The sequence below is a fragment of the Methyloprofundus sedimenti genome (assembly GCF_002072955.1).
Taxonomy (GTDB): Bacteria; Pseudomonadota; Gammaproteobacteria; order Methylococcales; family Methylomonadaceae; genus Methyloprofundus; species Methyloprofundus sedimenti.
On record NZ_LPUF01000001.1, the window covers coordinates 2,501 to 60,171 of the forward strand.

Here is a 57,671-nt window from a genome sequence, read left to right on the forward strand (position 1 = left end):
GATAATTTCTTGCGCCAACTGTACTTTATAGTTACGAGGGTTTGCTCCTTGCTGACACTCCTTATTCCACTCCGCAATTTCTTGCATAGGCCTAAAACTTAGCAACTCAAAATAGCGCCACATCAACTCATCCGAAATAGACATTATCTTGCCAAACATATCATCAGCCGTATCCGCTATGCCTATATAATTATTTAGAGATTTAGACATTTTCTGCACGCCATCCAGACCTTCCAATATTGGCATAGTCATTACTACCTGCGGCTTTTGACCATAAGCTTCCTGTAATTGCCTACCTACCAGTAAATTAAATTTTTGATCTGTGCCGCCTAACTCAACATCCGCCCTCATCGCCACTGAATCATATCCCTGAATCAAAGGGTACAAAAACTCATGAATTGCAATTGGCTGACCGCCTTTATAGCGTTTGCTAAAATCATCTCTCTCCAACATTCTTGCTACAGTATTTTTAGCAGCCAACTGAATTAAATCCGCCGAACTCATTGCATTCATCCAGCTAGAATTAAACATGACCAAAGTCTTTTCTGGGTCCAGGATCTTGAAAATTTGTTGTTCATACGTTTTCGCATTTTCAATCACATCATCCCGGGTCAATGGCTTTCTTGTTACATTTTTCCCAGTAGGATCACCTATCATTCCGGTAAAATCACCAATCAAAAATAAAACCTCGTGTCCTAAATCCTGAAATTGCTTTAACTTGTTAATTAAAACGGTATGACCTAAGTGTAAATCTGGTGCGGTGGGGTCGAATCCTGCTTTAATACGTAATGAACGCCCTTCATTCAGTTTTTTTATTAACTCTGCTTCAACCAGAATCTCATCTGTTCCACGCTTTAGTTGCGCCAGCACATCTTCTTGCAATTTTTTCACCTTAGCTCTTTATTATTGTAAAACTGTTAATTATACCTTAACCTGACATTAACTCTTTTTCATTATAAAACTGACGTAATATAATATTAGGCATCGGCAAAAAAAACACCTTATAATTATACGAATGCGCTATCGAAATGACTTGTCCCAACCTACTAACCCACCCCAAAATGAAAATAACAATCGACCAAAACACCTATTTATAGCTATTGCCTGTGCATTTCTAATCATTATTAGCTATGTTTTCTTTTCAAAAAAATCTGTACAGCCAGATCCTGCAAATATCGCCTTGACCATCCCAGATATTGCAGCAAAAATTGAACTAACAGAAAAAAACGACAGCTTAACCACCAAAATAGATAAATCAGGAGCTGATCTTATTGTTTCTGATTCTGCAGATGCTCCTATACATAGCATGCAAAGCCTATCAACTATTTGGCAAGAATATAAAGTTAAACCAGGAGAAAGCCTGTCTGTAATCTTTTCTGAAAATGAACTTGATAAAGCAGACTTACATAAAATAGTTCATGCTAATAATATAAGCTCTCAGTTTGCGACCATTCAAGCAGGAAAATCTTTATTGATAGGTCATGATCTCTCGGGAAAATTCAGTCACCTGGTCTACAAAAAAAGCCCTTACGAAGAGCTTAAAGCAACCAGACTTAAGGACGGTAATTTTAAGGTAGAGTTGATTGAAAAAGAATTAGACCGACGCATTAACGGTGCATCAGGCATTATTCATTCATCACTTTTTCTTGATGGGCAAAATGCGGGCTTATCAAACAATGTGATCATGCAAATTGCGAATATTTTTGCCTGGGATATAGACTTTGCACTTAACCTGCGTGAAGGCGATAGTTTTTCAGTTATCTATGAAAAACTTTACATAGACAACAAGTTTATTGGACCAGGAAAAATTTTAGCTGCTGAATTTATCAATCAAGGCAAATCCATTACAGCAGTTCGCTATAAAAATCCTGAAGGCAAAGTCAGCTACTATACTGCGAGCGGTGACAGTATGCGCAAAGCCTTTCTACGTACTCCTATTGAATTTGCACGCATTAGCTCTCACTTTAATTTAAAACGTAAGCACCCTATACTAAATCGTATCCGTGCCCATAAAGGCGTCGATTATGCAGCGCGTACGGGCACACCAATTAAATCAGCTGGTGACGGTAAAATTACTTTCCGTGGGCGTAAAGGTGGCTATGGCAGAGCCATTGTCGTTCAGCATGGCAAAAAATACAGCACCCTCTACGCACATATGTCTAAATTTAGAAAAGGCCTGCAGATAGGATCTCATGTTAAACAAGGTCAGGTGATAGGCTATGTTGGAAAATCAGGCCTTGCCTCAGGCCCGCATTTGCATTATGAATTTCGAGTAAACGGCGTACATAGGAATCCACTTACAGTTACTCTGCCTAATGCCAACCCTATTCAGGCGAAATATAAAGCTGACTTTTTAGAAAAATCAAAAATTCTTGTTGAGCAATTAAAGCAACTTAGCCACACTAACCTCGCAACTGCGAGGGATTCAGCCGGATGACAAAAGAATATTATATTGGTCTGATGTCTGGAACCAGCGTCGATGGTATCGATGCTGGCCTGTATGACTTATCCGGCAAACGACCCCAAGTCATTGATTTTTATTACCAGCCTTTCAGCAGACAAGTAAAACAAAAAATTCATACGCTTTGCAATAATCACCAGTCAGTCTCCTTGCTTAATTACGGAGAACTAGATAACCAACTAGGACTATTATATGCAGAAGCCTGTCTTAAGTTACTGCATCAAGCCAAGGTGAATGCAAATGAAGTAACAGCGATAGGCAATCACGGCCAAACTATTTTCCATTCGCCTAATTCAAAATTTCCTTTCACCTTACAAATTGGTGATGCCAATATTATCAGCCAGAAAACGGGAATCACTACTATTACTGATTTTCGCCGCCGAGATATTGCTGCTGGCGGACAAGGAGCACCTTTAGTTCCGACATTTCATCAGGCAATGTTTCAAACTGATAAAGAAAATAGAGTGATAGTTAATATCGGGGGTATTGCCAACCTGACGATCCTGCCTAAAAATACCCAAGGCACTATACTCGGGTTTGACACAGGACCAGGAAATACATTGATGGATTACTGGATTTTAGAACATCAGAACAGCTATTATGATAATAATGGTGAGTGGGCTGCAACTGGAAATATACAACCTGAACTGCTTAAGCAGCTGAAAAAGGATGCTTACTTCTCATCACTCCCTCCCAAAAGCACAGGAACAGACTACTTTTCATCTACCTGGCTAACAAAGATACTTAACAATCAAGCAACTTCATACTGTCCAGAAGACGTACAGCGCACCTTATGTCAATTGACTGCTGAAACAATCGCGGAGGCGATACAAAAATTTGCACCGGAAACTGAGCAGATATTTGTTTGTGGCGGCGGCACATACAATAAGTCTCTTCGTATGGCATTGGATAAATTACTCAACTATCCCATTGCATCTACAGAAACACAGGGCGTCCCCCCTGATCAAGTTGAGGCCATGGCATTTTCATGGCTTGCGAAACGCACATTGGAAGGGTTAACAGGAAATTTGCCAGAAACAACCGGAGCAAAACAAGCTGTTATTTTAGGCGGAATATATCAGGCTTGAAAAAGTAATTTCAACTATCGCTTAAATATAACAAACACCTTGGTGGGTTATGCTTTTATTGCTATGCAAAAAAATTTAACCCACCCCATAGCTATAGAATTTAGACTGAAAATGAAGACCCGCAACCACAAGTTGTAGATGCATTCGGATTACGAATGACAAACTGTGCACCGGATAAATCTTCTTTATAATCTATTTCCGCACCATTCAGATACTGAATACTCATAGCATCGACTAAAACAGTAACACCGTCATTTTGTACTTGCGTATCATCTTCAGCTACATCTTCATCAAAAGTAAAGCCATACTGAAACCCGGAACAACCACCTCCTGAAATATACACACGTAATTTCAGGTTTTCATTGCCCTCTTCAGCAATTAAACTACCTACTTTTTTCGCCGCACTATCAGAAAAAATAATTGGATCTGCCATATAATTAAACCCCTAAGTAATTAATATTAAGACGATTATGACTTTACCTAGCATTTTAGTCAAGAATTATGGATATAAGGCCATCGTTTGTAAACCTTGCTTTTCATTAAAAGCAAACATCAAGTTCATATTCTGTACTGCCTGCCCTGCCGCTCCTTTCACCAAATTATCAATCACCGATAACACGACTACTGTATCCCCGCCTTGTGGCACAACTACAGCAATCTGACAGTTATTACTGCCTCTTACATTACGCGTATCGGGATGAACGCCTGCAGGCAAGACGTCAACAAACAATTCATTTGCATAGCGTTGCTCATACAAAGCCTGCAACTGCGCAGTAACATCAGTTTCTAACGGAGCATATAGCGTTGCATGAATACCCCGAATCATAGGCACTAGATGCGGCACAAAAGTTAAGCCTACTTGTTTTCCTGCTGCCATAGATAAACCCTGAACAATCTCAGGTAAATGCCGATGTCCCGATGAGGCATACGCTTTAAAGCTCTCACCTGTCTCACTCATTAAAGTAGCAACACTGGCTTTACGCCCCGCACCACTGACACCCGATTTTACATCAGCAATTAAATGCCTACTATCTATCAACCCTTGTTCAATTAACGGCAGAAAACCCAACTGCACAGCTGTGGGATAACAACCAGGGCAAGCAATCAAGTTTGCATTGGCAATTTGTGAGCGATTTATTTCAGGCAAACCATAAACTGCATCAGCAATCAAATCAGGAGAAGCATGCTCCATGCCATACCACTTTCCCCAATCTACCGCATCTTTAATTCTGAAATCAGCGGATAAATCTATTACCTTTACATTACGCGCCAACAGTTGCTCAGCCATTAGCATGGCAATGCCGTTAGGTGTCGCAAAAAACACGACATCACAGCTTGCTAAAGTGTCTACATCCGGCCTGGTAAAGCAAACATCTATATTGCCACGCAAATTCGGATACAAAGCATCCACCCGCATTCCATCATCTGAACGGGAGGTAACCACTGCCACCTCAACCTCATCATGCAAAGCCAAAATACGTAATAACTCTACTCCTGTATAACCTGTTCCCCCAACAATACCCACGCGAATCATAAACCAACCTATTGCAAAATATTATAATGACCCTTATTTTAACTGAGAAATTGAATTGTTATGTTTAAAAACCATAAAGCGTATAAATTATAAAGTGGCATTTTAACCAACCTTTTACATGACTGTTAAAAGACTAGAAAAAATTGTTACGTTACACAAGCATAAATGAAATCCTTTTAAAGACATAATCCATTAGTTAACATTGATTAATTAGACTATAATACACTATATCAGCCACCAGTAAACTATTGTTTTTATTTGATATATTACTTCAATACAAGGATTTAATAAAAATTGACAATGAACGAGCAACCTTTTACTTTTAATCAGATCCACATTGAAGCGGCACGCAACGCCTCGGATGATTTTAATTTATTTCACGATAAGCATAAGTGGCTACAAATTACTCATAACCCTTTTAAGGGCCCTATAGTTCTAGGTTTTCAGTTGAATGCCATGATTGAATATCAACTGTACTTGCACCGGGAAGCCCATCATGAAAACCGGATTATTTCTGAAAACGGATTACGTTTCAGTAATTATCAAATCACCTACGTTAACGCCGTACGACCTGATCGAGAATTATATCTAGATATAAAAAAAACACTGATTAAAACCATTCCTGAACTGACTTTATCTAACAGAATCTCTATTAAGTCGGATAATAAAACCGTATTATTAGGCTCCAAAAAAGAAACTCAAACGCCTTTATTTCTGGCTGATACTGACTTTTCAAACCTTCCTGACTTAAATACGCTCCCAAATTGTTCAACGGTTCCAGACAGTCCATATTTTTTGAAACGAAAATATGTCAACAACGGCAATGCAAAAAATTTTTTATCTGGTTCTTTAGCGGAGCAAGCGGTTTACTTCGATGAATTAAATGGCCTGGTTGAATACCCTGAAATGTTTCCTTGCAGCCTGGCCTCAGGAGCGCTACTGTTAAAAGCACAAATAGAGGACCGGCATGATTTTAAACGTAACCCGATGGTTTATACTTCCCATAGTATTTCTGTCAATCGGGAACATTTACGGGAACTGAACAATAATCATAAACTGCATATTCTGGTTAAACAATTACCTGAATCAAAATCAAGAACCTTGAACAATACCAATATTATGTTACGCGTTTATGAATGTTACGGCCTGCTTGAAGATACCAAAGTATTATTCAGAGCACGTTTGTGTCTGGTGCCTCTGGAGAAACTACTTAATGGTTTATATAATCCGCCAATAGGGTAAGTTTAGATGATTACCTACAACCGTCAGCCACAATGAATTAATACAAACCCTTCATATACGCATCGTTGCGAAAGATATGCTGGGATATCAGTTCTACAACCACAATTGCTGGTTCGAAAAACACCGAGGTGAACAGCTACCAGCTTCCCTGCTGGTAACGTGTTGATCAAAATACAAATAAACCGGGATATAATAGCATAAGCGTTACTACGTGAACTATAACTGAACCTATTATGCTGCCTAATTTTCTAAGGAAAATTATCTATTGTTGCTGATCTTGTATTACTGCAGGTGTTTCAATTCTCTCCTGGTTTTGTTGGTCGATTCGATCACGGTTCTGCTGTCCATTGCCTTGGTTCTGGTTATTTCCCCCGCCTTGTTTACCATATCGATTGCGTTCTTGGTTTTGGTTCTGGTTCTGGTTTTGTTGTCCCGAAGAATAATTACCACCACCGCTATTCATACCACGACCTCCAGCACTACCGCCTTTTCCGGAACCAGCAAAGCTTTGTGTCGAGAATGCTAAACAACTTAAAATAATAAGCGCAGTTTTATATGTTTTTGTAATATTCATATTCATTCCTAATTGATACTATAAAAAAAGGAGGTGCTAAATGCATTCTCCCAAAAATAAGCATCCAGCCACTTTTTTTGTCTGAGCCATCAGCTAATCAACTTTACTATTTCTTTGTATTTGACTATGTCCGCATTAACTATTATTTTGCACTAAATTTTTGAATAAAAAAAGAAAAAATTGGAGAGATAATCATAAGAAACCAAGGTTTTCAACATTGGCCAGATCAGACAACGCAGTTGACAACCCATCAAAAAATACTAGCTGCAAGCGAGGTGGAAAAGCTCATAAACATGGTTTACCTGCAGAGCAGATTCCTGTTCTTATGATGCGTGATCGAAGCGGTGTTACTTCTGAAACTTATATTGCCCAACGTAACAGATGCTTAAACCAAGGTTTTAACTCCTATTTTAGAACCTGATGCTATTTTATGTTCGGACGGGCACTTGAGTTATCAAGCATTTGCTAGAGTATCGCGGGATATTCATCAGTCTGTAAATCTTGCTGCTAGTATCAGAGGGGCAGATAAAGACTTTCATATTCAAAAGGTAAAGGTAAACGATAGCTGATTTAAAGGATGGGTGCGGCGTTGTCACTAACTACTTAGATCATTATCCTGGTTGGAGACCATGGCTAGACACGCATTTAAAAACGATGTCGGCTCAAGAATTTTTAACTACGGTCGCGAGGGCTAATGGACGATACAAACAGCTAATACATAGCCTTTCATTATGCTCTGCTCTTACACAAACCGGTTATTAATAATCACTTCATCACTGTCCAATTGACCACCTCGCGGATTCGCCGCCTGGATACTCTTACCTATCGCTAAACACAAGGCAATGACATGGTCTTCAGGTAAGTTAATTAACTGTGCGACTTGCTCAAAATCAAAACCATCCATAGGACAAGAATCATAGCCCATGGTTTTTGCCGCTAACATCAATGTTTGTGCTGCGATACCACTTGAGCGCATGGCTTCATCTCTTTGCACCTGATCTTTGCCACGATAGTATTGGTCAATTAATGGCAATATAAAGTCCTGTACAGCGTGATCGGCATTGGCCCAATAACGCTCTGGATGCTTTTCCCATGATTTTAAATCAGCACAGATCACAATAAATAATGAAGCATCGGTTACTTGACTCTGATCCCATGCAGCCGCTCTGATTTGTTTTCTTAATTCAGGATCGCTAATATTAACAAAACGCCAGTTTTGTATATTAAATGCCGTCGGTGACAGCATCGCCAATGAAAACAGCTCGTTTATCTGCTCATCGCTAAACCGTTGACTTGCGTCAAAATGCTTAACGGCTCTGCGTGTTTGTATTGCTTCTATAGTTTGCATTATTTTTCCTTATAAGGTTCTTATTTATCTTATTCACAAATTCAAATTTGTCATCTAACTTTCCATGTATCAGTCAAGCTCATTAGTCGACAGGATTTTAGTTATTTCATAAGCAGGTTGCTGGTAGGGATGAGTTTGCAATAGTGTTTTTACCACTTGTTTAATCAGTCGATCATCACAAACCATTTCCACTTTATATTCATTCAGCCTGGTGATTTTTTCAGTTTCACCGATAAAAGGCCGGCTACCTGACAGTGGCCTAAATTGTCCGCTGCCTAAAACCTGCCAGGCACAACAATCATAGTCGCCTATTTTTCCCGCGCCCTGCTTAAATAAGGCATTCTTGACTTCCTCAACATGACTTTCTGGTACGAAAAAACACAGCTTATACATGGCTTAATTGCTCCAGTAAAAATTCGGGGATACGTTGCTCTAACCAATACTCCGGGCGAAATGGATTATGTCCGGAAATAAACCCGACATGTCCGCCTGCTGGTGTTGTTTCCAGAAATACACAAGAGGATAGTTCGGTTATGTCAGGAATCACCGCCGGAGTCATAAATGGGTCATCTTGAGCCTGAATTAATAAAGTAGGTATTCTAATCGATTGTAAAAATTGACGTGAACTGGAGCGTTGATAATAATCTTCAACATTGGCGAAATCATAGAGCTTTGCAATCACGCGATCATCATATTGCCAAAAAGAGGTAATCTTGTCTAAATCGCCAACTTGTCTCAGTATCTTCGCTTCTTCGGTTTTGCCTAAAGACTCCAGGTGTTGCTGCTTTAAATGTACATATTCTTTTAATTCACGCAATAAGCTGGCTCGATATAGTTTAGAGAATCCGCTGTCCAGTTTGCTTGCGCAAGCACTTAAAACCAGAGGAACAGAAACTGCCGTTGCGGCAAATAACTGCACACCGCTGCCCTGCTCGCCTAACCATTTCAATAATACATTGCCGCCTAATGAAAAGCCTACTGCAGCCATCGGCAAATCTGGTTCACGTGCGCGCAGGGTGCGATACAGAAAATCTATATCCCCTGTTTCGCCAGAATGATAACAACGGGATGAATGGTTATATTCACCACTACACCCTCTAAAATTCAATGCGGCACTACGTAAGCCTTGTGCCAGCAACGCCTGCTGCAAACCTTTTATATAGATCGATTGCGAACTACCTGTCAGACCGTGCAACAAAATAACCAGGGGCTGATCACCTTCTCCACAGAAATCAATATCGATAAAATCATCATCTGCAGTAATTAATCTTTCGCGCTTTAATAGCGAGTTCGGTAGTTTGCGAAATAAAGCCGGATACAAGGTTTGTAAATGCGCATTATTTAACCACCACGCAGGTTTAAAAGTAGACTGAATTAACATAATAAGTGGAAATTTTTATATTTAACGAAATTATACAGGCTAGCAATTAGAGGTTTATTAACATTATCAGCATTTGTAACTGCTGATATACTTTACATCAAGCTATGTTATTTATCTGCAGTGTCTTATTGTTAATATTTTGCATACTGCGCAATAGCAGACCTAAATCCACTATCTGCAATACTTTTTATTATTTTGGATGACTCCACCAATCTCAGCTAATGAGGAATGAAGTCGAACCGGGTCATCGTTTTAAATAAAGGTGATCAGACTCGTTATTCCAAGCGTATTCATGATCGACTCGAAAAAAGGACATATGTGGACACTAAACCAAAAGATCAACAAACCAGACATCACAACCTTAAGAATGAATTTACCCTGTAAATACTGTAAATAACTGAATAACTTGAATGCACCACATTTTTATTTTATGGTCGAGGCGACTGTAGACATTACGCAATAACAACGAGATATACCTGATGAAAAAGACGCTAATAGCTTGCATCATTTTGCTCGGTGGCACTTCAATGGCCAGCGTTGCTGACAGTATCAAACCAAAAACCCTGGTAACTATTGCTGATGCAAAAACATCACCGGCAATTACACTGGATTTAGGAAAACCTGGTGATACGATTGGGGATCAATGGTTGTTTGACCAACCCTTGCTGGATGTAGACCGAAACAAGATTGGCAATAACAGCGGTGTTTGCATTCGCACCAAGGTGGGCAACAGTTCTCAATGTCAATGGACCCTGACGTTGATAAACGGCACCATTCAAGTAGCAGGCCGGGAGTTTGATCAGGGGAGTTCTGCTATTGGCATTGTTGGCGGAACAGGTGAATATCAGCATATCTCAGGTGAATTGATATCGTTCAAAAACAGTGATGGTACCTACACACAAACCCTTACCTATACTCTGGCAAATGACATCAACTCAAAACAGCCAACTGATGCCAAATCATTAATCACCCATGTTTGTGAAAATGGCCACTATTCCTGCGCTGAATGCCATAGCGAAACGGGCAACCCTCCGATAACCGACAAATACGACAAACAATCCCCCTCACTTGCAGGACAAAATTATCAGTATTTGCTCACCCAGCTCAATCATTTTAAATCCGGCAATCGATACACCAAAGAAATGGCAAACACTTTACAAGATTACAACGCCGATGAAATTAATCAGATAGCATTCTATTTTTCGCAGCAAACTCAAACAACAGCCCTCCCTTTCGATCCCTCGATAGATACCTTAAAACACAGTATTACCGAAGACAAGTTATGGGCAGACAAAGGCCGCGTATTGTATCAACAAGGTGATAAAGCGAGAGGTATTATGGCCTGTCAATCTTGCCATGGCCTATCCGGAGAAGGCGACAGTCAACAGACAATCCCCAAACTGAGGGCACAGCATGCCCGTTATGTTCGAATGACCTTACATGCCTATAAAACAGGGAGGCGAACAACTGACAAAACACTTGATAATGTCATGAGAAAATCGGTTAAAAACCTAAACGATGACGACATCAAATATTTGAGCGCTTATATTCAATCCATGGCTGTTGCGCCATGACCAGAATAAATAGGGTGTGCACACGGGCATAGCACATTAGGTGTCTACTATAGAATTATGGAGAGAAATGACTAGCGATTAATAGATATGATACAAAGCTCCTGAGAGTTCAAGCCATAGTGGTCTAGCCATCTTGCTATCCGTTATTTTTCTTTAGCTAAAGAACATAACTAATTTCATAAATCAAAGACCTGCTCCTTTAGTTTCTTTGGTTCTGCAGCATGTTGAAGAGGGAACATTCTTAGTTAGTATTGTGGCTACAAACTTAAGACAGGACATTCAATAGACTTGTAGAGCGTGGCTTCAGCCCGCCTTTAAATAATCTCTGACATTGACGGGCTGAAGCCACGCTCTACAGTTTTCAAAATGTCCCGTGTTAAAACGATAGCCAGTATTGTTAATAACGTACGAATGCATCTTTATTCAGTACAACCCAAATGTCTTGTGCTAAACGGATTGGCATAATACAAACTATACACCCCTACATTTAATAGAGATAATATTGCCAGTATCGAAGACACATGAACCAGAGAATAAACACAGAAATATTCTCTAAAAAACAAATCAGGAAAACTTAATGGCAACTCACCAGGCGAGCACAAAAGCATCACATCAAGTTGGCTTTACCTATCTTTCTCAGGAAGATTTACTGGACGCAGGCTGTTTCGATTTGCGTATGGCAATTGAAGTTGCCGAAAAAGCCATGCTCGCCTTTGAAGATCATCGCATCATGTTTCCCGAAAAAGTTGTGCAGATTTTTGATCCCGTCAGCCAGGACCGTATCAATTGCCTGCCAGCGACTTTGCTAGATGAAAAAATCTGTGGTGCTAAATGGGTCTCGGTTTTTCCACGTAATCCAAAGCGTTTCGACGTACAAAACTTATCCGCTATATTTATTTTATCGGAAATCGAAAAGGGGTTTCCTGTCGCCATTATGGAGGGCACGCTGGCTTCGAATATGCGTGTCGCAGCTATAGGTGCTATTGCCGCTAAACACTTAGCGCGTAAAGACAGTCATAGTATTGGTTTTATCGGCGCTGGTGAACAAGCCAAAATGCACTTATTAGCGATGAAAGTAGTGCGCCCTGGCATAAAAGAATGCCGGGTAGCCGCCAAAACTGCATTAGAAGAAGAGCAGTTTATTGATGAATTATCGCCTATTTTGCCTGATATAGACTTTATTAGAGTCAATACAGTCGCCCGGGATGCTATGTTAGGTGCAGACATTCTAGTCACTGCAACCAGTGCCCAGGCCCCCTTACTCAAGGCTGAATGGATGAAACCAGGGGCCTTTTATAGCCATATTGGTGGCTGGGAAGATGAATACGACGTCGCGTTACAATGCGATAAAATTGTCTGTGATGACTGGGATACGGTAACCCATCGCACTCAGACACTCAGTCGTATGTACAAAGAAGGCCTCCTGTCGCACAGCGATATTCATGCCGATTTACATGAGTTGGTCTCAAAGCAAAAACCTGGCCGAGAATCAGATGAAGAACGCACCTATTTTAATGCCGTGGGGCTGGCCTATGTAGATATCTCGCTTGCACAGGCAATGTTTAAACGTGCTGAATCAGCGCATATCGGCCTAAAGCTTGATTTACAGGAAACCATGCTCTTTGAACATCATAATATTATCAGCAAAATCAGACTATAAATCATGTTTAAACAACTCCCGAATAGCGGCATTGAAACCGTTGAAGTTATTCTGAATCGCCAGAAAGTCAGGGTACCCCTAAATACAACAGTCGCTGCCATGGCACTAGTGCAGGGGTTACGTGTCACTCGAACAACACCCGTATCTGGTAGTCCTCGAGCGCCATTTTGTATGATGGGGGTCTGTTATGAATGTTTAATGGTCATAGATGGTAAAGCCAATCAACGAGCCTGTGCTACTTATGTTAAACAGGGTATGCGAGTCGAAACACAGCAAGGCGCAGGACCGGTATTAGGAGGTACTTTGTGAAAAATCACTATCAATTGCTTATTATTGGCGCAGGGCCCGCAGGGCTTGCAGCAGCAGTGACGGCCTCAAATCACGGTATTAGCTGCGCCTTACTTGACGAACAAATGGCTCCTGGAGGACAGATTTACCGATCTATAGAATCTGTTCCCGAGCCGCGTGCACAGATATTAGGCTCAGAATATCAGCGCGGCAAGGCATTGGCTACAGAATTTCGCGCGTGCGATATCGATTATTTCCCTGAAACCAAAGTCTGGTCACTCAATCGTGACCGGGAAGTTGGAGTATTATATAAAGATCAAAATAAAATTATTAGCGCGGATCAAGTTGTGGTCGCCAGTGGTGCCATGGAAAGACCTGTCCCTTTTCCTGGCTGGACATTACCAGGTGTAATGCAGGCCGGTGCGGGGCAAATCCTGTTCAAATCTGCAGGCGTTATTCCCGGTGATGGCGTAGTTCTTGCTGGATCGGGGCCCTTGCTACTCTTACTCGCCTGGCAATATATGCAAGTCGGCGTGGATATTAAAGCCATGCTGGATGTCACGCCACTAAGCAATCATTTACTGGCTTTACCTAAATTGCCTAGAGCTTTACTGGCACATCAGTATTTAACCAAAGGCCTGGCCTATCAAAGAGACCTTAAACGCGCAGGAGTAGTCACCAAAATTGGTGCGAGTCATCTTCAGGCTCATGGCGATGGCGAATTACAATCCGTTAGCTATCGACATCTTGGTCGCGAACATAATATTACAACGGATTTGTTAATGACTCACTTTGGCGTAATCCCGCACATCTGGCTTACCCAGGCAGCCAGTTGCAAACATCAGTGGGATAGCAGTCAGCAATGCTGGCGACCTCAACATGATGAATGGGGCAATACCAGTATAGAAGGCATTCTGGTCGCAGGCGATGGCGCGGGAATCAATGGCGCCAGATCAGCGGAACATGCTGGCCGACTGGCAGGACTCCATGCCCTATTCTCTCTGGGGATTATTTCTCAGACAGAACGTGATCAACAATCTAGCAATACCCGAAAATGGCTGCGGGATGAACATCACATCCGCCCTTTTCTGGAAGCCTATTTTGCCATTCCACAAAATATGCTGGCAACGACCGACCAAGATACGATTGTGTGCCGTTGCGAAGAAATCACTGCGGGTGAAATCCGCGCAGCTATTGATAATGCCCATCGCGATAGTAATCAGGTTAAATATCTGTCTCGCTGCGGTATGGGACCTTGCCAGGGTAGACAGTGCGCTAACGCTGTTGCACATATTGTTGCTGATGCAGGCGGTCAACCGGTCTCCGATAGCAGTCACTTCCGGGGACGACCACCTGTTGCTCCGCTCACATTAGCACAACTGGCTATGCTGTCTGAAGGGAGAACATAATGAATACTGATGTGCTCATTATTGGTGCTGGACTGGTGGGCACGTCCACCGCTTTACAATTAGCTATGCGTGGATGTCGCTGTAGCGTAATAGATAAAGATAGCCCAGGGCGACATGCATCCGGAGCAAATGCAGGCGGTTTACGTCAACTAAACCGTGATCCAGCTGAAATACCGCTCACAGTGGAAGCAGCCAAAATGTGGCATAACATTGCCAATCTGGTTGATTCAGACTGCGATGCTCGATTTCCCGGACAATTGCGCGTAGCAGAAAATCAGTCGGATATGCACAAGCTGGAACAGCGCGCCGCTATGGTTCGTTCTATGGGCTATCAGCATGAAGAAATAATCGGCCAGAAAGAACTTTATCAACTGGTTCCTGCATTGGGCCCCGGTTGCGTCGGTGCATTAATTTGCAGAGGAGATGGCTATGCCCGTCCCTATCATGCATTGACTGCCTTTCGCCAAAAAGCTGAAACATTAGGTGCAAACTTTCATTCAGCTACCGAGGTTCACAGCATCACCCAGGAAGGCGACGGCTGGTCTGTGCGTACATCTCAAGGCACGTATAACAGCGCCATTCTGGTTAATTGTGCCGGCGCATGGGCAGGAGAACTTGCAGCACGAATGCACGAACCTGTACCGCTAACCCCTAAGGCACTGATGTTGATGGTGACAGATCGCTTACCTCATTTTGTTGATCCGGTAATGGGTGCAGCCAGTCGCAAGCTATCCTTTAAACAAATGCAAAACGGGACGCTGATTATCGGTGGTGCCCTCGTCGCCAGGCTGGATTTTGCAAAGGAACAAACCGATATAGACTGGCAACAGCTAGCAGCAAGTGCTAAAACAGTCCTTGATTTTTTCCCGCAACTTAAAGATGTACGCATAGTTCGTGCATGGGCTGGTATTGAAGGGTTTATGCCGGATAATATCCCGGTAATCAGTGCATCCCAAACAGCTAAAAATGCATACCACGCTTTTGGCTTTTCTGCTCATGGTTTACAGCTATCCCCCGTGATTGGGCGCATTATGGCGCAACTCATTCTGGATGGGCATGCGCAACTGCCAATTGAGCCGTTTAATATTAGCCGCTTTAATTAATAGTAAGGATAAAAAATGAGCATTATCCGCTTAGGCACCGAAAGGCGTCGAATGAGTAAAATAGTCATTCATAATGATACTGTCTATCTTTGTGGTCAGGTTGCAAAAGATGCCAAAGCGGACATCAGAGAGCAAACCCAGACTATGCTGGATAAAGTGGATGATTTACTGCTACAGGCAGGCAGTGACAGAGCACACATTCTTTCTGCGACCATTTATATCAAGGATATGCAAGATTTTGCCCATATGAATGAGGTCTGGGATGCCTGGATAATAGAAGCTTATTCTCCTGCTCGCGCTTGTGTACAGGCAAGCCTTGCGCGCCCTGAAATATTGGTTGAAATTTCTGTCATTGCGGCAGTAAAAGTATAAAACTTATACATACTGGGGTATTTTCTTTTCTGGCAACATAAATTAACCCTGTTTTCAGCTCTTATCACCTGAAGTAGAATGCTACTTTAGTCCATCGATATCGAACAACTGGCAGACTAACGCACTGCCCTACAGCAAGGGTATTTATTCCCGCAAGCCCCATGCCTGCATTTAATGATCGGACAAAGTACAATCTACATGCTCAGGAACTACATTCCACTTTACTTATTAAGCCTTATCATACTTGCGACTAGCGGTTGTTTCTCCGTGTCTGATGAGGAACAACTATTATCCAGTTCCGGGGAAATCCGCGCCAACGATCCATACTGTTCTGCAGCAAAGACTGAACCTAATCCAGCAGAAATGCTTAATGCAACAGAATTTACTCTGGTAAGCTGGAATATCTATAAAGAGAACAAAGAGGGCTGGAAGAAGGATTTATTAACGTTAAGCAATGCCAGTGATTTGATTCTTTTACAGGAAGCCTATTTAACCCAGACTCTCAACCAATTTCTTGTCACTAGCGGACAAAAGTGGGATATGATTTCTGCATTCCGCTACCGGGGTATTCATGCCGGAGTTATGACTATCGGAGATATTCCGGCTCAAACCAGTTGCGCGCAACGGGCAACTGAACCCATAGCCTTTTTACCAAAATCTTCCTTGATCAATTACTATCCTATTAGAAATACGCAACACACTCTTTTGGTCGCAAATATCCATGCCATCAATTTTACTCTGGGTATCAAGGAATTTAGTGAACAATTGCTGCATATTAAAACGGTTCTGGCAAATCACCAGGGGCCTATTGTTTTCGGCGGTGACTTTAATACCTGGAGTGATCAGCGAGAATTAGCTCTGGATCAGCTTATCGGTAATGAGGAATTAGGCTTACATAAAGTCGATTTTGTAAGTAATGAAGCACCCCTTGTCTGGGGGCATCGACTGGATCATATTTTCTTCAGAGGCCTAAAAGTAATCAAGGCCGAAATCATTCCCGTAGAATCTTCAGATCATTATCCATTAAAAGTACAGTTTGAATTTGTGCCTGAAAATGAATAATAGCTTAGGAATAAGACGTTAATAACTTGAGCAGTAACTTCTCATTATCCACTGGCAGCGGCCGCACGAATGACTTCCGATAACGGAGGAATCCCTTCTAACTTCAGTAAGCGACTTTTTAAATAACCCCAAAATGACATGCCGTGCTTTCGGCAGGTCTTCTTGAGACTGGCAAAAGTATCACGGGCTTTCCGCCCTGCATCACTTCGTGTACTCCCGCTGATTTTTCGTTTCTTGACGTAATCCCTTATATCCCGTTCGCTTAAATTGTTATGAAGTGGGAGGTAGGGTTTGTCGAGTACACGGAGGAGTTCATGTTGATTTTTCCCCATTCGCCCGAGGGCCTGGTTAAGCGTTTCGTAACAGGTTTTGGTACTGCATAGGATTTGAAAGCGCTGCCTGATACTGCTCGCCTGTTCGGTAACAGGATTAAGTTTATAAGCTTTCAGGTCATGGTAAATCGACCAAAGCTGGTCGCGTGCGTCATCTACTGCCTTGGTATGGCTGTCATTTAAAGGAATCAGGCGATTAATCACTCGTTCGGCATGGATCCAGCACAAGGCATGATCAAAGACGTTAAACTGCCCTGCATCATCACTGATAATTGAAAAGTCAGAGGAAATGCCTTGGTCTAGCAGCCCTCCCATCAAAGCACCTTCCGTGACTATTTTTCTGTGCCGAGGTTTAACGATGCCTTGCTGATCCAGCCATTCGCACCAGTCAGGTGCCGTGTTAATGCAGACACTGATATTTTCCAGTGTCGCCAAGATTACAACAGACAGCTTATTTTGTGCCATGTATTCAATGGCACCTGTGTTCAATGTATAAAGCGTTGTTTTGCCTTGTGATAGACAGTTTAAAAAATTGATTCTGCTTTTACTTTCTGTACTACTGAACCAGGCAAAAAAATCATTGCCAATATGTGTGCAATAGCCATTTTGCCCTTTATGCCGTGCGCCAGTATCATCTGTATGAATATATTTAGAAACGGATAATCCCGTCTTCAGTAATTCATCTTTTTCGGCATGAAAGTCGTCCAGATCTTCTGTTAGTATATAACTGAGCTTACCGCTCGAAATATCGACGCCTAAATCACGAATTTGTTCCAGTAGTAATGGCTGTGTGACATGTTGGTGATGGTATTGATAGAGAATAAAGGCAATAAGGCTTTTACCAAAGCTACCTCCCTGAATGTCTTCGGGAAGCTGACCTAAAATCGTAAGACCCTCTGGCGTTATATATTCTGCTAAACGATAACGAATGTTATGAGTTTGAAAGGTAATATCCTGAATAACACGATCCTGATACCCTTTAAAGCGTGAACCCTCTGGGATTTCATCCGGCTGAATAATTTGGGTTTCATCTATTTTGAGGTTGCCTTTTTTACTGCGCCTTGGGCCTTTTTTCCTTTTTGATGAGGAGTCATCACTTCCTGGGGCACCCTCCTTATCCATTGTACTCGGTTTGATTTTAGGCTTTGTGGTTTCGCCTTTAAGCTTGAGTATCTCTTGTGCTAACTCATCAATCTGCTTTTGTTGCCAGGCAAGCATTTCCAATAACACATCGACTAGCGGTGTGCGATCTTCTTTGTTTATCTCTGGTAATTCAGGTTTAGGCGAGTTCATAGAATATATTGTAAAGCAACTTTTTAATATTTTCCCGTGGATAATGAGAAGTTTCCTTGAGCAGGAGTAAAAAGCTTTAGCTTTTTTCGTCATACACAGCAATAGCTAAAGAGACTGTGAAAGTATTATGCGTAGGTTTGGGGTGAAGCATGAACCCCAACAATGAGGCTAGGTAAGCCATTGATTGTTGGGGTTCGCAATCTCACCCCAACCTTGTATATTAAACATATCTCTTAAACACAGGTTTATTTAACACAAAACGATTATAGTAATAACTGATTTTCTGGGGAAGCCGCCCCAACCTTAAGCCTTGAGCTTGTTCGTAGATTGGCTCCCCACCCTCGTCATCCATGCCGTGGAGTATCTGAGACCTGTAAGCAATGCTTCTGAGTCTGCATTCACAAGGACGGTAGGTGAAGTGTCAGGGTTGGGAAACCAGTGATCATTATAACAATACTTAATATGATAGAAGTTACGCATTGACAGTCAATGTTAAACTATAATACAGAAAAATGCCGAATCCACTATAAATCTAGACCTTGATAAGAGAAATAACCCGCCCATCAACTGCTCGTTGTACTTTACCGATGTACATAGGATTTTTGTTAAGTGAGCCTAAACAGGCTAGCTGTTGCCGGCTAGGAGAAGTTATGTCAATTTCACATGATAGCGTCAACCGATTTCTGAATCGTGAATCGTATACCGGGCGCGATTTATATAACGAAGCCAGTCCTACTTTGAATTTAAAGGGCGGAACCTTAAGTGTTGACGATAGCGTACTGGATAAGCCTCATAGTCAGTACATGGCTTTTGTCAGTCATTTTTGGTCAGGCAAGCATCACCGAGCGGTCAAAGGGATTAACCTTGTTACTTTGTACTACACGGATACTCAAGGAAAACACCAACCTGTCAATTTTCGAGTGGTAGATAAAGCCGAAGGGAAAACAAAAAATGACTACTTTCTGGATATGCTTGCAGAGGTATTATCTTGGGGGCTTGAGCCAGGCTTTGTAACAGGAGATAGTTGGTACAGTTGCGTAAAAAATCTTAAACGGATTAGAAATCATCAGATAGGATTGCTCTTTGCGCTGGAAAGTAACCGCTTGGTTTCTGTTGAAGAAGGAACATGGGTTCAAGTTAAGCAACTAGAAGTTCCAGAGGAAGGCTTGGTCGTTTGGCTCAAAAATTTTGGGTACGTGAAATTATTTCGGACAAAGTTGAAAGACCAACTTCGCCATTATATAAGTGCACTACCTAATGACGAGCAAACCAAGTCCTTTGGCAGTAGGGATTTTACCGAACAACATGATCGGCATTGGCAAATTGAGCAATATCATCGTGCAATTAAGCAAGTATGTAACATTGAGCGATTTCAGGTTCGCAGCAAAGGAGCCATTAAAAATCACCTTTTTGCTGCAATTTGTGGGTTTGTTCAATTACAAAAATTGAGCTTCGCAGAGGTCATTAGTAATTGCTATAGCGTGCAAAGAAATTTATTCAAAGATATCATGGCTTCATTTATTGAGACGTTTATGCCAAATATAAGCCATTTAAACCCAGAATTTCAACCTGTCGTCAATGCGTAACTTCTATATGAGATAAAAAATGAATACTGTCGGAATTGATGTGAGTTGCAAGGAATTGGTGGTTGTCGTCATGGTTAAGGGTAAGGCGCGTAAAGCTAAATCTTTTGAAAATACCCCTTTAGGTCATCAGTCAATTATCCAGTCTTTAGCAAAAATGAATGGAGAAACAAAGGTTTGTATTGAGGCAACAGGTATCTATCATTTTGATTTGGCCGTCGCTCTTAGTCGAGCTGAGGGTATTGAGGTGATGGTGATTAACCCCAAGGCTGCACACAACTTTGCTAAAGCATTAATGACACGTAGCAAAACCGATGCGATTGAGGCAGAAAATTCAGCGATTTATGCTGAAAGAATGCCTTTTGTGGCCTGGGAATGCCCTGCTGACGAGTGTATCAGTTTAAGAGTCATTTCGCGCCGTATTGCCGCTTTAAGCAAACAAAAAACACAAACTAAAAACCAGCTTCACGCTTTAGAGTCGACGCTAGAAACACCAGGATTAGTGATTGATCAAATGGAAGAGTTAGTTGTTTTTTTAGAGGCACAAATTAAAAGCCTGCGCGACAATGCACTTATGGTTATTCAACAACATTATGAGCTGGAGAAAGCGTATCTACTTATCTCTGGCATCAAGGGGATTGCGCAAGCTTCAGCGATACAAATATTGAGTGAAATCATGATCTTGCCTAAGGATATGACGGCAAGGCAGTGGGTCGCACATGCTGGGCTGGATCCGAGAATATTTGATTCAGGCAGTAGTGTATCTAAAAAGCCGCGAATCAGTAAAGTGGGCAATAAATATATTCGCCAGGCTTTATATATGCCTGCTCTGGTGGCGAGTCGATTCGAGCCGAATATTAAAGGCTATTACCATCATCTGATTAATGATAATGGCTTAAAAAAAGTACAAGCTGTCTGTGCCGTGATGCGTAAATTGTTACACGCCATCCATGGCATGTTGCGGACTAATAAAGAATTTGATGGAGCGCGTTTTTATGCGCTACCTGTCAGTGAAAATTCATAATTAATATGGATTTTGTAAAATTAGCACTTGTGTTTTAAGAGAGTATCTACGGAGCCTGTCCTTTTAGGTATATTATTGAATACTTTCACAGTCTCTAAAGTTATTGCACTCCTTATCAAATATCCGCATATGCATCTAGTACCATCAACAAAGTGTTGCATGGTCACCCAAACCAGCCTGTTTCGTCGAGTTGGGATATTTGCCTTTTAATATCTCTAAAGGCGAAGCTGTATACTGTGTTTTTGAAGTCAGGTTTGCCGTGGCTGTTAATGGTTTGAAAAGCGCTTACATAAAGAAGCAGAAAACGATGACGCTTATTGTATTTGACGGGGTTTGGCTTATCAAACTAAACATTGATTTCAACTAACTGCATAAGGATGGTTGATATTATTGCCGTGCGGGAAATGTGATCTATCTCACAATTTACATTTTATCCATATAAAAACTAAGTTAATATGCGTTATCAACTTGAAAACCTCTACATTCTCCCAATTATAGAATCAACAAATTAACTTTAAGTGCATAGGTAATATAATGAATCCTGAAAAACTCACCAGTAAATTTAGAAGTGCACTCAATGATGCACAGAGCCTGGCTTTAGCTAAAGACCATCAATTTATTGAAGGCGTACACCTGCTTTTAGCCATGCTGGAACAACAAGGAGGGAGTATTAAGCCACTAATGAATCAGGCTGGTATTAATACTCAAACTTTAACTCAATTACTTGAAAAAGAACTCGGGGCAATGCCTTCTGTTTCTGGAACAGGCGGTGATGTTCAGATTTCCAATGACTTAAGCAAATTATTAAATCTTACCGAACAATTAGCTATTAAACGCAATGACAGCTTTGTTTCCAGTGAAATATTCCTATTGGCTGCATGTGCAAGCAAGGGCCAGTTAGCTAATATATTAAAACAGGCAAATGTTACACAAGCATTAATCGAGCAGGCGATCACACAAGTACGTGGTGGTGAAAATGTGCACGATGAAAATGCCGAAGATCAACGTAATGCGCTGAAGAAATATACCATTGATCTGACAGAGCGCGCAGAACAAGGCAAGCTAGACCCGGTTATTGGCCGTGATGATGAAATCCGTCGTACTATTCAAGTATTACAACGGAGAACTAAAAACAATCCGGTACTCATTGGCGAGCCCGGCGTAGGTAAAACAGCAATCGTGGAAGGCCTGGCGCAACGCATAGTCAACGGCGAAGTGCCTGATGGTATTAAAGGCAAGCGTGTATTGGCATTGGATATGGCCGCACTCATTGCAGGCGCTAAATTTAGAGGTGAATTTGAAGAACGCTTAAAAGCAGTGCTTAATGACCTGGCCAAACAGGAAGGTCAGATTATTCTATTTATAGATGAATTACATACCATGGTCGGCGCAGGTAAAGCAGAAGGTGCCATGGATGCGGGTAATATGCTTAAGCCTGCACTGGCACGGGGTGAATTACACTGTGTCGGAGCAACGACTCTGGATGAATACCGTAAATATATTGAGAAAGATGCAGCATTAGAACGGCGTTTTCAGAAGGTATTAGTTGAAGAACCTTCTGTTGAAGATACCGTTGCTATTTTACGCGGTTTAAAAGAAAAATATGAAGTGCATCATGGGGTTGACATTACCGACCCTGCTATTATTGCTGCGGCTCAATTATCTCATCGATATATCGCCGACCGCCAACTGCCTGATAAAGCAATTGATTTGATTGATGAATCAGCCAGTCGTATTCGCATGGAAATTGATTCTAAACCTGAGGTAATGGATAAATTAGATCGCCGCTTGATTCAATTAAAAATTGAAGCGGAGGCGATGAAAAAGGATTCAGATGAAGCGTCTAAAAAACGCTTAAGCACTTTGGAAAGTCAAATTCATGATTTAGAGAAAGAGGCAGCTGACCTGGATGAAATATGGAAAGCCGAAAAATCAGCGTTACAAGGCTCTGCTCATATCAAAGAGCAGTTAGATCAAGCACGTTTTGAATTGGAAACCTCAAGACGCAGTGGCGATTTAACCCGTATGTCTGAATTACAATACGGTAGCATCCCTGAGCTTGAACGCCAATTAGCTTTAGCCTCAGTGGCAGAAACACAAGAGATGACTTTATTACGTAATAAAGTGACCGAAGAAGAAATTGCCGAAGTCGTGTCTAAATGGACCGGTATTCCCGTTTCTAAAATGCTTGATGGTGAGCGAGACAAACTGTTATATATGGAACAACATCTCGCAAGCCGTGTTATCGGCCAGGACGAAGCGCTAAAAGCTGTGAGTGATGCTGTGCGTCGTTCTCGCGCAGGATTATCGGATCCAAACCGACCTAATGGTTCATTCTTATTTCTCGGACCTACCGGTGTGGGTAAGACCGAGCTATGCAAGGCATTGGCTGATTTCTTATTTGATACCGAAGAAGCCATGATTCGTATTGATATGTCTGAATTTATGGAAAAACATTCCGTGGCTCGTCTGGTAGGCGCACCTCCGGGATATGTCGGTTATGAAGAAGGCGGGTATTTAACCGAAGCAGTACGCCGCCGCCCTTATTCAGTGATTTTACTGGATGAAGTGGAAAAAGCGCATGCGGATGTTTTTAATATACTCTTGCAGGTACTGGATGATGGTCGTTTAACCGATGGACAAGGGCGTACAGTTGATTTCCGCAATACCGTAATCGTCATGACCTCTAATCTGGGCTCTGATATCATTCAACAACTGGCCGGAGAAGAAAATTACGAAACCATGAAGCAAGCGGTTATGGAAGTTGTCGGCGGGCATTTCAGACCCGAGTTTATCAATCGTATTGATGAAACAGTGGTATTCCATCCTTTAGGCCAGGAGCATATTCGCTCTATCGCTAAAATTCAGATTGAATTCTTGCGCTCGCGTTTACTGGAAAGAGATATTCAGCTAGCTATTTCAGACGCGGCACTGGATAAAATCGGTGCAGCCGGTTTTGACCCTGTTTATGGAGCAAGACCACTTAAGCGAACTATTCAGCAGAAGCTTGAAAACCCCCTTGCCCAAGATATTTTAACGGGTAAATTTGCAGCGGGAGATACGATAAATATAGACATTAAAGATGATGTTCTGTCTTTTATGAAAAGCTAAGCAACTTGCAGGAAAACCTTAGCCGCTACCAATTATATTTAGCGGCTAAAGCCTCTCCTGCTTCCTGACGTTTAGTCACCAATGTTTTTGCTCAAACCATGACACAAATGACAGGCAACTGGCATGTTAGCATAGGGTTCTGGCTTGTAAGGTCGTTAATACCTGCTCTTGCTTATTTACCAAAAGGTACTTACAAGGGGGCATCATACGCATCCTTGCTCCGTGATACCGTAACAAATCTGCCATAAAACAATTAATACTTATATTGCTGTATACGTCACAATTACCCAACGTTTTTCTACACTTTCAAGTCGACCACGATGCCATATCGCATTAAATAACGCTAACCATCTGAAAGAAAAGTTAATAAATGGATAAAATAAATCCCGTGGCTTCTCTGTCTCTAGTGTCGCAAGCAATGAAAAACTTTTGTCATAAAACCGTCATATAAAATGGTTTACAATGCTTCTGCTTAACAGGATGCGAAATAAAATATGAGTCAATTTACAATTTTAGTAGTTGAAGATGAACAAGCTATTCGTAGTATGCTGGTTATGGTATTACAACAATATGATTTTAACGTGCTGGAAGCAGCGGACGTAATCCAAGCTCTGGCGATACTCAATGACACTGTTCCCGATCTTATCTTGTTAGACTGGATGCTTCCGGGCATTACAGGAGACGAATGGACTCGTCGCTTAAAGTCGAATGATAATTATCGTGATCTGCCAATTATTTTAGTCACTGCGAAAGGTGAAGAAGCTGACAAAATTCGAGGTCTGGATATAGGTGCCGATGATTACGTAACCAAACCATTCTCACCTAAAGAGCTTGTTTCAAGAATCAAAGCAGTACTACGCAGAAGTGGTAAAATTCACGATTTAACGCAAATTAAATTTCAGGATATCGTTTTGGACACCGAACAACACCGTGTCAGTATTTCCGATAAAGAAGTCGATGTTAGTCCTACTGAATTTAGATTACTGAGTTTTTTTCTTACCCACCCGGATAAAGTTTATAACCGTACACAGCTATTAGATCAGGTATGGGGGCGTAGCGTTTATATAGAAGAAAGAACAGTAGATGTACATATTCGCCGCTTAAGAAAAATACTGGCTAATTATCAACGCGAGGACTGGCTACAGACTGTACGCGGTTTTGGTTACCGGTTTTCTGTGAAAAATAGCTAATGAGTTTTTGGAATAAGGATTTATTACGTCTTGCCATCACCATTCTCATAGCAGCAATTGCCAGTAGTTTTATCGGGCACTTCTTATATTTGTTACTGATCATCTGCATAGGCCTTATTCTTCGTCAGGCATTCTTGCTCAACCAGTTAGAAGATTGGCTGCGATCAGGCGCAAAATCAAACTACCCATCAAGCAGTGGACTTTGGGAAGAGATTTACTATCATATTTTTCGTTTAAAAAAAGCAGCTAAAAAACGCAAAAAAAAACTCAGTCTTATTATTGAACAGTTTCGTAGATCCACCTCAGCCTTGCCAGATGCAATCGTGGTCATCGGTGAACACGATGAAATCTCGTGGTTTAATAATGCAGCAAAAGAAATACTTGGCCTAAAAAAAAAGGATAAGGGCCAGCGCCTGCCTAATTTAATCCGTGCCCCTGCCTTTGTAGAATTTTTAAGCAAAAAAGATCCTGGTATCGTCTTAAGTATTAAAGCACCTGTAAATGGGCAAGTTACCTTACAACTAAAAATTGTAACCTATGACCAAAATGCACATTTATTAGTCGCACATGATGTCACCTTCCTAAAAAATATCGAGCGGATGCGTAAAGATTTTGTCGATAATATATCACATGAATTACGTACGCCCCTCACGGTCTTAAAAGGCTATATAGAGACACTTGACGATATGGGCGAGGATCACTCTCCATTATTAACGCATTCATTACAACAAATGCATAATCAGACACTGCGTATGCAACATTTAGTGGATGATCTCCTGCTATTAGCAAATCTAGAAACCCAAAAAACTGAAAATAATTGTGTTGTAATTGATACGCTTTTAAAACAAATCTGCCAGGAAAGTAGTGCTTTAGAACAACTAAACAGCCGTATTGAGCTCTTCATAGAATCAGATATCAACATATTTGGCAATGACCAGGAGCTTCGTAGTGCATTTTCTAATTTAATCGTCAATGCCCTTAAATATTCAGATGAAGAATCTATTGTTACCGTGCAGTGGTATCAATCGTGTGACAACGTAATTCTGAGTGTAGCTGACCAGGGCGAAGGTATCCCTGAACTTGAAATTCCTAAAATTACCGAACGTTTTTACCGTGCCAATGCTCAACGTGAAAATGAAAAACATGGTACAGGTCTGGGACTTGCAATTGTCAAACACGCTCTCTCCAGACACGATGCTCAGCTTAAAATCAGCAGTGAATTAGGTAACGGTAGCTGTTTTAGCTGTATTTTCCCTAAACGGCGTTTTTGCTAATTTTTTGCTCTTGCTGGAACCAGATCGAAAAACACGCTGTGGGAATGTTGAACTGGGTAGTTTGTTACTGATTACCCACATTGTCATTAGCCCGTTCAATACTTCGGTTTTTGATATTATCAACAACTTCAATATCCTTGTCTGATGGGTAAAAGTGTAAATAGTCACATTGTGGAGCAAAGACATTAATGTGCATCCTGCTACCATCACCATTTCTAGTATATGATCAGGATCTTCAGGCAGATTGTCTTTCAAATCGGTTCACGATCACGATTACCTGCCCAGTCGACATATTCACTTGGCGAATGCGGGTCTGAAAAAGGTTTCTAGGTTTATCAGCAGGCACAAGCATATTCTATACCACCCTCATTTTACTTATAATACCAAGCCTTATAATTTTCCACTTGCTCAAATTGTGAAGTTATGATTCAATCATAGAAAATTAACTTCATGGATTACTAATGGCTGATAGCACGCTTTCTGATTTAACGCCCATTGCTTTCCTGCAAACTTTTATCATCGAACTGATGCACGCTAGTGAACAATTAGGGCAGGAACAACCGCAGCAGTTAATTGAACATATCGCCCTGACAGCAGGCCGTTTTTTTGAAGAAGTTTATCGAAACGAGTGCGGTAACGAAAAGGAAAAGCTACATATAGAAAGCTATATTGAATTAATTTTGGGGCTTAAAAATAATATTGGTGGCAATTTCTCACTATCATCTAGCAATCAAGATAGTATCGCGGTTTATAACACTAGATGCCCTTTTGGTGAAAAAGTAGCCAACTTTCCCGAATTATGCAGAATGACTTCCAGTGTATTTGGCGGTATAGCTGCACGCAATTTTGGCTATGCCAAAGTTGAGATTACTAAAAGCATCGCTCAGAATGATGGCTGCTGTGAAGTTAATATTCATCTCAATCCTGAGATCGCAAAAAACAAAAAGGGAACTGAGTATCGGGATAACAGCAATGACACTGAACACGAGCAGAGCTATACAGCACTGCAGACGCTGATTGAAGAAAATATGCTGAAAATCTGGCGCAAACAAAGCTCTCAACACATTAAAAAGCATCAGCCACCACTTATTATTGCTAATTCAAAAGGAATGCAAAAGGTTTTAAAATCAATAGAAGTGATTGCTCCCACATCTGCAACTATATTGATCGAAGGGCATACAGGCGTGGGTAAAGAACTGGTCTCACGCGCCATACATGCTATGAGCGTTCGCAGCCATAAAGTTTTTGTACCTATCAATTGCGGAGCAATCGCTGAAAGTTTACTGGAAAGTGCCTTGTTTGGACATGAAAAAGGCGCTTTCACCGGTGCGGTAGAAGTTCATCAAGGTGTTTTTGAAAGAGCGGAAGGTGGCACGCTGTTTCTGGATGAAATCGATTCATTATCACCCGCTGCACAGACACGCTTACTAAGGGTAATTCAGGAAGGTGAGCTGGAAAGAGTCGGAGGAAAACAAGCAATACAGGTCGATGTACGCCTGATTTCAGCGACCAATGTAAATTTACAGGATAAAGTGGAGCTAGGGGAGTTCCGTAAGGATTTGTACTTTCGGATCAATGTCGTTAAATTAGAAATACCGCCACTGATTGAAAGACAAGAAGATTTCCCTGCTTTGGTTGATCTAATTTTACAACGCATGAATAAGAAGCATAATAAGTCTGTGACATCAATTAGTATTGCCGTCATGCAGAAAATTCAGGCATATCACTGGCCAGGAAATGTACGTGAGCTGGAGAATGCGCTGGAACGCAGTTTATTATTTACGACAGGAACTGTACTAACAGAATTAAAGCTGGATATCAATGAGTCCAGCAGTAAATTGATTGACTGGAAACAACTCAAAGAACAAGCAATTACAAAGGTGGAACGGACATTTTTACAAGTTTCTTTACAACAATTTCAGGGCGATATTAAACAAATTGCAGCCAGTATGGAGATATCGACCCGTGCTGTCTACAACAAGCTCAAGAAATATAAACTTAACCCGGACGATTACAGAAAATAAAGTATGTTTCTGGTATTGATTTAATTTTTAGACCTGTATTTTTACAGTGTAGAAATTAGTTTTTTTGAATCTGTTATTTATTTTAATCCGGACTACCGCTACCACCTGATAATGAGGCATGACTGATACGCTCAACAATAGTCTGATATTCTTCGACTTTTGGCTTATATATATACATCGCCAAGGCAGATAAAATAGTAAATATGTATAGCGTATTATAACCATCACCTAGTACGTACATTGCAAAACCGTACATTGCGATACTTTCTGCAATTGCCATGGAAATTATAATCGTCACTGAATAGCGAGATTTGGGGGTGCTGTTTCCTTTTGCCGTTTGATTTAAGCGCACTAAAACATGGCGTATAAATTTCATTACCGGGAATGTCATAATTGCAACGACATAAAGTACCGTTCTAATAAAAATTCGTGATTGCTCATCCATGCCTATTTGTATTTTATCGCCATATATATGACAAATAGCGACTAGCGCAATTAGGCTCATCAAAGCGACCGCCCGAATAACACCTGCCGCTAAAAGGTCGGCTTGTAATTGTTGTTCTGATATAGCCATTTAGTTACCTTTTTGTTGCTCCAGTCGATAGCTATACAAAATAAGCACAAATGCAAAGAAATCATATAAGCTATGAATAATAATAGGTGTCAGCAGGTTTCTTGTATTGTCATAATCCAGATATAAACCCAGATAAATACTCACTGCTGTTGCCATAATAAAATATAAGGCTGTCACCGCATGAACCAGGCCAAAGATGACGCTGCTGACCAGTAAACCAGCCATTAATCCCCATGAGTTTTCCATCCAGGGCTGGATCACGCCGCGAAACAAAATTTCTTCTGAAATGCCGGCGACAGCCGCTAAAACAAATAAATCAGCCCAATGGCGCTTGTGTAGACTGGGGCCCAGTGTTGAATGTAAAACCTGCTTGATTTTTTGTAAGGATTCCAGCTGCAGCTGATTTAATGCGATAAAAATCAAACATAATGGCAACGTGCCCATAATGCCATTAATAACGGCCTGTTCATTAAATACAATAAACTCAAACGGATTAATATCTACCAGCCAGCCAATTGCGATTGCAACCAGGACCAAAGAACTTTCAAAATAACACGCCGTTTTAAAAAAATTATCAGGATCTATTGTGGGTTCATTCATAGTAAATTGATGCGATAATAGCATTTTTTATTCGTTAAGGAGCTAATACTGTGCAATGTTTTATTTACAAAAGTAGCAAAAAAGATGAGTTGTATTTGTATATAGCTAAGCAGGATGATTTTTCAAATGTTCCGGAGGCCATACTTAAAAGTATTGGGCCTCCTGTATTTGTCATGGAACTGGATATCACGCCCGAGCGCTTACTTGCGCGTGAAAAAGCAGCGGATGTCATCAAGGGCATTGAGGAACATGGATTTTTTATTCAAATGCCCCCGTCAATTTACCCCGCTCCCAAAAAATTACAATAAAGGTATAGCAGACCTCGTCCATGCGAGGTCGTGCATTCTATAAAAATGCCGAGCATGGACTGCTTATGCTCTTGGTAATGTTACACCTTGTTGTCCCTGATATTTCCCCCCTCTGTCTTTGTAAGAGGTTTCACAGACTTCATCTCCGCCAAAAAACAACATTTGCGCAACCCCTTCATTCGCATATATTTTTGCAGGGAGCGGTGTCGTATTGGAAAATTCCAGCGTCACATGACCTTCCCATTCAGGCTCTAATGGCGTGACATTCACAATAATCCCGCAACGCGCATATGTCGATTTACCTAAACAAATGGTTAACACATCACGCGGAATACGAAAAAACTCGATCGTTCTCGCCAGGGCAAATGAATTGGGCGGAATAATACAGACATCAGACTTTACATCGACAAAGCTGCCATCACTAAAATTTTTGGGATCGACAATCGCAGAATTGATATTGGTAAATATTTTAAATTCATCTGAACAGCGCACATCGTATCCATAGCTTGATGTACCATAAGAGATAACTTTACCTTGAGGTGAATTTCTAACCTGCCCCGGTTCAAAAGGCTCAATCATACCTTGTTCCAGTGCTTTGCGACGAATCCATGTATCTGATTTTATGCTCATATTGACCTTGCATGTTGTGTAATATTATTCAATTGGTTGCGTAATTTTATCCTAATCTCAGAGCTGACACAGGAAAATATATTCTCTATACTCGCGTTAAATGCAGCTTTAATCAGCGGAATAATAGACATTGTTTTTTCTAGCTCTTTTTTATGTTGTGTGGGGACTTGTGCCTATAAAAACAGTATCACTGATCAAACTCGATATTCTGTGCACCATTCAATACCATAAAGTGCTTACCCTTTGATCGTGAAATCAAGGTGACACCGGATAACTGAGCCATTTCCAGACCCATTTGTGTCGCTCCTGAACGTGAAAGTAAAACCGGAATACCCATTTGCGAAACTTTAATGACCATTTCCGAGGTTAATCGCCCTGTAGTATAAAAAATTTTATTATCGCCTGATACGCCATTCAGCCACATATGCCCTGCAATGGCATCTACTGCATTATGCCGGCCTACATCTTCGACAAATATTTCCAGCTGATCTGCTGTATATAAAGCACAACCATGAACGGCACCCGCCATTTTATACACTTCATTATGCAATCTGACCGAGTCTAACAACGCATATAAGGTCGATTGGCGTACATGATTTTCAGGCACACGAATTTTCTGCAACTTTTCCATTAAGCGTCCAAACACGGTTCCCTGCCCACATCCTGTGGTTACCGTGCGCCGCTCCATCTGCTTAGAAAAATCACTTTGCTTCCCTACTGTCACAACAGCAACTGATTCGGTTTCCCAGTCTACCTGTACAGCCTTTATCTCATTTATTTGCTCAAAAAAACCCTGATTTTTTAAATAGCCCAGGGTTAATAATTCAGGATGAGAGCCGATGGTCATTAAAGTAACAATTTCCTGCTTATCCACATAAATAGTCATCGCTCGTTCACCCACTAGATTGATACTCCTTTCAGCACCGGTCTCATCAATACCAATGACGACTTTGGCAACGCTTAAACCCGCATCAGTCATTTCTGGTCGCATCATCGTTCCTGAGTAGCTAAATCAGCCAATTGTTCCAGCGTATTAATATTAGAAAAAAACTCTGGGTTGGCGCTAAGGTCTACTTTTATCCAGTGGTGTTGCTCAAACCAGCGATCTATTTTACGTTCACCTTGTGCTAAATAATCTTGCAGACTTTTTTTAAGCGCGCTTTTAATCGCCATAAAAACCGGGTGTATACGTTCACCATCAAATGCCACGGCAATATCTGCCTGACAATGCTCACGCTCATTTAACAAAGCCTGCAAACCCTTCGCTGTTATAAAAGGAGAATCACAGGGTATCACCAGCAAAACATCATGACGACAGGCATTTAAAGCCGCATAAACGCCAGCCAAAGGCCCGGCAAAATCATCGTTCACATCAGAGATCACCGGATAATTAAGCTGCTGATATTGCTCAATATTACGGTTGGCATTAATAAATAATTCATCCACAACAGGGGTTATTGCCTGTATGGCATAAGTAATCATTGCTTTATTATTAAATGGGACCAAGCCTTTATCCTGTTTATGCATGCGCCTTGCTAAACCGCCTGCAAGAATGACGCCCGAAACACCTGATTGTTTATTCATATATTAATTCTGCTACCATGTGACTTACCGAAACACATAAAAACATTTATATGTCATTTAATCAATTAGATTTATCTGCTCCTCTGCTTAAAGCGATTGCCGAACAAGGATATGACAATCCGACTCCCGTTCAAGAACAAGCCATTCCAGTAATCTTACAGGGACGAGATATACTTGCTGGTGCACAAACGGGAACTGGTAAAACAGCCGGCTTTGCTTTGCCTATTCTGCAACTATTACATAAGCAACCACCTGCTAGCAAGCCACACCCTATCAGAGCTTTAATTCTCACGCCGACGCGCGAATTAGCCATGCAGGTTTATGAAAGTTTCAGAACCTATGGCAAACATTTGCCTTTATTTTCTGAAGTGGTTTTTGGTGGCGTCAGTACCCATGTGCAAATCCAGCGCCTGCAAAAAGGTACCGATATTCTGGTCGCCACTCCAGGACGCTTGCTGGATTTATTGTATCAAAAACAAGTAGATTTATCGCAAGTGCAATTCTTTGTGCTGGATGAAGCAGATCGTATGCTGGATATGGGTTTTATTAAAGATATCCGCAAGCTTATAGAAGTATTACCCGGACAACGACAAAACCTGCTGTTTTCAGCGACTTACTCTAAAGAAATTAAAATCCTGGCCGATCAATTATTAATTGATCCTGTTGAGGTCGCAGTCGCCAGAGAAAATATTGCCGCCAATACCGTCACTCAACTTGTTTATGGCATCAAAAAGGAATCTAAACGTGAGTTACTTTCATGGATAATCGGGCATCATAACTGGCAACAAGTATTGATATTTGTCAGAACCAAACATGGAGCTGATCGCCTATGCAAGCAATTAATCAAAGATGGTATCCGCTGCGCAGCTTTACATGGCGACAAAAGCCAGGGCGCGAGAACGCGAGCACTTGCAGATTTTAAAGCGAATAAAGTTACCGCGCTTATCGCTACCGATATCGCAGCGCGTGGCCTGGATATTGAGTTATTACCGCATGTGGTTAATTTTGACCTGCCTGCAATGGCTGAAGACTATGTACATCGTATTGGACGCACCGGTAGAGCAGGTTCAGATGGAGCATCTATTTCCCTGGTGGCTGCCGAAGAAGCCTATTTATTATTTGCAATCGAAAAACTATTAGGCAAACAAATTCCGAGAGTTGCTGACACAGGCTATGAGCCGGTATTGTTGAGTGATACCAATCAACCTAAAGCCCAAGCTCGCCAGCCCAGGAGTAACAATAACAGTCAGCAAAAATTTAAAAGAAAAATAGCGTCTGGAAATCGTGGCGCTAAAAACAAGTAACGAACAAAAAAATGGCAATAAGAACTTTAGGGAAACGAATACCAACGCTGCTAAAAATAATGCTTGAAAAAGAATCAGATTAACGAAAAAGCCAAATCAACCAAATGTAATTGAGCAAAGGCGTAAAGCCTATTCATAGCGCCCAAATTAACCTGAAAAAAAACTATCTGTTTGATTTATCAAGTATTGGAATAAGCGTTAGTTGCAATAAACACAACCGCTCAGACTTTCTTCCAGTCAAGGTCTCTTCAATTCAATTGATTAATTATAATTATCATCATGCAATACACATACAAGTTGTGCTAAAATTAACTTTGGCATGAAGCTATTTAGATGGTAACGTGTTATTTAAAATAACAACAATGAGGTTTACATATGAAATTATTAAAAAGTGCTATTATTGCGTTTTCACTAACGCTTTCTTTAGGTTCTTTTTCAACAACTGCTGTTGCTTGTGAAGATGGAAGAACTTGTTTTGGCCCTACTGAAGCTATTGATATTGTTTTAGGTCATATTGCTATGGCAATGAAAGCAGTTGAGAACGGAGAAAATGGCCCTACAGTTAATACTCATGTTAAAGCAGCACTGGCCGCAAGCAAAGAAATCAATGCCAGTGATAAAATTGATATAGCGCGCGTTCGTGCTAATGCACATCTTAAAAAAGCCAGATCAGCATTCAAAAAATCTGATATGCAAACTGGTGAAGATCATTTAGGTAAGGCAGAAAAAGCATTTACAGAGCTTAAAACACTATTTTAATCTGTTGCTTTCTTGATAAAAGTCCGAGCTGGGGTTAATGGCATTGCGTCCGTAACCCCTCTCGCACCATCAATAATAACAGTAATATCCGTTTTCACGAACCTTAGAAATACATCCTCCCCCACTTTAGCTTTTCCCTTCTAATTACCCTCAGCAATACTTTTTTACTTTCCTGATTCCTGCATGTTTTTACTTGTCTCATGCAATCATAAAAAAATCTGTCCACGCCAGCCTGATTAGACTTCGAGAATGCGCTTTTTTTCATTAGACCAGAATACTGTATCCCCCGGATAATAATGAGTATTATTTAAAACTCCGACAAACTTGATTGTTTGTGATCTGCAAAATGACGTTGAAACATCAAGCCCGGCTCATTAAACCTAGAAACCGCAGCTGACCGCTACAAAACACTGTATGCGACAGAATATAAAATATAATGCTTGTCACCAGCTGGATTACTATACTCCGCTTCACAGTATTGTGGATAAATCTGCGTACGAGATACCGCGTGACTGCTCTTGCCAAGGGCTACGGCAATTGCCTGCGAACCGTGCTTTATCTTGCACACTCAGATTTCCCACAAAATCCATACTCAACTGCGGTTTCTAGGTTTAAGCAATCTCGTCTAAGCAATCAATCAAACTGCTGTTCGGCCTGTAGGCTGAGTTGATTAAGCTGATCAGTAAGTTGTTGCTGCAACTCACTAATCTGCTCAGTCGACATGCGTTTTTCCACCTCAAGCGGCTTGCCAATAACTGTATGTATCGTGCTGAAAGGCAATGGAAGAAAAAAATTATCCCAACTATTCAAATGTATCTTGTGATTACAGGCATTCGCAATGGGGATTATAGGTGCACCACTGAGTTGAGCCAGAGTAATTACGCCAATTTTTGCTTCGCGAGCCGGCCCCAAAGGGCCATCCACTGCAGCGCCTACGCTGCATTTTTCTTTGCTAATGGTTAAATAAACATCACGCATAGCCACAGCTCCGGTACGATGCGCTGAACCACGCAAGACACCGACACCCAGTTTTTTTAAAACGGCATTACCTATATCTCCGTCTTTTGACGGACTGACTAGTACGCTGGCTTTAACGCCTTGCTGACATAAACCCCACAAAAAGTCGATGGCAAAAGTCATTTGCTGATGCCAGTAACAAGGCAACATCGGCTGCTGTGCATCTATGTACGCTTGCAACTGTTCCGCGCCTGTTATATGTACAGTACAGGTTTTATGCAATACCTTGACATACATACCTATTACAGTAGGTGCGAGTTTTTGCATCAATAATGTATTTAAAAATAATTTCAAAACAACTACTCCCTATCTACAGATTGTTGCTCCAGAAAACTGGCTAAAGCGCTGATACTGGGGTAATCAAACAAATCGGTTAAGTCTATCTGGTCAGGAAAAAGCTGATCCAGACGTTCATGAATTTGCGTTAAAGACAATGAACTAATACCTATTTCAAATAAATCATCGGTAGGCACAATCTGGCGTTCAGGCATCACTTCCTTACATATCTGCATGAGTTGCTGCTCTATAGACCCGGCTTCACTTTGCTGCAAATCAGCTTGTGGCATGGATAACTGATGCAGTTGCTCTAACGTCGCGACGAATTCACCAGCAATAAATTGATTGGATAAATTAAAACGCTGCACCTTGCCACTGGTCGTTTTAGGAAACGCAGACACCGGGATCACTTCTGCCACCTCTATACCTGCATCTTTTGCCAAAACAGCACGAATCGCATTAGCGAGAGGGATAAAATCATCCAGTTCGCCTTTGTAAGTGACAAACATGGCTAATGCTTCACCATTATCACCGGGTATGGTGCATGCTGCAGCTTTTTGCTCTCCCATTTCAGACAATGTTTCGCATAATTGCTCTAAATCATGCGCATGGTAGTTTTGACCATTGACTATAATCAGGTCTTTCAAGCGCCCGGTTAACACCAACTGGTCCTGGTAAATAAAACCTATATCCCCAGTATCCAGCCAACCCTCCGCATTAATGGTTGCCGCAGTCAGTTCGGCATCGTCATAATAGCCCTGAGTGACATTATCTCCGCGAATTAACACATACCCTAGCGTGAGTTCAGCTAACTCTTGTCCTGCATCATTCGCAACAATCAGCCCGGTATCGCTCACTGCACTACCTAATAAGACCATTTCCAGGCTATCCTCTTGCTGTTCTGAACTGAGAATAATATGATCGCCCAGTTGTAAATGCTGGCGGTTAATAAAGATCGATTGCACTGCTGCAGCTGGCTCAGTGAAAGCGGCGGCTAATGAAGCTTCTGCCAGTCCATAAACAGGAAAAATCACGTTTTCTTTAAAGCCAAAAGGTTTTAATGTTGCATTGAACTCACGACACAGCGCAGCAGAAATTTGCTCTGCTCCATTAAAAATCAAGCGTAAAGCTGACAAATCTAGATGTGACTGCTTTTCTGGTTTGAAATATTTCAAGACGTGCTGATAACCAAAATTAGGCGATGCCGAGACTGTGGCCTTTTTTTCGCTGATTTTATCCAGCCATAAATTTGGCCGACGCACGAACAATTCCGATGACATTAAATAAACATCGGTATTTAAGACCAAGGGCGATAAATGAAAGCCAATAATCCCCATATCATGGGTTAAAGGCATCCAGCTTAAGCTAACATCATCTTCTGTGGCTTTACTGCCAATCAGGATTGAACGAATATTGCTCATTAAATTGTGATGCGTCAAAACTACGCCTTTAGGTTCTCCGGTAGAGCCTGAAGAAAACTGGATAAAGGCAGTATCTTGGGGCTTAATCTCGGCTGGATTCGCCTTATTTTGATCAGGCATTCGTTGTTCGGCCAGTAAAGACTGTGCTTGTAAATGTGGTTTTAACGCACCTTGTTGCCACTCATCGGCATACTTGAGTAATTGCTGCAATGCGTCTGCCGAAGTCCAGATAAAAGGCTTATTTAATTTTTGAAAAACAGACAAGACCCGTTTATGCGCTGTATTCTGGCTTGATGCATTTAGAGGTACAACAATAATCCCGCCCAATATTGCAGCCCAGAATACATCCACAAACTGTTCATTGTTTTCTGCCAGCAAGATTAATTCATCCCCTTGCTTTACACCCGCTTGCTGTAATTGATATAACAAATGCAAGGCTCGGTCATACAACTCTGCATAACTTATCGTCAGTTCATCGTTTTTAGCTTTTATATAGGTAATACTTTTATTACCCTTGGCAGTATTTTGTAGTGCTTCAGTTAGTGTAGCGGGGAATGATGTTGCGCTCATGTTATATTTATCTATAAGTTGCATGAAAAAATATATCTTGCTTGGGCCTTAAATTAACTAAAGGCTCCAGTTCTATGGTTTGCCCTGGCACTAATTCAAAATGTACCTTTTGAATAACCCGACTAATATGCACGGCCATTTCCTGAATGGCCATGCTATCACCGATACAGCGTCTGGGCCCGATAGCAAAAGGTAAATAGGCACCGACATGCTGACTTTTTTTATTTTCCGGGCTAAAGCGTTGCGGATCAAACTTTTCCGGATCAGGCCAATAAGCAGGATTACGGTGCACCAGATAAGGGGGAATCAAAATATCCGTACCAGCCGGAATATCAATACCCTTAAAATGATCATCGGCTATCGCCCGTCTCGTGAGCACCCAAACCGGGGGATACAAGCGCATAGACTCATCCAGAACCTGTTGCGTGAGCGTGAGTTGCGTTATGTTCGCCATACTGGGCATGACATCAAGCGGCATGTACTGCTGACTTTCTGCCAGTACCTGTTGCTCGATCTCACTATGTTGCGCCAGCAAATACCAGGTCCAGTTTAAGACACTCGCGGTGGTTTCATGGCCAGCAATAATTAAGGTCAGGATTTCATCAATTTGCAATTTTTCTGGCATGGCATCGCCGCTACGTTTTTCCGTCGCATTCATTACCATGCTTAACAAATCAAAAGGCTGTCGATTTTCTGTTCGGCGACGCTGCATCATATCGCTCACCAGATGCGTCAATTGGCGAAAGCGTCTGGCAAAAAGCAAATCTCTGGCAGAATCATCAGTAACCATTAAAAAGGGGTTTTCACCTGTTTCGGCAATAATGCGCTCTAAATCTTCACTAAATAAGGCATGTAAAATAAAATCCAGTGCCGTCTGACTCATGGATTCGGTGATATTAATGGGCTTGCCAGACTCAATGTCATCCTGCCAACTGGCCAATAACTTGTCAGCACAACTGATCATTAAGGGCAGTTGGTGTGTCAGTAGTTTATTACTGAACAGCGGCTGCATCATTTTGCGCTGCCGCTTCCATAAATCACCTTCACTGACGATAATACCCCGACCTAATAAGACATTAATCTGTTTAATGCCCACGCCTTTGATATAGTTTTTGTAATTGGTGACCAGAATATGTTTTGCCATCTCTGGGTCGCACACGTTATAAACCCAGCCATTCTGATCAGGAAATTTAGCCTTAAACAGGTTACCGTTTGTTGCTACCAGATCGCTGAGTTTGGCCAAAACCTGCTCAAGTTGATGGTAATCAATAATGATATCCTCGCCAGGTGGCAAGCTTAATGCAGTAGAATCAGACATATCGAGTTTACAAAAGTTGCTTATGTTATGACAAATAATAATTCGTCAAATTTTACCACAGTCGCTATTTGCTATTTAAATAACATCCACTCCTTGGGTTTGTTTATTTACAAATGCTAAAATAAATCATGATACTTTTCAGTTCAAAAATATACTTTCATTTACTGCTATGCATCAGTGTACTGATGATCATCGGCTGCGCGCAAACACCGAAAGGTGAATTTGTACCTTTTTATCAGGCTGAAACAGACAAGCCTTATGCGGATGTACTGGCTGAATTAGAAATTGCTATTTCAGAGCAAAATTTCAGAATAACAGGGCACAGTCGTGTAGGCAAAGTAATTCGCGACCGTGGCACAAAAAACTTCCCTGATTATGATACTGTGCAGTTTTGCAATCTGACGCATGCAAAAACGCTTTTACTGATGTCACCTCACGCGATACGCTTTATGCCATGCAATATTGTTACCTATCAATATAATGGCAAAACCATAGTGCGCACCCATTTGATTCCTACAGATACCGATAATCCGAAACTCAATGTTTTTGCTGAACAAATGAACAAGATGCTCAAAGAGATTGTTGATTTTGCAGTGGAATAATTTACTTCTGGTCCCCACGCAGAGCATGGGAAGCAGAGATCTAACTCACACACTAACACGCTATGGACTATTTTATCTGGGATTTCGATCCTGTTTTAGCCAGTTTTAAACATATTCGCATTCATTGGTATGGCGCGATGTTTGCTCTGGCTTTACTGAGTAATTATGTATTTATGCACTGGGTTTATGCCCGGGAATTAGGTTCCACAGAAGATGTCGATCGCCTGCTATGGTATTGTGTTGGTGGTGCAGTCATTGGTGCGCGACTAGGACATATTTTATTTTATAACCCGGGTTATTATTTTACGCAACCACTCAAGATCTTTGCCATATGGGAAGGCGGCCTAGCCAGTCATGGTGGCGTTTTTGGGGTATTGATTGCCCTGTATATCTATCAACGTAAAGCGCCTTTTGATTACTGGTGGATTCTGGATAGGGCCGCTATAGCAGGATCTTTAAGTGGCTCTCTGGTGCGTATAGGCAATTTTTTTAATTCGGAAATTGTCGGCATAGCTACCGATATTCCCTGGGCTGTTATTTTTCAGCGCATAGACACTGTTCCGCGCCACCCGGTACAACTCTACGAGGCCATTAGCTATGCGGGGATTTTTGTATTTTTACTGTATTTATATAAGAAAAACAGGACTTTCGACTTACATGGCCAGTTATGCGCCTGGTTTATGATACTGATATTTAGTAGCCGTTTTATCCTGGAGTTTTACAAAGTCAGCCTGGTTAACTACGACAGTGATTTCTGGCTCAGTGCAGGGCAAATACTGAGTATTCCTTATATTATAATTGGCATGTTCATCCTATACCGCAGTAAAAAAGCCATTTAACGCCATGAACTATCACTCGCACTTCAAAATCCGCATGGCCTGCCATGCGTTAAAACAGGGAAAACTGCTGGCCTACCCGACCGAATCCGTTTATGGCATTGGTTGTGATCCGTTAAATGAAACTACGGTCATGCATTTATTGAGCATTAAACAACGCCCTCTGCATAAAGGACTCATTCTGATTGCATCAGACTTTGCGCAACTACAGCCATACATTAACCCCAGCCCTGAAATGTTACTGCGCATTATGCCTGGCTGGCCTGGCCCGATTACCTGGGTCATTCCCGCCCAAACCTGGGTACCCGATTATTTAACAGGCAAACATGATTCTCTAGCGGTAAGAGTGAGCGCGCATCCATTAGTCCGACAATTATGTGACTACTATGGTGGCGCCATTGTTTCCACCAGCGCAAACATCAGTCAACAAACACCTGCGCGCTCTACCTTAGCGGTACACAAAAAATTTAAAGCTAACAATATCCATATCCTGGCTGGAGCAACCGGCGGACATAAACAAGCCACCGCTATTTACAATGCGCTCAATGGACTTTGTTTGCGCGCTTCATAAGAAGGGCCGATCATTGCGCTGAATATGCTAAGTATATTTCATTCTACAGCAAGGTTTGCGATGAGAACCCCTACAGCAGATTATCTATTAACAATTGCATAATTCAGTTTCAACTTAGACAGTGTAAATACTGCGCAAACCTTGCAAATCTTTAATTTCTATCAATTTCCGCTGCACATTGAGAAAACCATCCTTCTGAAATTGCTTCAACGTTCTGCTGACAGTTTCAAAAGTCAAGCCAAGATGGTCACCGATCTCCTGCCGAGAGAGCATTATGTTGAACTGCACTGAGGAGTAACCCCGTTTTCTCAAACGATCTGACAAACTAATTAAAAATTTTGCTACCTTTTCTTCTGCCGAACTTTTACTGGCGATAATCTGCCCCTGAGATTCATAAATAGCTTCACTAGAATGCTTCAGAAGTTCCCGCGCAAGACCAGGAACCCTGGCACACAAAGCCTCAAACTTATCCATTGACAACACACAAAAGCTCAAGCTTTCAAGTGCTACTGCCGAACAGTTATACTTATTCTGAAATAAACTTTCAAAGCCAATCAATTCACCGGGTAAAAGTACGCTGAGAATATGCTCATTACCTTGGTCATCATTAGACACTAATTTTGCCGACCCAGATTTAATGGCCACGATCATATTAACTTCATCACCCTGCCGATATATATATTCACCTTTCTGCACTAGAATATTATTTTTGACCTCAATACTCAAATTCTCAACTTCTTGTTGAGATAAGCCACGAGGGAGACAAATTGCATCTAACGTACAGTTTGTGCAACTGACTTTAAAGTCTTTTACGATCTGGTCCATTGTTACTCCGGCACTAATATAATTTGATAATTAGTTCACTCTTTATTGATCTATATCAAAAAAGTAAAATTTCAAACGCTTTAACATATCCCCTGAAGCCAATCAAAGCACAACTCTTCGAATTAGAGAACTATCTATGAATTTCTGATAATAAAGAAAACTCCTGAGAATCTCGTTTAGGTTAAATTCAGTAGGTATTGCTCTTGTTGGCTTTTAATACAAAAGTTCAAATCACAAAAATGAACTTTAGATTTATAAATATGAGGATTAATTAATGAAATTATTTAAAAAAATTAGCGCTATGATACTTTTAATCACAACTATCTCAGTTTCATTAGTTGGCTGTGGAACAGGTGCTGACAGTGGGAGTATGGGCGCGACTTCATCTAAAGCTGCTACACGATAACAGTCTAATGCTAATAACCCTCATCTATACTGAGGGTTATTATGTTGATTAATGCCTAACATTGCCCTTTCTAACCCAAGCGTAAAAACAATTCACAGACGCGATTAATACTCGAAGTCATTATATGCGCATTCATCAATGACTGAAATACAATATTAATATTGCATTAAATTCCTTTTTTTAAAAATCTCACTTCTTATTTATAAATCTTGGCGTTTAACTTGAAGTAGTGACCAATAATCCTTTCTCAACTCCCTACATTCACCAAAAAAGCACCCGACTCACTCTTCGTAATATATTACAAGCAAACCCTAACCTTCATTTCCCTGGTTAATAAAACTATTCGGATACCTGTATCAACTAAATTTTTCTAAACCAGACAAGTTTCAGGAAACATTATTACGCATTTTTGTATTTTAAAATGCTATAAACTTAAGTATAATTGAATGTTTTTTGCTAACGAAGGAGTAGATTTATCGCTACAACGTCGGCCTAATTATTTGCGTAAAAAGGACACACATGACTGCACTAGTGGGTATTATCATGGGCTCAACATCTGATTGGGAAACCATGCGCTTTGCATCTGAAAAACTGGAACAGCTCGGCATTCCTTTTGAAGTTGAGGTGGTCTCCGCCCACCGAACACCTGATAAGCTGTTTGCATACGCTGAAGCGGCTGAGAACAAAGGACTGGAAGTTATTATTGCCGGCGCAGGCGGTGCTGCTCATTTACCCGGCATGACGGCAGCTAAAACCTTATTACCAGTATTAGGCGTACCGATACAATCCAAAGCACTGAATGGTATGGATTCTTTATTGTCCATTGTACAAATGCCTGCCGGAATTCCCGTCGGGACTCTGGCTATTGGCAAAGCGGGCGCAGTAAATGCCGCATTACTGGCTGCAGCCATTATTGCCAACAAACATACACAATATAAAGCACCGCTGAATGCTTTCCGCCAGCAACAAAGCGAGTCAGTACTCGCTAATTCAGACCCCAGGGAGCTAACTTAATGGTCATCGGTATTTTAGGTGCGGGACAATTAGCAAGAATGCTTGCATTGGCTGGCAAACCTTTAGGGCTTAAATTTATCTTTTTAGACCCGACACCAAACTCATGCGCGGCTGATTTAGGTAAGCACCTGCTTGGTGACTACACGAACAAAACACTGCTGACTCAACTCGCAGCAGAAGCGGATATCATCACTTATGAATTTGAAAATGTACCGGTAGAGATTATCGACTATCTTAACCAGAATACCCCTGTTTATCCGTCTGCAAAAGCTTTGTTGATCGGCCAGGACCGGATAACTGAAAAAACATTTTTACAGGATCTAGACATTGCAACCGCTCCTTATGCCCCCGTATCCAGCTTAGAGGAACTGCAACAAGCCATGTCTGACATTGGCTATCCAGCCATCCTCAAAACGCGCCGTTTAGGTTATGACGGTAAAGGACAAGTCGTGTTGCAAAGCACGCAAGATTTAGACAGTGCCTGGGAAGCCATGAAAAATGCACCTGCTGTTGTTGAAGGGTTTGTGCCTTTTGATAGAGAAGTATCGCTTATTGCCAGTCGAAGTGTCTCCGGGGAAGTTGTTTATTACCCTTTGTCTGAAAACACCCATCACAAAGGCATTTTACGTCTGGCTAAAAACACTCAAAACGATCCTCTCCAGGCGCAAGCTGAAGGGATCATTAACAGCATATTAACGGCACTTGATTATGTCGGCACTATTGCACTTGAGTTATTTGCAGTAGATGATAAATTAATTGCTAACGAATTTGCTCCAAGAGTCCATAACTCAGGACACTGGACCATTGAAGGCTCGGAAACCAGTCAGTTTGAAAACCATTTAAGGGCAATCATGGATATGCCCTTAGGGACAACAAACTCACTGGGTTATGCAGCCATGCAGAATTTCATTGGCCGCGTACCTGCCAGTAAAAAACTGCTTTCTTTATCTCAGGTGCACCTGCATTTATATGATAAAGCAGCTCGCAAAGGTCGCAAACTTGCTCATGCAACAGCAAGAACTGAGTCATTAGAGCATTTTACTGATTTAATTGAATCTCTCACTGCGCTTGCCAGACAAAGCGATGACTCATAAAGCAAAATAAAACTTCTTTTAAACCTTTATATAAATACATACTGATGAAAAATACAGAAAACCCTGTTGTTTCAATCCACTACACATTAACTAACAAAGCAGGCGAACAATTGGACAGCTCTATTGGCGCGGAGCCTTTAAGCTATTTACACGGCGCAGGTAATATTATTCCTGGTCTTGAAAAAGCATTGAGTGAGTCATCAGTGGGTGACAAATTAACTGTGACTATCGAAGCTGAAGATGCTTATGGCGAACGTATCGAAGAACAGATGCAAACAGTTTCCAGAGAAATGTTTGCCGGCATCGACACTATAGAAGAAGGAATGCAATTTCAGGCAGACTCAAGCAGTGGCCCTGCTATCGTGACTATTACCAAAGTAGAAGGTGACAATATCACTATTGATGGCAACCACCCATTAGCAGGTGAGCAATTAACCTTCGAGGTGGAAGTCATGGACATTCGCCCTGCGACTGAGACTGAAATCGAACACGGTCATATTCACGGCGCGGGTTGTAATCACGAATAGTACCTCCTATACTATTCAAACGTCTCGACTGCGACTGTAGGGCGTGGCTTCAGCCCGCAAATTCAACTAGAAATCCTGATAAACGCGGGCCAAAGCCACGCCCTACAGTCTATACTTCGCGCGGTGACGGTTGTGGATTTTATAACAAGTCGATTTTTGTTGAGAGCAAGGCGCTGAAACAGGCGCATAGCTAGCAACGCAACTGTTTCAGCAACGCAGCTATCGGCAAAAAGCGACCGCTAGAAAACTGCGATCGTAGCCATGCGAACATAATTTGCATCCAGCTCTATTAAGACAGGCAAATGGATATATTACAATCAGGCATACGCATTACAGTACGCGCAGTTATTGTACAAAATGAAGAAATTCTTCTCATCAAAAAGGATAGTCCAGGTCAAGGCGTACGTTATACTTTACCAGGGGGGGCATTAGAATCCGGTGAAACATTACATCAAGCTGTTATTCGAGAATGTCAGGAAGAGATAAACACCACAGTGAATGCTTTTGACGTACTGCATATAGCAGATTTTTTTATTCCCAAGCTTAAACCAGAGCCTTATACCCGTCATCAGCTAGAAGTACTCATTCAATGCGAGACGCCAGCTGGTTACCTGCCGAGTTCCGGCTCTGATCCCGACAAACACCAGGTTGGCGTAGAATGGCTGCCGCTCAATGAACTCGCGCAGCATAGCATGTCACCCAGATTCTTTACCGATCTGCTGATTAATTTACATAGCATGGAGCACAATATTTATGTAGGTTCGGTTACATAGTTGAGGCATGAAGCCCGCCTCAACTACGTCAAAAAGCCAGTTTATGATAATCCAGCATCTACTTTATTAGCTTATTCCCAGGCTTTCCCACATGTCATCCACTTTTTTCACTACCTCTGCTGACATGGTAATAGTGCGCCCCCATTCGCGCGTGGTTTCACCTGGCCATTTATTAGTCGCATCAAAACCTACCTTGGAGCCTAAGCCGGATACCGGTGATGCAAAATCCAGATAATCGATCGGGGTATTTTCCAGAATGGTTAAATCCCGCGCCGGATCCATACGTGTGGTAATGGCCCAGATGACTTCCTGCCAGTTATGCACATCGACATCCTCATCAACCACAATCACGAATTTAGTATACATAAACTGGCGTAAATAGGACCATGTTCCGAGCATTACGCGTTTGGCATGACCCGCATATTGCTTTTTCATACTGATCACCGCCATTCGATAGGAACACCCTTCTGGTGGCAAGTAAAAATCAGTAATTTCAGGAAATTGTTTTTGCAGAATCGGTACAAAGACTTCATTTAAAGCCACGCCTAGAACAGCCGGCTCATCAGGTGGTTTGCCTGTATACGTACTGTGATAAATCGGTGCCTGACGTTGTGTAATGCGCTCTATGGTAAATACCGGAAAACTACCTACTTCATTATAATAACCGGTATGATCACCAAACGGCCCTTCGGGTGCCATTTCATCGGGGTAAATAAAACCCTCTAAAACAATCTCGGCACTGGCAGGGACTTGCAAATCATTCGTCATTGATTTTGCCACTTCCGTTTTACTACCGCGTAATAAACCTGCAAAAGCATATTCTGATAAGCTATCTGGAACTGGCGTGACAGCGGCTAATATAGTGGCTGGATCAGCCCCCAATGCAACCGAGACAGGAAAGGGCTTGCCGGGGTGAGTTTCTTGCCACTCTTTAAAATCCAGAGCGCCGCCACGATGCGCTAACCAACGCATAATCACTTTATTTTTGGCAATCACCTGCAAGCGATAAATACCTAAATTCTGACGTTCTTTATAAGGCCCTTTGGTAATGACCAATGGCCAGGTAATTAAGGGACCGGCATCGTCCGGCCAGCAGGTTTGTATCGGATACACGCCTAAATCAATCTCATCGCCTATACGGATTAACTCCTGACACGGTGGGTTTTTTACCAGCTTAGGTGCCATATTCAGCACATTTTTAAATACCGGAATTTTATCCATCGCATCTTTCATGCCTTTGGGTGGCTCAGGCTCTTTTAATTGCGATAATAACTCACCGACACCACGCAAGGCAGTCACTGAGGTTTCACCCATACCCATTGCGACCCGGTCAGGAGTACCAAATAAATTGGCAAGCACTGGAATATTATAGCCTTTGGGATTTTCAAATAATAAGGCGGGCCCGCCTTGCTTTAAGGTGCGGTCACTAATTTCAGTCATTTCCAGCACCGGATCGACTTCCTGAGTAATTCGCTTCAGCTCACCTTTTTTTTCCAGCTGAGCAATAAAATCCCTTAGATCTTTATATTTCATGCCAGAATCCCATTATGTCGTAATAAAGCATCAATTTTCGGCTCACGCCCTCTGAACTTAACAAATAAGTCCATCGCATCCTCACTACCGCCGGTTTCCAGTATATGCGTCAAAAATGCTTCACCGGTCTTTTGATCGAATATACCGTTTTCTTCAAATAATGAGTAGGCATCACTGGACAATACTTCCGCCCATTTGTAGCTGTAATACCCAGCGGCATATCCACCCGCAAAAATATGCGAAAAACTATGTGCAAAACGATTAAAGTCAGGAGGCATCATCACCGATACTTGCTCTCGAATGGCATTGAGTTGTTCATAAATTTTCGCGCCATGTTCTGGCGAATAGTCCTGATGCATCTTAAAATCAAACAGGCTAAATTCGAGTTGGCGCACCATTATCATGCCTGCCTGAAAATTTTTCGCGGCCAGCATTTTATTATACAAAGCGTCTGGTAAGGCCTCGCCTGTTTGATAATGGCCTGAGATTAAAGCCAGACCCTCTTTTTCCCAGCACCAGTTTTCCATAAACTGGCTAGGCAACTCGACCGCATCCCATTCAACGCCATTAATACCTGATACTCCCAGATAATCCACTTTAGTCAGCATATGCTGTAAACCATGCCCAAATTCATGAAATAAAGTCAGCACTTCATCATGCGTTAACAGTGCGGGATCAGTCGCTGTGGGCGGGGTAAAATTACAGGTTAAATACGCCACAGGGACCTGAATGGTATCGCCTATTTTTTTGCGACCAACACAGTCATCCATCCATGCGCCACCGCGTTTTTTAGGTCGTGCATACAGGTCGATATAAAATTTTCCGCGCAATTCTCCTTGCTTATCTTTAATCTGAAAAAAACGCACGTCTTTATGCCAGCAATCAACCCCTTCAACTTCGGTAATATTCAAGCCATAGAGTTTTTCCACCACATCGAATAATCCCTGTAACACGCGCGATGCAGGAAAATATTGTTTTACAACTTCCTGCGATAAATCATAGGCAAATTGGCGCATTTTTTCTGAGTAATAGCCGGTATCCCAGGTATGCAGCCTTGTAATGCCATGCTGTTGTTGAGCAAATTCAGCTAATTCTGCCAGATCTTTATGCGCTTGAGGCAAGGATTTTTCGGCCAACTCTTCTAAAAAGTCAGTGACTTGCTGAGTTGATTCTGCCATTTTAGTTGCCAGTGACAGCTCGGCATAATTATTAAAGCCTAATAACTGCGCTTTTTCATGACGCAAGGCGATGGTTTTTTCCATAATATCGCTATTATCCCAATCGCTATTTTCTCCTAGTTCAGATGCGCGAGTGGAAAAGGCTTTATACATATCGGCACGCAACTGCCTGTCATCGGCATAAGTCATCACTGCGATATAGGACGGAAATTGCAAGGTCAATAACCAGCCTTTTTTACCTTCTTGCTCTGCTGCTTGTTTAGCCTGTTGCAAAGCCGACTCTGGCAAACCGGCAAGATCACTTTTCTTGCTGATTAATTTCTGCCAGGCACTGGTTGCATCCAGCAAGTTTTCTTCATAGTGACTGGAAAGTTGCGAGAGCTCCAGACTAATTTCCTTGTAGCGAGCCTGTTTTTCTTCATCCAGATCTATACCGGATAGACGAAAGCCGCGTAAAGCATTTTGAATAATTTTTTGCTGTGCGGGTTGTAACTGTGCATAAGCATCACTGTCTGCAATTGATTGATAAGCCTTAAACAGGCCCACATGCTGACCCATTTCAGTTGAATAGGCACTTAATTTTGGTAAGCAGGCATTATAGGCATCGCGCAGTGCATCATTATTCACCACTGAATTCATATGACTAACAGGTGACCAGGCCTTATTGATTTTGTCTTCTGCCTCATCTAAAGGCGTTATCAGGTTTTCCCATGTATAGGCATCATTCTCAGCTAAAAGCTGCTCGACCACAGCTCTTGCTTCCGTTAATAATTGCTCAATGGCTGGCTCAATATGCTCGGGTTTAATTTGTGAAAATAAAGGTAGTTCAGTGTTCTCAAGTAAGGGGTTAGTCATTTCTTTTATAGTGTTGTTTCAGTAGAATATTAAGAATTAGTTCAGGTTCAGGAAAATACAGCAATCGTGTCCTTAATCCGTTGATTTGCCTGACGTAATAAATTTAACGAAAAATCAGGGCGTAATTTCCCGTTTTTATGTTTTTCATAAGCGGGAATAGTATTTATAGAGTAAATGGTGTGCTTGCTGTGCAGCAAAATAAATGTGCAATTTAGCCAGAATAACAATATCAATCAAGTTCTATTACTCACCACTATCATAATGCCAGTCTTCCGAATGATGCGGAATGCTGAATAAAGAATCAGGTCTATATCATTCATCAAACCTGCCAGTAATGCTTCATCAGAATTAGTCGTACCGGCTTCTTCTGCCAAAAAAAACTTAGACAGGAAACAGCCGCCAAAAACCTTGCATAACCGCCATAATTTATTCATTATAACAAACAAATAGTTATTTTAGGCTGATGCAGGTCACCGAATTAACTGCTGTCGGTAAATCTACAAAACTCACTATAACCTGATTACTTTTTACTGCAGAACCTGATAAATAAAGAGGACTGTTGACAAGCCTAATCAATTTATCAGCAATTTATCAGCAATTGTTGAGCCTGTTTGAATAATATAGAACTTACGCAAAGACAGAAGATTGAAAATCTGAAATAAGCGTTACAATGAATCCTGCAATCATACTGTTAAACAAGTAGCTTTGTAGCCTGTAACAATTACTTATCATGTCCGATTGCAGATTTTTTTGGAACTGCACATATGCTAAAATTAAAACAAACATGTGATTCCTTACCCCCGTTTTCAGACCTCACTGTAAAGCCAGAACACTTTTCTAAAGGCTGATTTATAATATCATCAGCGGTGAATATGAGTAACGAAAACAAGCAACCAAAACCCCAGTACACACTTGAATTTAAACAAGATGCGGCAAAGTAGTCTTTAAAAAAATGGATACGAACGACAATAAGCTTGTGGAGATCATTGGGGCGTTTCTTTACGTCCCCCTTAGTAGCTAGCAAAGCGCAGAAGTGAAAACGATTAAAAAATCATTCCGTCTTAAACTTGAGTACACATAACGAATTGCTTCGAATAAGTAAAAAAATGAACACTGCGTGTGGAGCGCAAAATATTAACAAAGGCCGCAGCCTATTTTGCGAAAGAGAAAGAAGCCGAAGTTGGCTGGGCGAATAACGAATATGCACACATCTCGTAGTTTTGCAGATGGTTTTTTGGCGCAGAAAACTAAAGACCGGGCTTACTGTATCATTCGGATCGCGACAGTCAATTTGCAAGCAAAAAGTATCGTAATCATCTGGAGATTAAAAATATTGAGCAAAATATGAACCGCAAAAGTACAAGCTCGGATAATAGCCCTACAGAATGGTTTTGTCTTGGCTTAAAGCATAAACAGTTGAATTACGAAAAGTTCAGAACAAAAGAAGCCGCAAAGTTAAGTATCATTGATGTATGACTTTTATAACGGTAAGCAGACACACTCTAAATTGGGCTATAAATCACCCTTAGAGTTTTAGCGCTAGTTCCATAAGAAACCGACCGGTCGAAAGTGTCCTGTTTTACTTGACCATTACATTCGCTTCCTTTGCGCCTTCTGGGAATGGGGAAAATTATCGAACACCTAATGGTGCATTTTCGAACAACTTACGCGTATGGACACAAGATAACTCGGGCGGCACTTGAGATTTTAATCCGCGATATCAATAAAAAAGATGACACAAGATATTTCCAGACTGATCTAACCTCTTAATTCATTGCATAAACAGATATCACCCACTGCTTTACGCAAAAAATACGTCTAGGGCACCACTCCTAGCTGAGTTCAACTATTTGATTTAACTCCACACATACTTATGCCGATAAAGTAAGCATACCATGCGTGAGATATCAACAATATTGAATAAAGCCAATATCAGCAGAATCTGATATTAAAGTGGCAAATACTTACTCCACGATAAGATCTTTTGCATTGAAATCTCCAATCACGACATCCACTATATTTCCCGATTTAATAAATGTCCCTGGGTTTTTAAAAATGACAAAGTAAACTCGATTGGTTTGCGGGTTTGCGTTTGAACGCATAGGCCCAACTTTCGGCGGGCTTGATACCGGAAACTTTCTATTGCTTGATTGATCAAAAATATAAGGTTTGGTTTTACGAATAAAAAGTGGAGCCGCCTTTATCGGGTCTATGACCCGATAGCGAAAATCTACAATATGATTCGCAGCTGATAACTGGAGACTCTCTATTTTTATACCCCAACGCTCTTCCAGTACGTGCCTGTCCGATGATATAGATTCTGGCTCGTAGATTGCTGATTTAGATACGAAGTCCAAGGGTAACAAACCTGTGGCTATAACTATAACCCCCATAACACTAACCAAGGCCAGCGTAGACATCAACAATTTAAGCAGCAGATTCCTTTTGCCCGGGAATACATACGTATTTTCATTCATGAATAGCCCTCACTCTTTTTGGCTCACTAATTAATCGATGACTCTCACACAGTTCTGGTCAGTATCGTAACTACCTGATGTTTTTGGTGCTCCCCACGGCCATAAACCGCTTCCCGAGCGCGGTCTCGCACCTACTTCCAGATAGGTAAGCATACCTGACTCTGGATCATTAATATCCATCAGATCCACATTCACATTATTCATTAAACCCAGCTTGCGATCGAAGAGAGGGTATCTGTCTCCTGTTCTGGCACTTGATGGAATTTTTAACAAAATATCTTTAGTTTTCATTGCTGTCAACAGTGTTGAATATTGGTCATTTTTAGAATAATTATAAGCATATCCATCTTCTGCAATCACTTCCCAATTTGGGCCAAGCAGCGTTGGAACTCGCGGCTGCAGTCCCGTGTTAAAAAGTCTGAGCAACACTGTCTCTCTCCTACGTCCAACAACAAGAGAAGATGCATTACCGCCATTTATTAAGAAATATTTTGGTTTGTAATGTATCGTACTGGGGTAAGCAGGGGTGCCATAACTTCCGTCAGCTACTGCCTTGTGAAGATCAGGGTCTATCTCTGAAAAAAAGATCATCTGTTCAGCGATATGACGTGTAGTTACTTCCTTATAGGCTTGTCTAGTGCTTCTATAGTCTTGCTTCACTCCAGCGTATAGTCCCATCTGCACTTGTACCGCTGGATTGCTTCCACTACGTAACATAAAGGTGCCAGGCCTAGTTTTCCATTCATATGTGCCTATCGTATGGGGTTGAGTTTCTTCCCGGAAAGACGTCACCCTCATTCGACCAGTACTATCAAGATCATCACGATGAGGATCTTTACCCGACGTCTGTTCAAGTCCTGGAATCATGAGAGAAACAGGAACACCCAAATCATTGCGTAATTTGATACGCAATACATCCTTGGTGGACGGAATATTAATTAAAGGACCAGGCGCTGTCGGAATCTCTCCACAATAATTTTCAAGATTTCTATTACTATCTTGAACGAAACCATACATAGTAACTATTTCGCCCCCCGGCATGGTTTGCTCAAACTCCCTGGCTGCCAGGTAAGCTGTAAAAGTACTAGCAAATGAGGTTGATATCCTCATACTGAAGACAACTATTACAAGCGCAAACAAGGCCATAGCTGTTTTAAAATTCTTTTTACCATTCATTTTCTTCCCCTTGCTTACTTTAAGGATTGATAACAACTGAAGGATGTTCAATAATTAACATAGTCATCATTCCTCCAGGAAAGATACCACGATTCACCATCTCCCTTTCATTATGTGAATGCCACATAAATACTATCCCATTATTCAAGTTGAACCCCCCGTCTCCAGGTTTAAGCGGTCCAGAAGATCCGAGATACGGACTACCACTAAAAAATGGGCCAAACACAAGGTCCTTTGCATCCGGTTCCACAGTGGGTAAGACTTTTCCATGATCTGCAGCATATTCAAATGGTTCTAGTGGGTCCTCTGGCTGATGCCCATAAATATCCCAACCCAGCTCTTCACCGGTCCATTCAAAGATGGAGTCAACCGTTTGCCCTGGTACAGACTGTATAGTAAATTCTCTGTTTGACATGTCAGCCCCTGCTCCCGGGCTACTTGATAACATGCGCCCATTTCTGGCAATAACTCTGGAATGATTACCATGATGATGAAAAGGATGTAAATCAGCACCCCCTCCCGCAATCCTCAACAACATCCTGTCACCAGGGTGCATTCTCGGCAGACAATTATAGGGTTGCTTAGGTAACAATTCAGAATTTACCGGCTTCATGGTATCAGGAGCAGCACGACCATTAATAAACCAATAATTAGGGAACCTCCCTGAAAAATCCACAGAGTCCATATCACCTGATTCTACCTGCAAATGAATCCCCGGATCCATATCTGTAAGCAAGAACAAGAATTCACTATCAAATTGCGTATCGGCATGATTGTAGGCAAAACCAATACCTGCCCCCATTAGAGGTCGAACAATAAGAGCTCCAACCAGTCCCATCTCTAGCTCAAGCTCCATTCGTGTACCACTGTGATACGTATAGGTTCCTGGATTAGCAGCAGTAAATGTATATGCAACGGGGCCACCACCAGGAAGAACTTCCTCGGTAAGCAGTCCTGGATTATCACCTGATGGAACTGTTGTTATTAACCCCTGACCTGGGAAAACAACAGAAACAGGCACATCAAGCTCGTTGGACAGATTGACAGTGACCACATCACCTTCATTAACAATCAGGGTTGGACCTGGATATTGGCCCGTTGTCTTACTGGTTTCTGCATAGCTCCAGAATAAGACACTACCGCCGTCAGGTGTGCTCAGGTGATCTGCTCTGGCACTCAGATTAAACACCGTTCCAGTAATACCATCTATGGCAGCATGAGAATCTATTGTAAAGAGCATAAACCCTATAGCAATAACGACTGATTTTTGAAAGTCGAGTATTTTTGATTTTGTAATCATGGTAATCCCCAATAATTATTTAATGATAATTTCGGTCATCATTCCACCAAAATCTTCTTCGTTGTTACTCAAAAAGTTCAAATTGGTAGTGTATAAAAGATAAGTTCCTTTGGATGCATTCCCGGTATCAATAATAACATCTACCGACTCTCCCCCGCCCAGCGTAATTGACTGAGTTGAGTATGATAGGTCAAGGCCCGTAGGTCCCTTTAGTTGTCTGGCGTCTTTACCAACAACCCGCATTGCAAGATTACCATTCGTAGCAAGAGTATAAAACCTTGTAACATTAAGGTTTGATATCCGCAGCAGAATCCTATCTCCCTGATCAGCTTCAATCAAAGAGCTCACTGGCTGAGAGATCTTGCCCCCATTATCAGCAGGTGCAGCAAGGGAGCCTGGATTGATAGTATCCGGATATCCCCGTCCATTTAGCAGAGGATAATTATCGAACATTGCTTCAAAGGGTAAAGGCTGAACTTCCAGGCTTGCATCGTGAAATTCGCCATCGAGCGAGCCAATCTGGATTGGGTATTCAACATCATAGGCTGTAGAACCATCTCCATCATTATAGACATAACCCAGTGGCGCTGATGGGTCAGCATTCCCTCCTAATCTGGCTTGAGGTACACCAGGAGCCCCATCGTAATTTTGCTTAGGTCGAACATAAAGGTTGCCGAGCATGCCCATCTGCATATGTTCGGTTGCCTCGGCGTGACAATGGTACATATAGGTTCCCGGCAGATTATTGGCCTTGTAATATGTAAAGGTTGCACCCGCATGTACGGCAACGGAAGCATCAGGTAAACCGTCAAAGTAGGACGATGCCTCAGCATAGCCGTGATAATGCACGGTGTGAGCATCAAACAGATCCGGACGCATAATCATCGGTATATTGGTAAGATTAAGCCATAATTCGTCGCCTTCATCGACAACAATTGTCGGCGCCGGACCATTTGCTGCGAGTTTTCCTGCCTCCATAACCTGTTCAAGTGGCAAACCAGTTACATCATTAAATCCAAATCCATAAACTGTCTTACCATCTGCCATCGTGGTAAAACCATCGCTGCCAGTAATATGCATACATACTACCTCGGGTCTATAGTCTGGATTGTCGTTAACCGTTGGAATACCATTTTCATCAAGCAATTTCGGATCTGGAATAGCATCACCATTTAAATCCCCCGGACACTGGATAAATACACCCGCTTGATCTTTCACATTAATGGTAACGGTGGCGTCATTGGATGTTGTAGTGCCATCGTAGATGTGCCAGGTAAAACTGTCTATACCCGTGAAGCCATTGTCTGGCGTATAAGTCACCGCACCGTTTGTATCCGGGGTGCCCAATGTACCAGAACTTGGTCCTCCTACAATAGTAAATGTTGATGTCGGACCATCAGGATCAGTGAATGAAAGATTGATATCAAGTGCTGTCTCTTTTGTAGCGTTCAAATCCTGGTCTATAGCAACCGGAGCAATATTCACGCCTCCATTGTCAATAACGATAGTAAGCGTTTTCGTCGTGAAAAGAACTCCATCACTGACTTTCACTTCAATAGCCCAGCTTCCGTTCATTGGGGTTGGCCATTCTAAAACACCTGTTAACGAATTAATCACCATGCCGGCAGGGACAGCCCCCCCATTCACAGACTCAATAGAGAATGTTAATGGCCCACCATTCGGATCAACTGCCATCACCTTCGCAAGATATGACTGATTTCCTGTTCTGGTTGATGAAAATACGATCTCCGGATCCAAAGCAGCCAATGGAAGCGGATTCACCTCATCTGCCCCCATGTCCACTTCAGCACCTTCCGGCCGCGGCTCAGTATCGTAATCGATGGTGAGATATGGGTGACCAGAATTATGTGCTAGTAAACCCGTATTTTTAGCTGGAGAACCTGCCCCAATATGGTAATCCCCTTGAATCGTTAAAGGCGAAATATTAGGGAAATTCGCCAGTGCATTTGCACCTGAGGCCAATACTATTTCATATTTAAACCCATCGACGAATGTTGGATCTGTAGCGATATTACCTGCTGGAGCATAATTCTTCGTAACAAAAGGATCACTTGTATAGGACAAATTAGAATTTCGTGGGCTCATACTAGCACCTTCCACTCCGAACACCTGCAGATCCCAGAAAGGTGAAACTGGATTGGGAATTAATGTCCCGCCCCCAGCTACTGACCAGTAAAACGATTCGTTATGCCAGATAATATTATTATCCAGTACAGGATCAGTGAACCTTTCCTCAGTCCCCGGATAAGCAATTAAAATAGCGGCTTGAAGATCGGGACTATTACCCCTGGCGACGATTCCGGCGCCAAATGGTGTGGTCGTATCTAGATTACCATTAGTAAAAGGTGCCGCAGTCCCCGTGCTGGTATTGTTAAAGATCGTATTATGTATAAACCTTACATTAGGTCCATAGGTATCGCTTAAACCAATCGCACCCGCACTGTATCCGGCTGCATTTCCTATAATCATATTATTGAATACATTAATAATATGATCATTTGATGGATCTGCATCAACAATATCCTGCCCACTGGCAGAGAAAATACTCATGGCACCGCCATCATCACCCGCCAGATTTGCCTGAATCTGGTTAGCAACTACGGTGACTGATCCCGAACCTTGAGTTAATGAACCTGGCAAAGCGCCTGCTGGAACAAACTCACTGTCGATCAATATGGCGCCTTCACCAAAAGCCTCGTTAAAGAGGATCTGGTTGTTGGCAATTAAGCCCTGGTCGCTGAGTCCATGGTGAGCGACAGCTGAGCCATTAGCAGCAGCATAGTTACCGCAAATGAAGTTATTATTTACAGCATATCCGTCAGAACCCGTATAAAGGGCAACCCCCCCTCCACTACTCAGTGAACCGTTCTGATTAATATCGTTGTTATGAATACTCATGCCCTCGTTATGAGCACTGTGAAAGCCTGGGGTCGCTGAAAGCAAGGAACCCACATTTACCAATGATGCCCAGCCTGAGCGTATAGCACCCGCAAAACTGCCCGAGTTATGATCAATCTGGTTATTGCTGATCTCCAGAGCGCGGGCATAACCATTGACCAATATCGCTCCACCCCAGGTGGCACCTTTAATCTCGAATCCATCGATCCTGGCATTTGCATAGCCATCAAGCATACCGAATCCTCCCGTTACAGTAGGAGCATTCTTGGCCATAACGGTGATCCCTGCGCCCTGCTC

At 41.8% G+C, this 57,671-nt stretch carries 52 protein-coding genes (2 of these 52 running past the window's edge); 27 read left to right on the top strand and 25 right to left on the bottom strand.

Features of this window, described 5'->3' with window-relative positions:
• Positions 1–882 carry the 5' portion of a tyrosine--tRNA ligase gene (gene tyrS, locus AU255_RS00010; RefSeq protein WP_080523232.1) on the bottom strand. It extends 315 nt beyond the left edge of the window, so only the first 882 of its 1,197 coding nucleotides appear in the window; it begins with the start codon at positions 880–882; the stop codon falls past the left edge of the window.
• Positions 883–1,015: 133 nt separating this feature from the next.
• Between tyrS and AU255_RS00015 the strand changes: the two genes are divergently transcribed.
• Complete coding sequence (locus AU255_RS00015; protein WP_080520964.1) at positions 1,016–2,437, top strand: M23 family metallopeptidase; 1,422 nt, start codon at positions 1,016–1,018, stop codon at positions 2,435–2,437.
• The gene (locus tag AU255_RS00020) at positions 2,434–3,549 is read left to right on the top strand and encodes an anhydro-N-acetylmuramic acid kinase (protein ID WP_080520965.1); all 1,116 of its coding nucleotides are present in this window, start codon (positions 2,434–2,436) and stop codon (positions 3,547–3,549) included. The genes AU255_RS00015 and AU255_RS00020 overlap by 4 nt, the downstream gene beginning before the upstream one ends.
• A gap of 100 nt (positions 3,550–3,649) precedes the next feature.
• Here AU255_RS00020 and erpA read toward each other — a convergent pair whose 3' ends face one another.
• Together erpA and argC are read right to left on the bottom strand one after the other, a co-directional pair.
• A complete protein-coding gene (erpA, locus tag AU255_RS00025; RefSeq protein ID WP_080520966.1) occupies positions 3,650–3,982 on the bottom strand; it encodes an iron-sulfur cluster insertion protein ErpA in 333 nt (110 codons plus the stop codon).
• A gap of 66 nt (positions 3,983–4,048) precedes the next feature.
• Positions 4,049–5,083: an N-acetyl-gamma-glutamyl-phosphate reductase gene (gene argC, locus AU255_RS00030; protein WP_080520967.1), complete on the bottom strand. Its 1,035-nt coding sequence runs from the start codon at positions 5,081–5,083 to the stop codon at positions 4,049–4,051.
• 300 nt (positions 5,084–5,383) lie between these two features.
• On the opposite strand from argC, the gene AU255_RS00035 reads away from it, so the two are divergent.
• Entirely contained in the window at positions 5,384–6,325 is a 942-nt protein-coding gene (locus AU255_RS00035; protein WP_080520968.1) for a hypothetical protein, read from the top strand.
• Between the two features lie 262 nt (positions 6,326–6,587).
• Here the strand turns inward: AU255_RS00035 and AU255_RS00040 are convergent, their stop codons facing one another.
• From AU255_RS00040 to AU255_RS00060, 4 genes are all read right to left on the bottom strand, one after another.
• Positions 6,588–6,899 carry a hypothetical protein gene (locus tag AU255_RS00040; RefSeq protein ID WP_080520969.1) on the bottom strand — a complete coding sequence of 104 codons (312 nt, stop codon included), beginning with the start codon at positions 6,897–6,899 and terminating at the stop codon, positions 6,588–6,590.
• A gap of 742 nt (positions 6,900–7,641) precedes the next feature.
• Entirely contained in the window at positions 7,642–8,247 is a 606-nt protein-coding gene (locus tag AU255_RS00050; RefSeq protein WP_080520971.1) for a nitroreductase family protein, read from the bottom strand.
• A gap of 69 nt (positions 8,248–8,316) precedes the next feature.
• Positions 8,317–8,640, bottom strand: a complete 324-nt coding sequence (locus AU255_RS00055; RefSeq protein WP_080520972.1) for an NGG1p interacting factor NIF3 — start codon at positions 8,638–8,640, stop codon at positions 8,317–8,319.
• Positions 8,633–9,628, bottom strand: a complete 996-nt coding sequence (locus AU255_RS00060) for a hydrolase (protein ID WP_080520973.1) — start codon at positions 9,626–9,628, stop codon at positions 8,633–8,635. Before AU255_RS00060 ends, AU255_RS00055 begins: the two co-directional genes overlap by 8 nt.
• Before the next feature lie 479 nt (positions 9,629–10,107).
• Here AU255_RS00060 and AU255_RS19615 point away from each other — a divergent pair, with 479 nt between their 5' ends.
• From AU255_RS19615 to AU255_RS00100, 7 genes are all read left to right on the top strand, one after another.
• Positions 10,108–11,202, top strand: a complete 1,095-nt coding sequence (locus AU255_RS19615) for a c-type cytochrome (RefSeq protein ID WP_143735817.1) — start codon at positions 10,108–10,110, stop codon at positions 11,200–11,202.
• A gap of 577 nt (positions 11,203–11,779) precedes the next feature.
• Entirely contained in the window at positions 11,780–12,862 is a 1,083-nt protein-coding gene (locus AU255_RS00075; RefSeq protein WP_080520974.1) for an ornithine cyclodeaminase family protein, read from the top strand.
• 3 nt (positions 12,863–12,865) lie between these two features.
• Positions 12,866–13,171, top strand: a complete 306-nt coding sequence (locus tag AU255_RS00080; protein WP_080520975.1) for a (2Fe-2S)-binding protein — start codon at positions 12,866–12,868, stop codon at positions 13,169–13,171.
• On the top strand, positions 13,168–14,559 hold the full coding sequence (locus AU255_RS00085) for an FAD/NAD(P)-dependent oxidoreductase (protein WP_080520976.1): 1,392 nt from the start codon (positions 13,168–13,170) through the stop codon (positions 14,557–14,559). Before AU255_RS00080 ends, AU255_RS00085 begins: the two co-directional genes overlap by 4 nt.
• Positions 14,559–15,662 carry an NAD(P)/FAD-dependent oxidoreductase gene (locus AU255_RS00090; protein WP_080520977.1) on the top strand — a complete coding sequence of 368 codons (1,104 nt, stop codon included), beginning with the start codon at positions 14,559–14,561 and terminating at the stop codon, positions 15,660–15,662. The genes AU255_RS00085 and AU255_RS00090 overlap by 1 nt, the downstream gene beginning before the upstream one ends.
• Before the next feature lie 15 nt (positions 15,663–15,677).
• Complete coding sequence (locus tag AU255_RS00095) at positions 15,678–16,034, top strand: RidA family protein (protein WP_080520978.1); 357 nt, start codon at positions 15,678–15,680, stop codon at positions 16,032–16,034.
• Positions 16,035–16,232: 198 nt separating this feature from the next.
• Positions 16,233–17,096, top strand: coding sequence for an endonuclease/exonuclease/phosphatase family protein (locus AU255_RS00100; RefSeq protein ID WP_158083012.1), 864 nt, complete (start codon positions 16,233–16,235; stop codon positions 17,094–17,096).
• A 44-nt stretch (positions 17,097–17,140) separates the two neighbouring features.
• On the opposite strand, the gene AU255_RS00105 is transcribed toward AU255_RS00100, so the two are convergent.
• Positions 17,141–18,721, bottom strand: a complete 1,581-nt coding sequence (locus tag AU255_RS00105; RefSeq protein WP_080520980.1) for an IS66 family transposase — start codon at positions 18,719–18,721, stop codon at positions 17,141–17,143.
• 542 nt (positions 18,722–19,263) lie between these two features.
• On the opposite strand from AU255_RS00105, the gene AU255_RS00110 reads away from it, so the two are divergent.
• From AU255_RS00110 to phoR, 5 genes are all read left to right on the top strand, one after another.
• Positions 19,264–20,307, top strand: a complete 1,044-nt coding sequence (locus AU255_RS00110; protein WP_080523234.1) for an IS701 family transposase — start codon at positions 19,264–19,266, stop codon at positions 20,305–20,307.
• Positions 20,308–20,326: 19 nt separating this feature from the next.
• The gene (locus AU255_RS00115) at positions 20,327–21,328 is read left to right on the top strand and encodes an IS110 family RNA-guided transposase (protein ID WP_080520981.1); all 1,002 of its coding nucleotides are present in this window, start codon (positions 20,327–20,329) and stop codon (positions 21,326–21,328) included.
• Positions 21,329–21,862: 534 nt separating this feature from the next.
• The gene (gene clpB / locus AU255_RS00120; protein WP_080520982.1) at positions 21,863–24,439 is read left to right on the top strand and encodes an ATP-dependent chaperone ClpB; all 2,577 of its coding nucleotides are present in this window, start codon (positions 21,863–21,865) and stop codon (positions 24,437–24,439) included.
• A gap of 494 nt (positions 24,440–24,933) precedes the next feature.
• The gene (phoB, locus tag AU255_RS00125) at positions 24,934–25,629 is read left to right on the top strand and encodes a phosphate regulon transcriptional regulator PhoB (protein WP_080520983.1); all 696 of its coding nucleotides are present in this window, start codon (positions 24,934–24,936) and stop codon (positions 25,627–25,629) included.
• Complete coding sequence (gene phoR, locus AU255_RS00130) at positions 25,629–26,903, top strand: phosphate regulon sensor histidine kinase PhoR (RefSeq protein ID WP_080520984.1); 1,275 nt, start codon at positions 25,629–25,631, stop codon at positions 26,901–26,903. The genes phoB and phoR overlap by 1 nt, the downstream gene beginning before the upstream one ends.
• Before the next feature lie 64 nt (positions 26,904–26,967).
• Here the strand turns inward: phoR and AU255_RS20980 are convergent, their stop codons facing one another.
• A complete protein-coding gene (locus AU255_RS20980; protein ID WP_269844749.1) occupies positions 26,968–27,099 on the bottom strand; it encodes a hypothetical protein in 132 nt (43 codons plus the stop codon).
• 265 nt (positions 27,100–27,364) lie between these two features.
• Between AU255_RS20980 and AU255_RS00135 the strand changes: the two genes are divergently transcribed.
• Entirely contained in the window at positions 27,365–28,927 is a 1,563-nt protein-coding gene (locus tag AU255_RS00135; protein ID WP_080520985.1) for a sigma 54-interacting transcriptional regulator, read from the top strand.
• Positions 28,928–29,009: 82 nt separating this feature from the next.
• Here AU255_RS00135 and AU255_RS00140 read toward each other — a convergent pair whose 3' ends face one another.
• Entirely contained in the window at positions 29,010–29,501 is a 492-nt protein-coding gene (locus AU255_RS00140; RefSeq protein WP_080520986.1) for a hypothetical protein, read from the bottom strand.
• Positions 29,502–30,101, bottom strand: coding sequence for a CPBP family intramembrane glutamic endopeptidase (locus AU255_RS00145; RefSeq protein ID WP_080523235.1), 600 nt, complete (start codon positions 30,099–30,101; stop codon positions 29,502–29,504).
• 50 nt (positions 30,102–30,151) lie between these two features.
• On the opposite strand from AU255_RS00145, the gene AU255_RS00150 reads away from it, so the two are divergent.
• A complete protein-coding gene (locus tag AU255_RS00150; protein ID WP_080520987.1) occupies positions 30,152–30,409 on the top strand; it encodes a YcgL domain-containing protein in 258 nt (85 codons plus the stop codon).
• 63 nt (positions 30,410–30,472) lie between these two features.
• Here the strand turns inward: AU255_RS00150 and dcd are convergent, their stop codons facing one another.
• The 3 genes from dcd to mobA form a co-directional block, all read right to left on the bottom strand.
• Positions 30,473–31,039, bottom strand: a complete 567-nt coding sequence (dcd, locus tag AU255_RS00155) for a dCTP deaminase (protein ID WP_080520988.1) — start codon at positions 31,037–31,039, stop codon at positions 30,473–30,475.
• Positions 31,040–31,226: 187 nt separating this feature from the next.
• Positions 31,227–32,033: a formate dehydrogenase accessory sulfurtransferase FdhD gene (locus AU255_RS00160; RefSeq protein ID WP_080520989.1), complete on the bottom strand. Its 807-nt coding sequence runs from the start codon at positions 32,031–32,033 to the stop codon at positions 31,227–31,229.
• Complete coding sequence (mobA, locus tag AU255_RS00165) at positions 32,030–32,623, bottom strand: molybdenum cofactor guanylyltransferase MobA (protein WP_080520990.1); 594 nt, start codon at positions 32,621–32,623, stop codon at positions 32,030–32,032. Before mobA ends, AU255_RS00160 begins: the two co-directional genes overlap by 4 nt.
• Before the next feature lie 50 nt (positions 32,624–32,673).
• Here mobA and AU255_RS00170 point away from each other — a divergent pair, with 50 nt between their 5' ends.
• Together AU255_RS00170 and AU255_RS00175 are read left to right on the top strand one after the other, a co-directional pair.
• On the top strand, positions 32,674–33,927 hold the full coding sequence (locus AU255_RS00170; RefSeq protein ID WP_080520991.1) for a DEAD/DEAH box helicase: 1,254 nt from the start codon (positions 32,674–32,676) through the stop codon (positions 33,925–33,927).
• A gap of 375 nt (positions 33,928–34,302) precedes the next feature.
• Entirely contained in the window at positions 34,303–34,686 is a 384-nt protein-coding gene (locus AU255_RS00175; protein ID WP_080520992.1) for a hypothetical protein, read from the top strand.
• A gap of 633 nt (positions 34,687–35,319) precedes the next feature.
• Here AU255_RS00175 and AU255_RS00180 read toward each other — a convergent pair.
• The 3 genes from AU255_RS00180 to AU255_RS00190 are packed head-to-tail and all read right to left on the bottom strand — an operon-like array spanning position 35,320 to position 39,288.
• Positions 35,320–35,997, bottom strand: a complete 678-nt coding sequence (locus AU255_RS00180; RefSeq protein ID WP_080520993.1) for a lysophospholipid acyltransferase family protein — start codon at positions 35,995–35,997, stop codon at positions 35,320–35,322.
• Positions 35,998–36,002: 5 nt separating this feature from the next.
• Positions 36,003–37,970 (bottom strand): non-ribosomal peptide synthetase, encoded by a 1,968-nt coding sequence (locus AU255_RS00185; RefSeq protein WP_158083013.1) that lies wholly within the window; start codon positions 37,968–37,970, stop codon positions 36,003–36,005.
• A gap of 7 nt (positions 37,971–37,977) precedes the next feature.
• A complete protein-coding gene (locus AU255_RS00190; RefSeq protein ID WP_080520995.1) occupies positions 37,978–39,288 on the bottom strand; it encodes a cytochrome P450 in 1,311 nt (436 codons plus the stop codon).
• 128 nt (positions 39,289–39,416) lie between these two features.
• Between AU255_RS00190 and AU255_RS00195 the strand changes: the two genes are divergently transcribed.
• The 3 genes from AU255_RS00195 (at position 39,417) to AU255_RS00205 (ending at position 41,297) form a co-directional block, all read left to right on the top strand.
• Positions 39,417–39,890: a DUF302 domain-containing protein gene (locus tag AU255_RS00195; protein ID WP_080520996.1), complete on the top strand. Its 474-nt coding sequence runs from the start codon at positions 39,417–39,419 to the stop codon at positions 39,888–39,890.
• A 62-nt stretch (positions 39,891–39,952) separates the two neighbouring features.
• Complete coding sequence (gene lgt / locus AU255_RS00200; RefSeq protein WP_080520997.1) at positions 39,953–40,729, top strand: prolipoprotein diacylglyceryl transferase; 777 nt, start codon at positions 39,953–39,955, stop codon at positions 40,727–40,729.
• 4 nt (positions 40,730–40,733) lie between these two features.
• A complete protein-coding gene (locus tag AU255_RS00205) occupies positions 40,734–41,297 on the top strand; it encodes a Sua5/YciO/YrdC/YwlC family protein (RefSeq protein WP_080520998.1) in 564 nt (187 codons plus the stop codon).
• A gap of 114 nt (positions 41,298–41,411) precedes the next feature.
• Here the strand turns inward: AU255_RS00205 and AU255_RS00210 are convergent, their stop codons facing one another.
• Entirely contained in the window at positions 41,412–42,122 is a 711-nt protein-coding gene (locus tag AU255_RS00210) for a Crp/Fnr family transcriptional regulator (protein ID WP_080520999.1), read from the bottom strand.
• A 274-nt stretch (positions 42,123–42,396) separates the two neighbouring features.
• Between AU255_RS00210 and AU255_RS20985 the strand changes: the two genes are divergently transcribed.
• The 5 genes from AU255_RS20985 to AU255_RS00230 all read left to right on the top strand — a co-directional run bounded on the left by AU255_RS20985 (position 42,397) and on the right by AU255_RS00230 (position 45,936).
• Positions 42,397–42,528, top strand: coding sequence for a hypothetical protein (locus tag AU255_RS20985; RefSeq protein ID WP_269844750.1), 132 nt, complete (start codon positions 42,397–42,399; stop codon positions 42,526–42,528).
• Between the two features lie 519 nt (positions 42,529–43,047).
• Entirely contained in the window at positions 43,048–43,542 is a 495-nt protein-coding gene (gene purE / locus AU255_RS00215) for a 5-(carboxyamino)imidazole ribonucleotide mutase (RefSeq protein WP_080521000.1), read from the top strand.
• Complete coding sequence (locus tag AU255_RS00220) at positions 43,542–44,636, top strand: 5-(carboxyamino)imidazole ribonucleotide synthase (protein ID WP_080521001.1); 1,095 nt, start codon at positions 43,542–43,544, stop codon at positions 44,634–44,636. Before purE ends, AU255_RS00220 begins: the two co-directional genes overlap by 1 nt.
• Before the next feature lie 44 nt (positions 44,637–44,680).
• Positions 44,681–45,163, top strand: coding sequence for an FKBP-type peptidyl-prolyl cis-trans isomerase (locus AU255_RS00225; RefSeq protein ID WP_080521002.1), 483 nt, complete (start codon positions 44,681–44,683; stop codon positions 45,161–45,163).
• Between the two features lie 302 nt (positions 45,164–45,465).
• The gene (locus AU255_RS00230; RefSeq protein WP_080521003.1) at positions 45,466–45,936 is read left to right on the top strand and encodes an NUDIX domain-containing protein; all 471 of its coding nucleotides are present in this window, start codon (positions 45,466–45,468) and stop codon (positions 45,934–45,936) included.
• 66 nt (positions 45,937–46,002) lie between these two features.
• Here the strand turns inward: AU255_RS00230 and ubiD are convergent, their stop codons facing one another.
• The 7 genes from ubiD to AU255_RS00265 form a co-directional block, all read right to left on the bottom strand.
• A complete protein-coding gene (gene ubiD, locus AU255_RS00235; RefSeq protein WP_080521004.1) occupies positions 46,003–47,469 on the bottom strand; it encodes a 4-hydroxy-3-polyprenylbenzoate decarboxylase in 1,467 nt (488 codons plus the stop codon).
• Positions 47,466–49,502, bottom strand: a complete 2,037-nt coding sequence (gene prlC / locus AU255_RS00240) for an oligopeptidase A (RefSeq protein ID WP_080521005.1) — start codon at positions 49,500–49,502, stop codon at positions 47,466–47,468. The genes ubiD and prlC overlap by 4 nt, the downstream gene beginning before the upstream one ends.
• A 233-nt stretch (positions 49,503–49,735) precedes the next feature.
• Complete coding sequence (locus AU255_RS00245) at positions 49,736–49,936, bottom strand: hypothetical protein (RefSeq protein ID WP_080521006.1); 201 nt, start codon at positions 49,934–49,936, stop codon at positions 49,736–49,738.
• 1,530 nt (positions 49,937–51,466) lie between these two features.
• The gene (locus AU255_RS00250; protein ID WP_080521007.1) at positions 51,467–51,979 is read right to left on the bottom strand and encodes a hypothetical protein; all 513 of its coding nucleotides are present in this window, start codon (positions 51,977–51,979) and stop codon (positions 51,467–51,469) included.
• A 30-nt stretch (positions 51,980–52,009) separates the two neighbouring features.
• Positions 52,010–53,155, bottom strand: coding sequence for a cupredoxin domain-containing protein (locus tag AU255_RS00255; protein WP_080521008.1), 1,146 nt, complete (start codon positions 53,153–53,155; stop codon positions 52,010–52,012).
• A gap of 19 nt (positions 53,156–53,174) precedes the next feature.
• Positions 53,175–54,455: a multicopper oxidase domain-containing protein gene (locus AU255_RS00260; RefSeq protein ID WP_080521009.1), complete on the bottom strand. Its 1,281-nt coding sequence runs from the start codon at positions 54,453–54,455 to the stop codon at positions 53,175–53,177.
• 15 nt (positions 54,456–54,470) lie between these two features.
• Positions 54,471–57,671 carry the end of a multicopper oxidase domain-containing protein gene (locus AU255_RS00265; RefSeq protein ID WP_158083014.1) on the bottom strand. 3,354 nt of this gene lie beyond the right edge of the window, so the window shows 3,201 of its 6,555 coding nt (coding positions 3,355–6,555); its start codon lies beyond the right edge, outside the window — the gene reads right to left on this strand; the stop codon is at positions 54,471–54,473.

Coding starts and splice junctions, on each gene's coding strand:
- AU255_RS00055 (WP_080520972.1), bottom strand. CDS start 8,640: ATGTATAAGCTGTGTTTTTTCGTACCAGAAAGTCATGTTGAGGAAGTC.
- AU255_RS00210 (WP_080520999.1), bottom strand. CDS start 42,122: ATGGACCAGATCGTAAAAGACTTTAAAGTCAGTTGCACAAACTGTACG.
- AU255_RS00035 (WP_080520968.1), top strand. CDS start 5,384: ATGAACGAGCAACCTTTTACTTTTAATCAGATCCACATTGAAGCGGCA.
- AU255_RS00105 (WP_080520980.1), bottom strand. CDS start 18,721: ATGAACTCGCCTAAACCTGAATTACCAGAGATAAACAAAGAAGATCGC.
- dcd (WP_080520988.1), bottom strand. CDS start 31,039: ATGAGCATAAAATCAGATACATGGATTCGTCGCAAAGCACTGGAACAA.
- AU255_RS00245 (WP_080521006.1), bottom strand. CDS start 49,936: ATGAATAAATTATGGCGGTTATGCAAGGTTTTTGGCGGCTGTTTCCTG.
- prlC (WP_080521005.1), bottom strand. CDS start 49,502: ATGACTAACCCCTTACTTGAGAACACTGAACTACCTTTATTTTCACAA.
- AU255_RS00060 (WP_080520973.1), bottom strand. CDS start 9,628: ATGTTAATTCAGTCTACTTTTAAACCTGCGTGGTGGTTAAATAATGCG.
- AU255_RS20980 (WP_269844749.1), bottom strand. CDS start 27,099: ATGCACATTAATGTCTTTGCTCCACAATGTGACTATTTACACTTTTAC.
- AU255_RS00195 (WP_080520996.1), top strand. CDS start 39,417: ATGATACTTTTCAGTTCAAAAATATACTTTCATTTACTGCTATGCATC.
- AU255_RS00170 (WP_080520991.1), top strand. CDS start 32,674: ATGTCATTTAATCAATTAGATTTATCTGCTCCTCTGCTTAAAGCGATT.
- purE (WP_080521000.1), top strand. CDS start 43,048: ATGACTGCACTAGTGGGTATTATCATGGGCTCAACATCTGATTGGGAA.
- AU255_RS00090 (WP_080520977.1), top strand. CDS start 14,559: ATGAATACTGATGTGCTCATTATTGGTGCTGGACTGGTGGGCACGTCC.
- AU255_RS00095 (WP_080520978.1), top strand. CDS start 15,678: ATGAGCATTATCCGCTTAGGCACCGAAAGGCGTCGAATGAGTAAAATA.
- AU255_RS00020 (WP_080520965.1), top strand. CDS start 2,434: ATGACAAAAGAATATTATATTGGTCTGATGTCTGGAACCAGCGTCGAT.
- mobA (WP_080520990.1), bottom strand. CDS start 32,623: ATGAATAAACAATCAGGTGTTTCGGGCGTCATTCTTGCAGGCGGTTTA.
- ubiD (WP_080521004.1), bottom strand. CDS start 47,469: ATGAAATATAAAGATCTAAGGGATTTTATTGCTCAGCTGGAAAAAAAA.
- AU255_RS19615 (WP_143735817.1), top strand. CDS start 10,108: ATGAAAAAGACGCTAATAGCTTGCATCATTTTGCTCGGTGGCACTTCA.
- AU255_RS00145 (WP_080523235.1), bottom strand. CDS start 30,101: ATGAATGAACCCACAATAGATCCTGATAATTTTTTTAAAACGGCGTGT.
- AU255_RS00190 (WP_080520995.1), bottom strand. CDS start 39,288: ATGTCTGATTCTACTGCATTAAGCTTGCCACCTGGCGAGGATATCATT.
- argC (WP_080520967.1), bottom strand. CDS start 5,083: ATGATTCGCGTGGGTATTGTTGGGGGAACAGGTTATACAGGAGTAGAG.
- lgt (WP_080520997.1), top strand. CDS start 39,953: ATGGACTATTTTATCTGGGATTTCGATCCTGTTTTAGCCAGTTTTAAA.
- AU255_RS00135 (WP_080520985.1), top strand. CDS start 27,365: ATGGCTGATAGCACGCTTTCTGATTTAACGCCCATTGCTTTCCTGCAA.
- AU255_RS00260 (WP_080521009.1), bottom strand. CDS start 54,455: ATGATTACAAAATCAAAAATACTCGACTTTCAAAAATCAGTCGTTATT.
- AU255_RS00075 (WP_080520974.1), top strand. CDS start 11,780: ATGGCAACTCACCAGGCGAGCACAAAAGCATCACATCAAGTTGGCTTT.
- AU255_RS00040 (WP_080520969.1), bottom strand. CDS start 6,899: ATGAATATTACAAAAACATATAAAACTGCGCTTATTATTTTAAGTTGT.
- AU255_RS00225 (WP_080521002.1), top strand. CDS start 44,681: ATGAAAAATACAGAAAACCCTGTTGTTTCAATCCACTACACATTAACT.
- AU255_RS00050 (WP_080520971.1), bottom strand. CDS start 8,247: ATGCAAACTATAGAAGCAATACAAACACGCAGAGCCGTTAAGCATTTT.
- AU255_RS00115 (WP_080520981.1), top strand. CDS start 20,327: ATGAATACTGTCGGAATTGATGTGAGTTGCAAGGAATTGGTGGTTGTC.
- AU255_RS00015 (WP_080520964.1), top strand. CDS start 1,016: ATGCGCTATCGAAATGACTTGTCCCAACCTACTAACCCACCCCAAAAT.
- AU255_RS00100 (WP_158083012.1), top strand. CDS start 16,233: ATGCTCAGGAACTACATTCCACTTTACTTATTAAGCCTTATCATACTT.
- AU255_RS00175 (WP_080520992.1), top strand. CDS start 34,303: ATGAAATTATTAAAAAGTGCTATTATTGCGTTTTCACTAACGCTTTCT.
- phoR (WP_080520984.1), top strand. CDS start 25,629: ATGAGTTTTTGGAATAAGGATTTATTACGTCTTGCCATCACCATTCTC.
- phoB (WP_080520983.1), top strand. CDS start 24,934: ATGAGTCAATTTACAATTTTAGTAGTTGAAGATGAACAAGCTATTCGT.
- AU255_RS00140 (WP_080520986.1), bottom strand. CDS start 29,501: ATGGCTATATCAGAACAACAATTACAAGCCGACCTTTTAGCGGCAGGT.
- AU255_RS00185 (WP_158083013.1), bottom strand. CDS start 37,970: ATGAGCGCAACATCATTCCCCGCTACACTAACTGAAGCACTACAAAAT.
- AU255_RS20985 (WP_269844750.1), top strand. CDS start 42,397: ATGAAATTATTTAAAAAAATTAGCGCTATGATACTTTTAATCACAACT.
- erpA (WP_080520966.1), bottom strand. CDS start 3,982: ATGGCAGATCCAATTATTTTTTCTGATAGTGCGGCGAAAAAAGTAGGT.
- AU255_RS00205 (WP_080520998.1), top strand. CDS start 40,734: ATGAACTATCACTCGCACTTCAAAATCCGCATGGCCTGCCATGCGTTA.
- AU255_RS00255 (WP_080521008.1), bottom strand. CDS start 53,155: ATGAATGGTAAAAAGAATTTTAAAACAGCTATGGCCTTGTTTGCGCTT.
- AU255_RS00250 (WP_080521007.1), bottom strand. CDS start 51,979: ATGAATGAAAATACGTATGTATTCCCGGGCAAAAGGAATCTGCTGCTT.
- AU255_RS00220 (WP_080521001.1), top strand. CDS start 43,542: ATGGTCATCGGTATTTTAGGTGCGGGACAATTAGCAAGAATGCTTGCA.
- AU255_RS00080 (WP_080520975.1), top strand. CDS start 12,866: ATGTTTAAACAACTCCCGAATAGCGGCATTGAAACCGTTGAAGTTATT.
- clpB (WP_080520982.1), top strand. CDS start 21,863: ATGAATCCTGAAAAACTCACCAGTAAATTTAGAAGTGCACTCAATGAT.
- AU255_RS00160 (WP_080520989.1), bottom strand. CDS start 32,033: ATGATGCGACCAGAAATGACTGATGCGGGTTTAAGCGTTGCCAAAGTC.
- AU255_RS00230 (WP_080521003.1), top strand. CDS start 45,466: ATGGATATATTACAATCAGGCATACGCATTACAGTACGCGCAGTTATT.